62 protein-coding genes (2 of these 62 cut by a window edge) are annotated in these 54299 nt (G+C 64.6%); 29 read left to right on the top strand and 33 right to left on the bottom strand.

What is annotated here, in order from left to right:
• The 3 genes from ACREXZ_RS22190 to ACREXZ_RS22180 form a co-directional block, all read right to left on the bottom strand.
• Positions 1 to 991: the 5' portion of an acid phosphatase gene (locus tag ACREXZ_RS22190; RefSeq protein WP_431766265.1), read on the bottom strand. It extends 707 nt beyond the left edge of the window; 991 of the gene's 1698 nt are visible here — the first part of the coding sequence; it begins with the start codon at positions 989 to 991; its stop codon lies off the left edge, out of view.
• 147 nt (positions 992 to 1138) lie between these two features.
• Positions 1139 to 1603, bottom strand: coding sequence for an N-acetyltransferase family protein (locus ACREXZ_RS22185; protein ID WP_431766264.1), 465 nt, complete (start codon positions 1601 to 1603; stop codon positions 1139 to 1141).
• Positions 1604 to 1628: 25 nt separating this feature from the next.
• A complete protein-coding gene (locus ACREXZ_RS22180) occupies positions 1629 to 1916 on the bottom strand; it encodes a hypothetical protein (protein ID WP_431766263.1) in 288 nt (95 codons plus the stop codon).
• Between the two features lie 109 nt (positions 1917 to 2025).
• Between ACREXZ_RS22180 and ACREXZ_RS22175 the strand changes: the two genes are divergently transcribed.
• Positions 2026 to 3543, top strand: a complete 1518-nt coding sequence (locus tag ACREXZ_RS22175) for a PLP-dependent aminotransferase family protein (protein WP_431766262.1) — start codon at positions 2026 to 2028, stop codon at positions 3541 to 3543.
• Positions 3544 to 3583: 40 nt separating this feature from the next.
• Here ACREXZ_RS22175 and ACREXZ_RS22170 read toward each other — a convergent pair whose 3' ends face one another.
• Positions 3584 to 3781 (bottom strand): DUF3562 domain-containing protein, encoded by a 198-nt coding sequence (locus tag ACREXZ_RS22170; RefSeq protein ID WP_133646445.1) that lies wholly within the window; start codon positions 3779 to 3781, stop codon positions 3584 to 3586.
• 201 nt (positions 3782 to 3982) lie between these two features.
• On the opposite strand from ACREXZ_RS22170, the gene ACREXZ_RS22165 reads away from it, so the two are divergent.
• From ACREXZ_RS22165 to ACREXZ_RS22155, 3 genes are all read left to right on the top strand, one after another.
• Entirely contained in the window at positions 3983 to 4339 is a 357-nt protein-coding gene (locus tag ACREXZ_RS22165; protein WP_431766261.1) for an ArsR/SmtB family transcription factor, read from the top strand.
• A 13-nt stretch (positions 4340 to 4352) separates the two neighbouring features.
• Positions 4353 to 4904, top strand: coding sequence for an SRPBCC family protein (locus ACREXZ_RS22160; protein WP_431766260.1), 552 nt, complete (start codon positions 4353 to 4355; stop codon positions 4902 to 4904).
• 152 nt (positions 4905 to 5056) lie between these two features.
• Positions 5057 to 6298 (top strand): MFS transporter, encoded by a 1242-nt coding sequence (locus tag ACREXZ_RS22155; RefSeq protein ID WP_431766259.1) that lies wholly within the window; start codon positions 5057 to 5059, stop codon positions 6296 to 6298.
• A gap of 15 nt (positions 6299 to 6313) precedes the next feature.
• On the opposite strand, the gene ACREXZ_RS22150 is transcribed toward ACREXZ_RS22155, so the two are convergent.
• Both ACREXZ_RS22150 and ACREXZ_RS22145 read right to left on the bottom strand, forming a co-directional pair.
• Positions 6314 to 7282, bottom strand: a complete 969-nt coding sequence (locus ACREXZ_RS22150; RefSeq protein WP_431766258.1) for a threo-3-hydroxy-L-aspartate ammonia-lyase — start codon at positions 7280 to 7282, stop codon at positions 6314 to 6316.
• A gap of 46 nt (positions 7283 to 7328) precedes the next feature.
• On the bottom strand, positions 7329 to 7967 hold the full coding sequence (locus ACREXZ_RS22145; RefSeq protein WP_431766257.1) for a helix-turn-helix transcriptional regulator: 639 nt from the start codon (positions 7965 to 7967) through the stop codon (positions 7329 to 7331).
• Between the two features lie 120 nt (positions 7968 to 8087).
• Between ACREXZ_RS22145 and ACREXZ_RS22140 the strand changes: the two genes are divergently transcribed.
• Positions 8088 to 9188, top strand: a complete 1101-nt coding sequence (locus ACREXZ_RS22140; protein WP_431766256.1) for an alpha/beta fold hydrolase — start codon at positions 8088 to 8090, stop codon at positions 9186 to 9188.
• A gap of 18 nt (positions 9189 to 9206) precedes the next feature.
• On the opposite strand, the gene ACREXZ_RS22135 is transcribed toward ACREXZ_RS22140, so the two are convergent.
• Positions 9207 to 9506, bottom strand: a complete 300-nt coding sequence (locus tag ACREXZ_RS22135) for a hypothetical protein (protein WP_431766255.1) — start codon at positions 9504 to 9506, stop codon at positions 9207 to 9209.
• Positions 9507 to 9581: 75 nt separating this feature from the next.
• The gene (locus ACREXZ_RS22130; RefSeq protein ID WP_431766254.1) at positions 9582 to 10115 is read right to left on the bottom strand and encodes a GNAT family N-acetyltransferase; all 534 of its coding nucleotides are present in this window, start codon (positions 10113 to 10115) and stop codon (positions 9582 to 9584) included.
• Positions 10116 to 10264: 149 nt separating this feature from the next.
• Between ACREXZ_RS22130 and ACREXZ_RS22125 the strand changes: the two genes are divergently transcribed.
• Positions 10265 to 10570 carry a hypothetical protein gene (locus ACREXZ_RS22125; protein WP_431766253.1) on the top strand — a complete coding sequence of 102 codons (306 nt, stop codon included), beginning with the start codon at positions 10265 to 10267 and terminating at the stop codon, positions 10568 to 10570.
• Positions 10571 to 10628: 58 nt separating this feature from the next.
• Here ACREXZ_RS22125 and ACREXZ_RS22120 read toward each other — a convergent pair whose 3' ends face one another.
• The 6 genes from ACREXZ_RS22120 to ACREXZ_RS22095 form a co-directional block, all read right to left on the bottom strand.
• Positions 10629 to 11648 carry a class I fructose-bisphosphate aldolase gene (locus tag ACREXZ_RS22120; protein WP_431766252.1) on the bottom strand — a complete coding sequence of 340 codons (1020 nt, stop codon included), beginning with the start codon at positions 11646 to 11648 and terminating at the stop codon, positions 10629 to 10631.
• 119 nt (positions 11649 to 11767) lie between these two features.
• Complete coding sequence (locus tag ACREXZ_RS22115) at positions 11768 to 12043, bottom strand: hypothetical protein (protein ID WP_431766251.1); 276 nt, start codon at positions 12041 to 12043, stop codon at positions 11768 to 11770.
• Positions 12044 to 12489: 446 nt separating this feature from the next.
• On the bottom strand, positions 12490 to 13926 hold the full coding sequence (locus ACREXZ_RS22110; protein ID WP_431766250.1) for a cytochrome-c peroxidase: 1437 nt from the start codon (positions 13924 to 13926) through the stop codon (positions 12490 to 12492).
• A gap of 129 nt (positions 13927 to 14055) precedes the next feature.
• Positions 14056 to 15720 (bottom strand): phospholipase C, encoded by a 1665-nt coding sequence (locus ACREXZ_RS22105; RefSeq protein WP_431766249.1) that lies wholly within the window; start codon positions 15718 to 15720, stop codon positions 14056 to 14058.
• Positions 15721 to 16034: 314 nt separating this feature from the next.
• Positions 16035 to 16526 carry an N-acetyltransferase family protein gene (locus ACREXZ_RS22100; RefSeq protein ID WP_431766248.1) on the bottom strand — a complete coding sequence of 164 codons (492 nt, stop codon included), beginning with the start codon at positions 16524 to 16526 and terminating at the stop codon, positions 16035 to 16037.
• 346 nt (positions 16527 to 16872) lie between these two features.
• Positions 16873 to 17730 (bottom strand): helix-turn-helix transcriptional regulator, encoded by an 858-nt coding sequence (locus ACREXZ_RS22095; RefSeq protein ID WP_431766247.1) that lies wholly within the window; start codon positions 17728 to 17730, stop codon positions 16873 to 16875.
• Positions 17731 to 17875: 145 nt separating this feature from the next.
• Here ACREXZ_RS22095 and ACREXZ_RS22090 point away from each other — a divergent pair, with 145 nt between their 5' ends.
• A complete protein-coding gene (locus ACREXZ_RS22090; RefSeq protein WP_431766246.1) occupies positions 17876 to 18592 on the top strand; it encodes an SDR family oxidoreductase in 717 nt (238 codons plus the stop codon).
• Positions 18593 to 18762: 170 nt separating this feature from the next.
• Here the strand turns inward: ACREXZ_RS22090 and ACREXZ_RS22085 are convergent, their stop codons facing one another.
• From ACREXZ_RS22085 to ACREXZ_RS22065, 5 genes are all read right to left on the bottom strand, one after another.
• Positions 18763 to 19380, bottom strand: a complete 618-nt coding sequence (locus ACREXZ_RS22085; RefSeq protein ID WP_431766289.1) for a LysE family translocator — start codon at positions 19378 to 19380, stop codon at positions 18763 to 18765.
• 141 nt (positions 19381 to 19521) lie between these two features.
• Entirely contained in the window at positions 19522 to 19950 is a 429-nt protein-coding gene (locus ACREXZ_RS22080; RefSeq protein WP_431766245.1) for a RidA family protein, read from the bottom strand.
• 121 nt (positions 19951 to 20071) lie between these two features.
• On the bottom strand, positions 20072 to 20236 hold the full coding sequence (locus ACREXZ_RS22075) for a hypothetical protein (protein ID WP_431766244.1): 165 nt from the start codon (positions 20234 to 20236) through the stop codon (positions 20072 to 20074).
• A gap of 140 nt (positions 20237 to 20376) precedes the next feature.
• Positions 20377 to 20934, bottom strand: coding sequence for a sugar O-acetyltransferase (locus tag ACREXZ_RS22070; RefSeq protein ID WP_431766243.1), 558 nt, complete (start codon positions 20932 to 20934; stop codon positions 20377 to 20379).
• A gap of 227 nt (positions 20935 to 21161) precedes the next feature.
• Positions 21162 to 21317, bottom strand: a complete 156-nt coding sequence (locus ACREXZ_RS22065; RefSeq protein WP_431766242.1) for a hypothetical protein — start codon at positions 21315 to 21317, stop codon at positions 21162 to 21164.
• A 55-nt stretch (positions 21318 to 21372) separates the two neighbouring features.
• On the opposite strand from ACREXZ_RS22065, the gene thrS reads away from it, so the two are divergent.
• A complete protein-coding gene (thrS, locus tag ACREXZ_RS22060) occupies positions 21373 to 22617 on the top strand; it encodes a threonine--tRNA ligase (protein WP_431766241.1) in 1245 nt (414 codons plus the stop codon).
• A 55-nt stretch (positions 22618 to 22672) separates the two neighbouring features.
• The gene (locus ACREXZ_RS22055; RefSeq protein ID WP_431766240.1) at positions 22673 to 23479 is read left to right on the top strand and encodes an AraC family transcriptional regulator; all 807 of its coding nucleotides are present in this window, start codon (positions 22673 to 22675) and stop codon (positions 23477 to 23479) included.
• 4 nt (positions 23480 to 23483) lie between these two features.
• On the opposite strand, the gene ACREXZ_RS22050 is transcribed toward ACREXZ_RS22055, so the two are convergent.
• The 4 genes from ACREXZ_RS22050 to ACREXZ_RS22035 all read right to left on the bottom strand — a co-directional run bounded on the left by ACREXZ_RS22050 (position 23484) and on the right by ACREXZ_RS22035 (position 25492).
• The gene (locus ACREXZ_RS22050) at positions 23484 to 23921 is read right to left on the bottom strand and encodes a YciI family protein (RefSeq protein ID WP_431766239.1); all 438 of its coding nucleotides are present in this window, start codon (positions 23919 to 23921) and stop codon (positions 23484 to 23486) included.
• 187 nt (positions 23922 to 24108) lie between these two features.
• Positions 24109 to 24417, bottom strand: a complete 309-nt coding sequence (locus ACREXZ_RS22045; RefSeq protein ID WP_431766238.1) for a hypothetical protein — start codon at positions 24415 to 24417, stop codon at positions 24109 to 24111.
• A gap of 11 nt (positions 24418 to 24428) precedes the next feature.
• On the bottom strand, positions 24429 to 24716 hold the full coding sequence (locus ACREXZ_RS22040; RefSeq protein ID WP_431766237.1) for a hypothetical protein: 288 nt from the start codon (positions 24714 to 24716) through the stop codon (positions 24429 to 24431).
• A gap of 572 nt (positions 24717 to 25288) precedes the next feature.
• Positions 25289 to 25492: a cold-shock protein gene (locus tag ACREXZ_RS22035; protein WP_431766236.1), complete on the bottom strand. Its 204-nt coding sequence runs from the start codon at positions 25490 to 25492 to the stop codon at positions 25289 to 25291.
• Between the two features lie 386 nt (positions 25493 to 25878).
• Between ACREXZ_RS22035 and ACREXZ_RS22030 the strand changes: the two genes are divergently transcribed.
• From ACREXZ_RS22030 to ACREXZ_RS22015, 4 genes are all read left to right on the top strand, one after another.
• Positions 25879 to 26166 (top strand): hypothetical protein, encoded by a 288-nt coding sequence (locus tag ACREXZ_RS22030; protein WP_431766235.1) that lies wholly within the window; start codon positions 25879 to 25881, stop codon positions 26164 to 26166.
• 84 nt (positions 26167 to 26250) lie between these two features.
• The gene (rpsU, locus tag ACREXZ_RS22025) at positions 26251 to 26463 is read left to right on the top strand and encodes a 30S ribosomal protein S21 (protein ID WP_431766234.1); all 213 of its coding nucleotides are present in this window, start codon (positions 26251 to 26253) and stop codon (positions 26461 to 26463) included.
• 275 nt (positions 26464 to 26738) lie between these two features.
• Positions 26739 to 27707, top strand: coding sequence for a quinone oxidoreductase family protein (locus ACREXZ_RS22020; RefSeq protein ID WP_431766233.1), 969 nt, complete (start codon positions 26739 to 26741; stop codon positions 27705 to 27707).
• 19 nt (positions 27708 to 27726) lie between these two features.
• Positions 27727 to 27903 (top strand): DUF1427 family protein, encoded by a 177-nt coding sequence (locus ACREXZ_RS22015; RefSeq protein WP_431766232.1) that lies wholly within the window; start codon positions 27727 to 27729, stop codon positions 27901 to 27903.
• A gap of 73 nt (positions 27904 to 27976) precedes the next feature.
• Here ACREXZ_RS22015 and ACREXZ_RS22010 read toward each other — a convergent pair whose 3' ends face one another.
• Entirely contained in the window at positions 27977 to 28849 is an 873-nt protein-coding gene (locus ACREXZ_RS22010; protein WP_431766231.1) for a LysR family transcriptional regulator, read from the bottom strand.
• A 76-nt stretch (positions 28850 to 28925) separates the two neighbouring features.
• Between ACREXZ_RS22010 and ACREXZ_RS22005 the strand changes: the two genes are divergently transcribed.
• From ACREXZ_RS22005 to ACREXZ_RS21985, 5 genes are all read left to right on the top strand, one after another.
• Positions 28926 to 29795 carry an HpcH/HpaI aldolase/citrate lyase family protein gene (locus tag ACREXZ_RS22005; RefSeq protein ID WP_431766230.1) on the top strand — a complete coding sequence of 290 codons (870 nt, stop codon included), beginning with the start codon at positions 28926 to 28928 and terminating at the stop codon, positions 29793 to 29795.
• 66 nt (positions 29796 to 29861) lie between these two features.
• On the top strand, positions 29862 to 31079 hold the full coding sequence (locus ACREXZ_RS22000) for a CaiB/BaiF CoA transferase family protein (RefSeq protein ID WP_431766229.1): 1218 nt from the start codon (positions 29862 to 29864) through the stop codon (positions 31077 to 31079).
• A gap of 22 nt (positions 31080 to 31101) precedes the next feature.
• Positions 31102 to 31950, top strand: a complete 849-nt coding sequence (locus ACREXZ_RS21995) for an amidohydrolase family protein (RefSeq protein ID WP_431766228.1) — start codon at positions 31102 to 31104, stop codon at positions 31948 to 31950.
• Positions 31951 to 32001: 51 nt separating this feature from the next.
• On the top strand, positions 32002 to 33384 hold the full coding sequence (locus ACREXZ_RS21990) for a TIGR00366 family protein (protein ID WP_431766227.1): 1383 nt from the start codon (positions 32002 to 32004) through the stop codon (positions 33382 to 33384).
• A 68-nt stretch (positions 33385 to 33452) separates the two neighbouring features.
• Complete coding sequence (locus ACREXZ_RS21985) at positions 33453 to 34802, top strand: 2-hydroxycarboxylate transporter family protein (RefSeq protein WP_431766226.1); 1350 nt, start codon at positions 33453 to 33455, stop codon at positions 34800 to 34802.
• 263 nt (positions 34803 to 35065) lie between these two features.
• Here the strand turns inward: ACREXZ_RS21985 and ACREXZ_RS21980 are convergent, their stop codons facing one another.
• Complete coding sequence (locus ACREXZ_RS21980; protein ID WP_431766225.1) at positions 35066 to 35989, bottom strand: LysR family transcriptional regulator; 924 nt, start codon at positions 35987 to 35989, stop codon at positions 35066 to 35068.
• Positions 35990 to 36076: 87 nt separating this feature from the next.
• On the opposite strand from ACREXZ_RS21980, the gene ACREXZ_RS21975 reads away from it, so the two are divergent.
• The 4 genes from ACREXZ_RS21975 to ACREXZ_RS21960 all read left to right on the top strand — a co-directional run bounded on the left by ACREXZ_RS21975 (position 36077) and on the right by ACREXZ_RS21960 (position 40542).
• Positions 36077 to 36964 (top strand): alpha/beta fold hydrolase, encoded by an 888-nt coding sequence (locus ACREXZ_RS21975; protein WP_431766224.1) that lies wholly within the window; start codon positions 36077 to 36079, stop codon positions 36962 to 36964.
• Between the two features lie 32 nt (positions 36965 to 36996).
• Positions 36997 to 38418 (top strand): 3-isopropylmalate dehydratase large subunit, encoded by a 1422-nt coding sequence (gene leuC, locus ACREXZ_RS21970; protein ID WP_431766223.1) that lies wholly within the window; start codon positions 36997 to 36999, stop codon positions 38416 to 38418.
• Entirely contained in the window at positions 38415 to 39038 is a 624-nt protein-coding gene (gene leuD / locus ACREXZ_RS21965) for a 3-isopropylmalate dehydratase small subunit (RefSeq protein ID WP_431766222.1), read from the top strand. The genes leuC and leuD overlap by 4 nt, the downstream gene beginning before the upstream one ends.
• Before the next feature lie 127 nt (positions 39039 to 39165).
• Positions 39166 to 40542 (top strand): dicarboxylate/amino acid:cation symporter, encoded by a 1377-nt coding sequence (locus ACREXZ_RS21960; RefSeq protein WP_431766221.1) that lies wholly within the window; start codon positions 39166 to 39168, stop codon positions 40540 to 40542.
• A 7-nt stretch (positions 40543 to 40549) separates the two neighbouring features.
• On the opposite strand, the gene ACREXZ_RS21955 is transcribed toward ACREXZ_RS21960, so the two are convergent.
• The gene (locus ACREXZ_RS21955; protein WP_431766220.1) at positions 40550 to 41668 is read right to left on the bottom strand and encodes a 3-deoxy-7-phosphoheptulonate synthase; all 1119 of its coding nucleotides are present in this window, start codon (positions 41666 to 41668) and stop codon (positions 40550 to 40552) included.
• A 158-nt stretch (positions 41669 to 41826) separates the two neighbouring features.
• On the opposite strand from ACREXZ_RS21955, the gene ACREXZ_RS21950 reads away from it, so the two are divergent.
• The gene (locus ACREXZ_RS21950) at positions 41827 to 43155 is read left to right on the top strand and encodes a DUF2325 domain-containing protein (protein ID WP_431766219.1); all 1329 of its coding nucleotides are present in this window, start codon (positions 41827 to 41829) and stop codon (positions 43153 to 43155) included.
• 53 nt (positions 43156 to 43208) lie between these two features.
• Here the strand turns inward: ACREXZ_RS21950 and ACREXZ_RS21945 are convergent, their stop codons facing one another.
• From ACREXZ_RS21945 to ACREXZ_RS21930, 4 genes are all read right to left on the bottom strand, one after another.
• A complete protein-coding gene (locus ACREXZ_RS21945; RefSeq protein WP_431766288.1) occupies positions 43209 to 43532 on the bottom strand; it encodes a winged helix-turn-helix domain-containing protein in 324 nt (107 codons plus the stop codon).
• Between the two features lie 105 nt (positions 43533 to 43637).
• Positions 43638 to 44264, bottom strand: a complete 627-nt coding sequence (locus ACREXZ_RS21940; RefSeq protein WP_431766218.1) for a nitrogen fixation protein NifQ — start codon at positions 44262 to 44264, stop codon at positions 43638 to 43640.
• 40 nt (positions 44265 to 44304) lie between these two features.
• Positions 44305 to 44733, bottom strand: coding sequence for a TOBE domain-containing protein (locus tag ACREXZ_RS21935; protein ID WP_431766217.1), 429 nt, complete (start codon positions 44731 to 44733; stop codon positions 44305 to 44307).
• A gap of 139 nt (positions 44734 to 44872) precedes the next feature.
• The gene (locus ACREXZ_RS21930; protein ID WP_431766216.1) at positions 44873 to 45796 is read right to left on the bottom strand and encodes a LysR substrate-binding domain-containing protein; all 924 of its coding nucleotides are present in this window, start codon (positions 45794 to 45796) and stop codon (positions 44873 to 44875) included.
• A gap of 118 nt (positions 45797 to 45914) precedes the next feature.
• Between ACREXZ_RS21930 and ACREXZ_RS21925 the strand changes: the two genes are divergently transcribed.
• The 5 genes from ACREXZ_RS21925 (at position 45915) to ACREXZ_RS21905 (ending at position 51028) form a co-directional block, all read left to right on the top strand.
• Positions 45915 to 46802: a HalD/BesD family halogenase gene (locus ACREXZ_RS21925; RefSeq protein WP_431766215.1), complete on the top strand. Its 888-nt coding sequence runs from the start codon at positions 45915 to 45917 to the stop codon at positions 46800 to 46802.
• Positions 46803 to 46839: 37 nt separating this feature from the next.
• On the top strand, positions 46840 to 48066 hold the full coding sequence (locus tag ACREXZ_RS21920) for a M24 family metallopeptidase (RefSeq protein ID WP_431766214.1): 1227 nt from the start codon (positions 46840 to 46842) through the stop codon (positions 48064 to 48066).
• 51 nt (positions 48067 to 48117) lie between these two features.
• Complete coding sequence (locus tag ACREXZ_RS21915; protein WP_431766213.1) at positions 48118 to 49155, top strand: ABC transporter substrate-binding protein; 1038 nt, start codon at positions 48118 to 48120, stop codon at positions 49153 to 49155.
• Between the two features lie 20 nt (positions 49156 to 49175).
• On the top strand, positions 49176 to 50144 hold the full coding sequence (locus tag ACREXZ_RS21910) for an ABC transporter permease (protein ID WP_431766212.1): 969 nt from the start codon (positions 49176 to 49178) through the stop codon (positions 50142 to 50144).
• 62 nt (positions 50145 to 50206) lie between these two features.
• Complete coding sequence (locus ACREXZ_RS21905; protein ID WP_431766211.1) at positions 50207 to 51028, top strand: quaternary amine ABC transporter ATP-binding protein; 822 nt, start codon at positions 50207 to 50209, stop codon at positions 51026 to 51028.
• 19 nt (positions 51029 to 51047) lie between these two features.
• Here the strand turns inward: ACREXZ_RS21905 and ACREXZ_RS21900 are convergent, their stop codons facing one another.
• Positions 51048 to 52175, bottom strand: coding sequence for a succinylglutamate desuccinylase (locus ACREXZ_RS21900; protein ID WP_431766210.1), 1128 nt, complete (start codon positions 52173 to 52175; stop codon positions 51048 to 51050).
• Positions 52176 to 52216: 41 nt separating this feature from the next.
• The gene (locus ACREXZ_RS21895; protein ID WP_431766209.1) at positions 52217 to 52990 is read right to left on the bottom strand and encodes a transporter substrate-binding domain-containing protein; all 774 of its coding nucleotides are present in this window, start codon (positions 52988 to 52990) and stop codon (positions 52217 to 52219) included.
• Positions 52991 to 53138: 148 nt separating this feature from the next.
• Between ACREXZ_RS21895 and ACREXZ_RS21890 the strand changes: the two genes are divergently transcribed.
• Positions 53139 to 54101, top strand: coding sequence for a LysR substrate-binding domain-containing protein (locus tag ACREXZ_RS21890; protein WP_431766287.1), 963 nt, complete (start codon positions 53139 to 53141; stop codon positions 54099 to 54101).
• On the opposite strand, the gene ACREXZ_RS21885 is transcribed toward ACREXZ_RS21890, so the two are convergent.
• On the bottom strand, positions 54098 to 54299 hold the end of the coding sequence (locus ACREXZ_RS21885; protein ID WP_431766208.1) for an asparaginase. 872 nt of this gene lie beyond the right edge of the window; 202 of the gene's 1074 nt are visible here — the last part of the coding sequence; its start codon lies off the right edge, out of view; it ends in the stop codon at positions 54098 to 54100. The genes ACREXZ_RS21890 and ACREXZ_RS21885 overlap by 4 nt on opposite strands.

The following is a 54299-nucleotide window of genomic DNA, read 5'->3' as shown; positions in this document are numbered from 1 at the left end:
TGGCGAGCAGCGGATCGCCGCCGGGCGCGGGTCGTACAAAACTCGGCTGATACGGTGAGGCAATCGTGTTCACCGCGAAGCCATCGGCGGTGAAAATTCCATCGTTGACGTATTTCGGCGGACCGTCGATCGCCGAAGCCGGCGAGTTCGCGGCGAGCTTCAGCCGCGTGCCGGTCGGGTCGTCGCCTTCGACCACCGACACGAGACGCTTCGCCGGGCTGGCGTGCACGTTCGGATAGAACGGCGCCTGCGCGGAGATCAGGAAGATGTGGTTGAGCCACGAACCGCCGAATGCCGCCATGAAGAAGTTGTCGCACAGCGTGTATTGCTGCGCGAGATTCCACAGCCGCAGCGTCTGCGCGGAATTGCGGTAATGTCCCATTACGAGGCCGCCGGAGTCGGCCCACGCGGCGAACTGGTCGTTGCGTCCCGCGTTGATCTGCATCTGGTTCTGATAGAAGCGGTGCACCAGGTCGCGCGTGATGATGCTGTTCGGCAGCGGCGCGCCCTGTGCGTCGGTCAGATGGAACGGGCCGTTGCGCAGGCCGTCGATGGCGCTCTCGCCGATCATGTAGCGCTTGCCGTCCACCTCCTGCGCCTGCGGCACGAGGCCGCCCCAGATTTTCGGCAGATTCGGCAGCGGCGTCTTGCCGTCGCGGTCGAGCTGAACGTAGCGCGACGCGGGCACCGCATCGAGCGGATGCTGGACGCCTGGAAAATTGCCGTACAGATTCGCGAAGCTGCGATTCTCCGCATAGATCACGACGATGTTGCGCACCTGGTCGTGTAGCGCGGCATCCAGCCGGAGATCGGCCGCGCTGCGCTGCGCGCCGTTGTCCGCCGAGCCGGTCTGCGAGGTCTCGCAACCCGCGAGCACGAGGCCTACGCCGACTGCAGCGATGCCGGTCAGTACGCGGCGGCGCTCGGGATCGTCGGGGGCGTCGGTGGCGTCGGCGGCGATAGCGGGGAGGTTCGGATCGTTCTCGTTCATCGGCAGGGCTCCAGAATCCACGGGAAGGAAGGGCGCGGGCGACCGGCAGCCTGAAGCGGCGTCGGCCTTCGACCACCGTGCATCCTGACACGCCGTGGGTGCGAACGGCAACCCGCGCCTGAGTGGAACTCTTATCCTGCCCCGCTCTTACAGCGCCTTGCGATAGACGACGAAACCCGAGCGCTCGGCGACGCCGTCATAGAGCCGCATCGCGGTCGCGTTGGTTTCGTGCGTGAGCCAGTACACGCGTGCCGATCCGCTGGCCTTCGCACGAACGCACACGCTTTCGATCAGCGCACGGCCAATCCCCTTGCCGCGCTCCGACGCGAGCGTGAACAGATCCTGCAGATAGCAGGTCGGCCCGGCCAGCGTCGTGCTGCGATGAAAGATGTAGTGCACGAGGCCGACCAGTTGACCGTCGCGTTCGGCGACGAGCGCATGCATCGGTTCGTAGCCGTCGAAGAAACGGCTCCACGTGAGTTCGGTCATTTCGCGCGGCAACGCGGTTTCGCCGGCGCGGCCGTAGAACGCGTTGTAGCCGTCCCAGAGCGGTAGCCACGCGGCGAAATCGTCGGGTGTGACGGGGCGAATCTGAAGGGTGGTGTCGGTCATGGGTAGGCTCCCTGGAAAAACGTAGTCACGGCTGCGTCGCGCATGCATAAACCGCGGCGGCCCATTGCGCGTTGCGGTCGTCTGGTGCGGGTGGGTCGGCGCCGGCACGCATCGCGGATGCTTCGCGCAGTTCCGCCGCGACGCATGCATCCAGTGTGGCGCGCGCCTGTTCGGTGGGCCGCAGTGTCCAGTACGCAAACGCCACGAGCACCGCAAGCACGATGTACACGCAGGCGATGCAGACCACCACACGATGTGCACGATGGGGCGGGTCTGAAAGCACCTGGTCGACGGATGCGGTATTGCGGGTCACGGGAACGATCCTTTACGGGTACGGGTCGACGGTTTCGATGGGCTCAGCATAGAAAATTTGTGGCACCATTGTTAGCTCCACCTCAAACGCAAAAAATGGAGCCACGAACGTGGACTACGCGCTGCTGATGTCGAACTTCGCGAAGCGGGCGGCCGGCCGCAAGCTGACCCAGCAGAACCTGCTGTACGAGAGCCTGCGTCAGGCGATCATCGACGGCGATCTGCGGCACGGCACGCAGCTCGTGCCGACGCGCGCGCTGGCCGAGCAGCTCGACATCGCGCGTAATTCGGCGCTGTATGCCTACGAGCGCCTCACCGAAGAGGGATTCATCACGACCAGCCGGCACGGCTCGGTGGTGAACCGTGTCGCGTTTCCGGCGGCGATCGATCCACGCGGCGGCGGGGCGCCGGCAAGCGGTCTGTCGAAGCGCGTGAGCAGTCTGCCGCGCGAGCGCGGCCGGCCCGACGACCCGACGCCGTTCCGTCCGGGCGTGCCGGCGCTCGACGAATTTCCGGTCGCGCAGTGGCGCGCGTCGGTCGAGCGCGCGTGGCGCACGATCGATGCGTACGAACTCGGTTACGGCGACAGCGCGGGCCACCCGGCGCTGCGGCGCGCGGTGGCGGAATACGTGCGCGTGTCGCGCGGCGTGCGCTGTACCGCGGACCAGGTGTTCATCACGCCGGGCACGCAGACCGGCCTCGATCTGTGCGCGCGCCTGCTCGCCGATCCAGGCGATATCGCGTGGGTGGAGAACCCCGGCTATCACGGCGCGAAGGCCGCGTTCCACACGGCGGGCTTACGGCTCGTGCCGATCCCGGTGGACGGTTCCGGCATCGCGCCGACACCGCGCGACTGGCGCGACGCGCCGCCGCGGATCGTCTACACGACGCCGTCGCATCAATATCCGCTCGGCTGCGTGCTGAGCCTCGAGCGGCGGCGCGCGTTAATGGAGAACGCGATCGCCGCCGGCGCATGGATCATCGAAGACGATTACGACAGCGAACTGCGTCACAGCGGTCCGCCGCTGCCGGCCATTCAGGGACTGACGGCGGATGCGCCGGTCGTCTATCTCGGCACGTATAGCAAGACGATGTTCCCCGCGCTGCGGATGGGCTTCATGATCGTGCCCGCGCATCTTGTTCGGCAGATCGACGAAGCGTTGAGCGAGATCGCGCGGCAAGGGCGTGTCGCAGAGCAGGTCGCGCTCGCCGATTTCATCGACAGCGGCAAGTACGCGCGCCATCTGCGGCGGATGCGGCGGCTCTATCAGCAGCGCCGTGTCGCGCTGGTCCGTGCGATCGACAGGCAGATGAGCGACCTGGTCACACTGTCCGTGGACGGTGGTGGAATGCATCTCACGGTGCGTCTCGATGCACCGCTAAAGGACCGCGACGTGAGCCAGGCATTGCGCGGTCACGGGCTGTTCGCCGCACCGCTGAGCGCGTACTGCATGCCGGGTACGGGCGCGTCGCGCTACAACGGCTTCATGCTCGGCTATGCGGGCGTGCCGGCGGAAAAAGCCGATGCATTGATCGCGCGATTCGCGCGTGTGATCCGCGGGATGTTGCCGCGCGAGCGCGCACGGCAAGACGACGCTTCGCGTGTGCTCAGCGTCGATCCCGCGTAACGGGCGAACGGTAAAAAGAGGAAGCGGGGGAAAGCGGCGATCAGTGTCGCGATTGGCGCAGCGTTTCGCGAACCTTCTTCGCGACGAGGAGCGGCATGTAATCCATGATCCGGGCGTCGGCCTTGTAGTCTGCCAGCGTGTCGGCGTAGATCTTCGAGACGGTCTCTGCGGGCGTATTCGTTTCCGCTGCGATGGCCTGTACGACTTCGTCGACGTTGGGCTGAGGCTGACGCGTCATGGGATTCTCCGAGGGGGTGAACGGGCAGGGTTTCCATTAGAGGATGCGGGTCGTCGCTATGCCAATTAAATTGGCCTATCGGAGTCGGCCTGCGCGCATGCCGTTTTTCACGATCTCGCCCGAGGCGCCTTGCTGGATGGGTGTACGCCATATTCAACCTTTTGGTTGAATATGGCGGCGGATATACCTATACTCGTGGACATGTCGAATCCCGATCTTTCTCTCGACGGTGTCTTTCACGCGCTGTCCGATCCGACGCGTCGCGCGATGCTGGCGAACCTTGCCGGTGGCGAGCGCAACATCGGCGAGCTGGCTGCGCCTTTCGCGATTTCGTTCGCGGCGGCATCGAAGCACGTGAAGGTGCTCGAACAGGCCGGGCTGATCCGGCGCCGCATCGAAGGTCGCACGCATCTGTGCCGGATCGAGGCGGGACCGCTCGCCGCGGCCAACGAATGGCTGAGCTTTTACGAGCGCTTCTGGGCCGTCCGGCTCGATACGCTTGAAGAGCTCTTGCAGCAGGGCAATGCCGAGTCTGACGGCATGCCTTCATCTACCTGACGAGGGCATCTCAATGATGGACGACAGCGATTTCGGTGTAGCGAGCGGCACTCAGACCGTGCGTTTCGAGCGTCTGCTGCCGGGGCCGATCGAGCGAGTGTGGAGCTATCTCGTCGATTCGGACAAGCGCGGCCAGTGGCTCGCGAGCGGCGTCATGCCGACGCACGTCGGCGGCGAATTCCAGATGCGCTTTCATCACGCCAGCCTGTCGCCGGAGATCACGCCGACGCCCGCGCGCTTCGTGAAATACGAGAACGGCGTCACGTCGACGCATCGGCTCACGCGCAACGAGCCGCCGCACGTGCTCGGCTTCACATGGGGCGACGGCGTGGACGGTGGACAGTCCGACGTGCTGATCGAACTGACCGAACACGGCGACAAAGTGCGCTTCGTGCTCACGCACAGCAAACTGTCGGGCCGCGGCGGACAGGTGCAAGTATCGGGCGGATGGCATACCCATCTTGCCGTGCTGGTCGAACGCCTGAACGGTCGCGTGCCGGTTTCATTCTGGACGTTGTTCGAAGGCGTCGAAGCGCAGTACGACGTGCGTTACCCGAAGGACTGACGTACGCAACTGCCCCCGGGCTTTTCCATTTCACCCCGCCATCCAGGGGGTCTTTCTTCCATGTAGTTGTATTTAGAAACTATGCTGCCTTACACTTCGATGTAGTTGCGATTGGCAACTCAATGAAACATCGGGATTCGAAGGAAACGGGCATGCATGGTGGAACTGCCGATACATCGCAGGGGCACACCGCTGGTGGCGCAGCGTCCAACGCGCTGCCGATGAGCCGCTCGCTCGTGCTGCTGTTTGCCGTCGCATGCGGACTGAGCGTGGCGAACGTCTATTACGCGCAGCCGCTGCTCGATCTGCTCGCACGCGATTTCGACGTGAGCCGCGCATCGATCGGCATGGTGATCACCGCGACGCAGGCCGGTTGCGCGCTGGCGCTGGTGCTTCTCGTGCCGCTCGGCGACCGCACGAATCGTCATAGGTTGATGGCGGCGCAACTGGGGTTGCTGGTGCTCGCGCTGATCGCGGTCGCGTGTGCGACGAGCGCACCGATGCTGCTCGCCGGCATGCTCGCGACGGGTATGCTCGGCACGGCGATGACGCAGGGCTTGATCGCGTATGCGGCGACCGTCGCGGCACCGGGCGAACGCGGTCGTGTCGTCGGCGCCGCGCAGGGCGGCGTGGTGGTCGGGCTGCTGCTCGCGCGCACGATGGCCGGCTTCGTCGCCGACCTCGCGGGCTGGCGTGCCGTCTATCTGACGTCGGCCGCGCTCGCATTGCTGATGTTGCCGGTACTGTGGCGCACATTGCCCGCGCAATCCGCACCGGTTGTGCGAATCGGTTATCTGCGGCTGCTCGGATCGATGCTGTCGCTGCTCGCGCACGAACGCACGCTGCAGATTCGCGGCACGATCGGCATGCTGATGTTCGCGGCGTTCAGCGTGTTCTGGAGCGCGATGGCATTGCCGCTGAGCGCGCCGCCGTTCGCGTTGCCGCACACGGCGATCGGTGCGTTCGGTTTAGCGGGTGCCGCTGGTGCGCTCGCTGCGGCGCGTGCGGGCCACTGGGCCGATCGTGGGCGCGGACAGTGGACGACCGGCATTGCGTGGCTCGTGTTGCTGCTGTCGTGGTTGCCGGCGGCGTACCTGTCGTCGAGCCTCGCGTTGCTCGTGGTCGGCGTGCTGCTGCTCGACCTTGGTGGGCAAGCAATCCACGTGACGAACCAGAGCATGATCTTTCGTGCACAGCCCGACGCGCACAGCCGGCTCGTCGGCTGCTACATGCTGTTCTATGCGGCGGGAACCGGCGCGGGCGCGCTCGCGTCGACACACATGTACGCGTGGGCAGGCTGGACCGGCGTGTGCATGCTCGGCGCGGCAATCACGTTGACGGGTCTGACGTTCTGGGCCGTCACGCTGCGCGCAATGCCGCGTGCCGCCGCGTAGCAGCAGCGCACTTCATCAAGATCCGAGCAACGCGCAGAACCGTTCGAGATCGACGTTGCCGCCGCTGACGATTACGCCCACGCGCTTGCCCTGTAACTGCGTCTTCATCTGCCGCGCGGCGGCGAAGCCGAGGCAGCCCGTCGGTTCGACGATGAGCTTCATCCGTGATGCGAAAAAACGCATGCAGTCGACCAGTTCGGCGTCGGTAGCGGTCAGCACGTCGTCGACGTCGCGGCGGATGATCTCGAACGTGTAATTGCCGAGATGCTGCGTTTGCGCGCCGTCGGCGATCGTCTTCGGCGTATCGATGTGGACGATCTTGCCGGAGCGGAACGACTGCTGTGCGTCGTTGCCCGCTTCGGGCTCGACGCCGTACAGCTTGCAGTCCGGCGACAGCGCGCGAGTCGCAAGCGCCGAACCGGACAGCAACCCACCGCCACCGAGACAGACGAACAGCGCATCGAGCGGTCCCACTTCCTCGAACAGTTCTTTCGCTGCGGTGCCCTGGCCGGCGATCACATCCGGATGATCGTACGGCGGAATCAGCGTGAGACCCTGCTCAACGGCCAGCTTGCGGCCGATCTGTTCGCGGTCTTCGGTGTAGCGGTCGTACATCACGACCTTACCGCCATAACCCTTCGTGGCCGCGACCTTCGACGCTGGCGCATCGTGCGGCATGATGATGGTCGACGGAATGTCGAGCAGCGAGGCCGACAGCGCGATGGCCTGCGCATGGTTACCCGACGAGAACGCGACGACGCCCGCGCGTCGCTGCGCGGCATCGAATTTCGACAGCGCGTTGAACGCGCCGCGAAACTTGAATGCGCCCATGCGCTGCAGGTTTTCGCATTTGAAGAACACCTGTGCGCCGAGTTCCGCGTCGACCGTGCGCGAGTGCATGACGGGTGTGCGATGCGCGTGACCTTCGATTCTTTGGGCGGCGGCGGCAACGTCGTCGTAGGTGGGCAGCGTGAGCATGTTCATGGCCTCGTGATCGTGTGAGCGCAATAAGCGGTTGAGCGGTGGCCGTTCAGGCCGGTTCCTTTGCGTCGCCGTACACCGTCGCGCGCGAGACGCCGAGATGCTGCGCGACGATCTCCATCGCGCGGCGCACGTCGAGACATCCAGACTGCTTCAACTCCTGCATCAGCGTGCGCCGGTCTTCGGCTTTCAGCGAGCGCGGCGTGGTGGCGAGCCGCGCGGCGAAGCGGTCGATGCGGACGCGGATCGCGTCGGCACCGGCCGGATCGAGCGATTCCTTCGGATCGGCGCTGGGGTCGAGCGTGCCGAACTGCGTCAGCATGCCCTGCAGGCCGCGAAACAACGTGAGATCGACGTTGATGCATAGCGCGGCGATGTAGCGGCCCGTCGAATCCTTGATGCCGATCGACGTGCTCTTTGCCTGCCGGCCGTCGACGAAATGATTCGGGTAATTGGCGAGAATCGACGGGTAGTCCGCGTCTCCGATCCGCGCGAGCCCGAGTTCGGTGGTCGGCTCGCCGACCTGCCGGCCCGACAGGCTGTTGTGAATCGCAACGATGGCGTGCTTCGGGTGCAGCAGATCGTGCACGACGACCTCGCAGAACGGCGCGAAGGTCTCGCCGAGGCCCTGAGCCACCTGCTTGAGCTGATCGATCAACAGGTTCTGTTCGGGGGTTCGTTTGCGCATGTGGAGATATTGTCTAAATCTGGACAATTCGTCAAGTGTCCGGCTCGGAGAGCGCCGTTCGAGTTTTGTCCTACCATAACGCGCGGATCAATCACGGCCACGTGCCGACTGGAGGGCGCGGTGTTTCGATCGATGATGGGACGGGCCGTGGCGGCCGGCTGCGCAGCGGCACTCGCGTTGGGCGCGGCGAACGGTGCGATGGCCGCCGACAGTGTGCCGGAGCGTTCGCTCGACTACACGCTGCACGACTTCCGGTTTTCCGACGGCACCACGTTGCCGGAGATCCACATTCATTACGCGACGCTCGGCACGCCGCGCCGCGATGCGCACGGCGTCGTGACAAACGCCGTGCTGCTGCTGCACGGCACCACTGGGACCGGCCGCGCGTTTCTCACACCGACGATGCGCCGCGAACTATTCGCGCCGGGCGAGCCGCTCGATGCGCAGCGCTATTTCATCGTGATGCCCGACGGACTCGGACGCGGCGGCTCGACGAAACCGAGTGACGGCCTGCGCACGAAGTTTCCGCAGTATGGTTACGGCGACGTCGTCGAAGCGAATCATCGGCTGCTGGTGGAAGGACTCGGCGTGACGCATCTGCGGCTCGTGCTCGGTACGTCGATGGGCGGTATGCAGACGTGGATGTGGGGAGAGCGCTATCCGGAGATGGCCGATGCACTGATGCCGATCGCCAGCCAGCCGGTCGCGATGGCGGGCCGCAACTGGTTCTGGCGGCAGATGGTTGTCAGCGCGATCCGCAACGATCCGGGATGGAACGGCGGCGACTACGCCGCGCAACCGACCCAGTGGGTTCGCACGATGCCGATCTTCACGATCATGACCGGCAATGCCGCGCGAATGCAGTCGGCCGCGCCCGATCGCGATGCCGCGACGCACCTCTACGATGCGACCGTCGCCGACGCGCAGAAAAACGACACGAACGACGTGCTGTACTGGTTCGAATCGTCGTGGGATTACGATCCCCAGCCGCAGCTTGTGCGCATCCGCGCGCCGCTCTACGCCGTCAATTTCGCCGACGACCTGATCAACGCCGCCGATCTCGGCGTGATGCAGCGCGCGATCGCCGCGGTGCCACATGGCCGCTTCGTTGAAATTCCCGAGAGCGCGCAGTCGTACGGCCACCAGACGCTCGCGCATCCAGAGGTATGGAAGCCGTACCTGGTCCAGTTGCTGCAGGCGAGCGAAGCCGCCCCGCGCTGACGGCGGCGCGCGGCGGCGTCAGTGCAGCTTGTGCGGTTTGTGGCTGTCCGGCGTGCGGAAGAATGCGTTCCACGCGGCGCGCACGCCCTCGGCGGCGATCGCTTCCGCGTCGATCGTTTCGGCTTCGCCTGACTGGGCAGGATCTTCACTGAGTCCGCGCCAGTGGGTAAAAACGAGCAGCGGTTGCTCCGTCCATTCGCCGGCATCGAACCGCGCAAACGCGGTGTTACCGCTTACCAGCTGAACCTCGTACCATCCGTCGCGAACCGGCGCATGGAGGTTCAGCGGAAACCATCCAGTCGGCTGGATTTCCATCATGGCCTCACTGATCGATTGAGAGGCCGTGAACGATGCAGGGTTCGTGCCCGGCGTTCGGCGTGCTGATCACGCACGTCACGCGTCGCCGGCGTTGCGGCGCAACACGATGATCGGCTGGGTCTTGTACGACGTGCGCGTCCGTTCGACGAATCCGCATTTCGCGGCCACCCGCAGCGACGCCATGTTTTCCGGCGCGACGATGCAGACGGTTTCGCGGCCCGGCCACTCCGTGTCGGACCATCGTAGCGCGCCTTGCACGGCTTCGGTTGCGAAACCCTGGCCGTGTGCGTGGCGTGCGAGTGCCCAGCCGATCTCGGGCAGGCCGTCGTGTGACGGCTCGATGTCGCGATGAAAATCCGCGAAGCCCACTTCGCCGAGAAAGCGCCCGGTCGCCTTTTCGCGCACGACCCAAAAGCCGAAACCGAGCAGCGTCCAGTGTCCGATGTAGCGCAGCAGACGCGCCCATACTTCTTCGCGCGTCGACGGCTTGCCGTTGATGAAGCGCGTGACGTCGGGATCGGACCACATCGCGAGGGTGTCGTCGAAATCGTCGCGGACGTGAGGGCGCAGCACAAGACGGTCTGTTTCGAATGTGAGGGCGTTGGGCATCGGAGAACCGGTTCGTGGACGTGGATGACGTGATGGTGTGGACCGCAGATCATCGCAGATTCGCGGGCCCGGTGGGCGGGACGCGTTATGCTTGCGCGGCGCGTGGGTGCCCCGCACGCGCATGCACAGAAACCCCGCGGGAGACACCGATGAAACGCAAGACGCTCAATGCTTCGCGGCTGCAGGAAGAAGTCAACCGGCGCATCCACCAGCTTCACGCGATCGTCGAGGACGGTGTGAAGATTCGCGTGCCGCGTCCGCAATTGCAGGAGCCGGACAAGACCGGCTGCAACTGGACGATGAAGCACTTCGGCAACATCGCGGGCTTCGAGCGCGATGTATCGGCGGTACTCGACGCGGTGCGCGCCGAGTACAACCTGTCGGAAGAGGCGGGCTCGTCGGGCTCGTCGAGTTCATCGGATAGCGACCCGTTCGCCGGCTTTCCCGGTAACTGAGCCGGGGCATCGAGCCGGGCAACGAACACGTAACCGAACGAACCCCGCGCCGTTCCGCTTAGCGCTTTTCCATCGACGCTTCGTATGTGCCGAGCGCCGCCGCGCTATTGAGCCGCGCGCGCTCGAGCAGCGCCTGCTGCCCGGCCGCCAGATTCGCCTTCTGTCCTTTCCACGCATCGAGCGGCGGCTCCTGCAGCGCGCGTCCGTACGAGAACGTCAGCGGCCACGGCAGCGTCTCGAGCCGGTTCATCGCGTCGAGGTTCGCGGTGGCTTCCTCCGGCGTCTGGCCACCCGACAGGAACACGATGCCCGGCACCGCGGGCGGCACCGTGCGCTTCAACACGCGCACGGTGTGCGTGGCGATTTCCGCGGTCGAGGCTTGCCGTGCATGCGTGCTGCCCGCGACCACCATGCTCGGCTTCAGCAGGATGTGTTCGAGCACGACCGCGTGCCGGTGCAGCGCATGAAACACGGCGTGCAGCACGGCTTCCGTGACCTGCGCGCAGCGCTCGAGCGTATGGCCGCCGTCCATCAGCACTTCCGGTTCGACGATCGGTACGACGCCGGCTTCCTGGCAGATCGCCGCATAGCGCGCGAGCGCTTCGGCGTTCGCTTCGATCGCGAGGTGGCTCGGCAGCGTATCGGAGATGTGGTACACCGCGCGCCATTTCGCGAAGCGCGCGCCTTGTCGCCGATAGCCGTCGAGGCGTGTCGCGAGCCCGTCGAGCCCTTCGGTGATCTCGTCGCCGGGTGCGTGGGCGAGCGCTAACTTTCCCGCATCGACCTTGATGCCGGGCACGATGCCCTGACGCGCGGCGACGGTCGGCAGCGGCGTGCCGGCGTCGTCGTGCTGGGTGAGCGTTTCTTCGTACAGGATGACGCCGCTGACGTAATCGCCGAGACCCGGGGTGGACAGCAGCAGCGTGCGCCATGCGCGGCGGTTTTCTTCGGTCGATTCGATGCCGACTGAGGTGAAGCGCTTCGTGATCGTCGGACCGCTTTCGTCGGCGGCGAGGAGGCCCTTGCCTCGTTGCGTCAGTGCGTCGACGGTGGCCTGGAGTTCAGCGGACGTGTCCATTACGTGTTTCTCCTGAGCGCGGCACGGGAAGCGCCGGTTTCCCTGCGACACGGGAGTACCCCGGTCGGTTCCTTGTGCGGGCGGCCGCGCACGACATCATTCAGCCGCCCGCGCCACCCTCAGGACGTAAATGTACAGGTCGTCACCTCGGCCTTGTTGCGATAGTTGTCGTAAGCGATCGACGTGATCGGACGAGCGTCGTCGAACCAGGTCCGCTCCTTCAGCTTCACCTCGAGCACGAACGGTTGATCGGCGAATTGCGTCTGTTGCTTCGCGTTCGTGAGTTCCATCTCGACGCGGCCCATTTCGCCGCTGCCGACGAGCGTGCTGCCCGGTGTGAGGCCTGTCGGGCTCGAGCTGCCCGGGATGATCAGGATGGCGGTCTTCTTGCTCATGGTGATTCCTCAAGGTACGGCCGTGTCCCCGCAGGCGCTTCGTTCGACGAAGCGGCCGGCGTAACGGGTCACGGTCCAGATGGATGGAGTTGCCGCGGACGGCGCGGCAATGAGGCCTCGAGGAAACTATCCCAGATGCAAGGAGGGCTGTGAATCCGGCGAACGGCCCATGACCTTGGTCATGCCCGCTTGCCGTTGTTGGCGAGAAGCCCGCCGTGTCAGTTGGCCAGCAGCTCGATTGCGCTGACCACGAGCGTGAAGGCGCCGATACAGCCGCCGAGTGTCACTGCGCTTCGCATGAAATCCGACATGGAGGTCTCCGGGTGTGATTGAAAGCTGTATTTAAGCTTAATCGAAAGCAAAAAGAAAGATTTCAAAAAAACGGCAGACGCCGGAAGAGGCGCCTGCCGTTGCGGAGACGACAGTGGGCACGACAGCGAACGCAGTCAGTGCGTCTGCGGCGGCTCGTCGTTCAGCGTGTGCAGGAACGCGATGATGTCGCGCATGTCCTGATCGGTCATCGCGGGTTTGTCGCCGAAATTGCGGTCGAACGGCGCGTCCTTCACGTCGACGTTCGCCTGGAGCTTCGGCGGGATGTCGTCGTACTTGTCGATCTTGCCGTCGGCACCGCGCGGATAGAAGCGTCCGGGGTTCGTGTTGCGATCGTTGTAGAACGCCATCACCTGATCGAGCGTGTGGTAGATGCCGTTGTGGAAGAACACCTGGCGCGTCGCCGAGTTGCGCAGCGTCGGCGTGAGGAACATCGCGCAGTACTGCGTCTGGTCCTTCAGGTCCGTGCGGAAAGGTCCGCAGACGCCGAGATCGAAGAACTTCGGATCGTGGTTCTGCACGAGCGCGCGGTTACGCGGCACGCCGAGCGCTTCGTACTGGTAGTCGGTGAACATCGGCGGCAGGCCGTCCTTGCCCGGCTTCGACAGATGGCAGCCGGCGCAGTTGGCCTTGTTCGGATCGTTGAACAGGTGCAGTCCGCGCAGTTCCGCTTGCGACAGACGTTCCTTGCCTTCGAGCCAGCGGTCGTACCGGCTGTTGTACGGATGGAACGACTGATCCTCGACCTGATAGCGTGCGATCGCGAACATCGCCTCGGACACCGCGAGCTTCGTGTCGCTGAAGATGCGCGGCCCGAACAGCTGCGTGAACTGCTTCGCGTACGGTGCCTTCTGGAGTTGCTGCGCGACGGGCTCGATGCTCGTGTTAGCCATTTCGACGGGGTTCAGCAGCGGGCCGAACGCCTGCTGCTGCAGCGTGTCGACGCGGCCGTCCCAGAAGAGGCCGCCTTGCGGCACCATCTCCTGCGCCGTGGTCGTCGTGCCGGCGGTCTTCTGCGACTTGACGACGCCGGCTGACGAGGCGGCGAGTTGTGTGACGCTCGGGCCGTCGTCGTTTTCGCCCTGGTCCGGGCCGATGCTGAAATTCGGCTGTCGGTACAGGTACATCAGCGAAGGGGGCGGGCGGTAGCCCTGCAGCGCCATCGACGTGCCGCCCAGCTGCGCGTCGAGGTTGTTCGGCGGCCCGTATGCATGTGCCGGGCTGTGGCACGTCGCGCACGACTGCTTGCCCGACGCGGACAGCGACGGATCGAAGAACAGCTGCTTGCCGAGCTGCGCGACCGCGCTCAACGGCGCGACCGGCAGCCGCATTAGCGTGACGGGGTGCGCGTTCGCGCCGGTCAGGTTCTCGACGGCCTCGCCGATCGCGGCCGGCACCTTGCCCGGAAACGCGAGTGCGAACGCGCCGAAGCCGAGGACGCCGACGGCGAGAACCGCGACGACGGGAAGCAGCAGCCGGCGCCGACGCCGGCCTTGCGGACCGGGGCCGGCGGAAAGCGTAGCGGGAACGGGCGGAGTGGAAAGCTCGGTCATGTGGCGTTTTTTATACGGGACTGACAAGCAAAAGAGCCGTGCGGCAACCGATGAACCGGCTGCAGCACGGCGGGATCTATCGCTCGTGGCCGGCGTGCTGCGCCGGCCACGAAGGCTGTTGCGGTGTGATCAGAGGGCCGGTGCGGTGCTCACCTGCGTGCCGAGCGTCGGATCGAGGAACAGCGTCGACGTGTTCGCACTGCCGCTGAAGTTGAACATGCCGCGCAGGTCGCCTGCGGTCGCGTCGAACGACCCGCCGCCAAGACGCGAGCCGCTGAGCCAGTTGTCCTCGATGAAGCGGACGACCGATGCCTGATCGATGAACGTATGGTCGACGTAGTTCGGCTTCGCCCACGGCGACACGACAACGAACGGAATCCGCGTACCCGGACCGCAGCGGCCGTTGACCGCCGCGCCGTTGACACCCGTCGTGGCCGTGCCGGTGCCGCACACGCCGTTGCCGTTCAACTGGTCGACGGCGTCGAACGATGCGCGCGTCGGGGCCATGTACTGGTGGTCGTACCAGCCGTCAGAGTCGTCATACGTGACGATGACCGCGGTGTTCTTCCAGTCCGGCTGCTGCTGCAGGAAGTTGATCACCTTCGTGACGAACTGCTGCTCGTCGAGCGGATCCGAGTAGCCCGCGTGCGCGTCCTGCGCAGCCGGCGCCTTCAGGAAGCTGACCGACGGATAGTTGCCAGCCTGCACCGCGGCGAAGAAGTCGTCCGTATCGTACTGGTGGTTCGCCGGCTCCGCCGTCTTGCCATCGGTTTCGAGGCTCTGGCCGATCGCGGCGGTCGAGCTCGGGCGCGTGTGTTGCGGGTTCGACGTCGACGCGAAGTACTGGAACCAGTTGTGGTGCGGAATGTAGTCGGCGGTCGCGGCGTTCACGGCGGTGGCGATCGTGCTGCGCTTGCAGCCGGTCGTACCGTTGCTGTTCGTCGTCGACAGGTTGAAGCCGCCCATGAAGCCGCCCCACGTGATCTTCTGCGAGTTCAGCAGGTCGCCGATGTTCTTGCCGGTCATCAGCGCGGTATCGGTCGTGCTCGAGCACGCGTCGTTGCCCGGATCGACGTCGTTGATCATCGTCAGGCCGCCCTGGCCGTCATTGATGAAGTACGACTGCGCGGCGAGCGTCGACACCTGCTTCGTCGTCTTGACGATCTGCATGCCGTTGGTCTGGCCGGACACCACTTCGAGTGCACCCGGCGTCGACGGACCGTAGGTCGACGTGTACGCGTTGTCGCTCATTGCGTACTTCTGCGCGTAGTTCCACAGCGCGGTCACCGTGTTGCCGTCGAAGTAGCCCATTACCTGGCCCTTCGTGCCGAATGCGCCCGCGCCGCCGCTCGTCGCCGTGCCGGTGAATTTCGGGAACAGGTCGGCCGCGCCGTTGTCGTTCGCCTCCTGCTCGGGCGTGTACGAGTGGTTCTGGTCGGCAGTCGCGGCCTGCGTGCGGTCGAGGCGGAACGGGTTCGCCGCGTTCGTGCCGTTCGCGGTGTTCGTGAAGTTCGGGTTCGCGGTGAGCAGCGCGCCCGTCAGGCCGTTGATCGTCGGCGTGCCCGACGCCGCGCTGAATGTCGGTTCGCCGCTCGGGTTGGTCGCGCTCGGGTAGGTCGCGAAGTAGTGATCGAACGACACGTTCTCGCCGTAGATCACGACAAGGTGTTTGATCGGCGTGGCGGTGTTCTGTGCGTCCTGCGTGGACACGTGATTCACGTTGTCGCTGCCGCAGGCGTAGAGCGCAAGCGCCAGCCCGGTCAACGGGAGAGCGATCATGGCTTGACGAAACATTTTGTGTGGCTCCACTGATTGATTGACTTCGTTGTCAGGGTCTCCGGCAGCGGTGTTCGATGCGGTTTTACGTGTGGGGAAGGCAGTGCATCGCCGCTGCGGAGCCTTTTAAGGCTTGCATCAGAGCGTTCGCATTGGAACATCCGGGTGTGAAGCTACAGAGGCGGGTCGCTTTCGGAGTTCTTACCGAATGATGCAATTCCGAAAGGAACGGTGAGGGGCGGTGCAAGATTCGCGCAATGCGGCGCGGCGGCCGCGTGGGCGGCGAACGGGAAAGAACGTATCCGGCAGCAGCCGGGTGGCCGCTGCCATGGTTATGAAGCGGTGGCCTCGGCGGCGAGCGCGTGCAGTGCGTCGCCCACGAGCCGGTACCGGACCCATTCGGATTGAGCGCTGGCGCCCAGCGATTCGTAGAAGCGGATCGCCGGCTCGTTCCAGTCGAGCACGCTCCATTCGAAACGCGCGCAACTCTCAGCGATGGCGAGTTGCGCGAGATGCTGCAGCACGCGCTTGCCCGCACCGGTCCCGCGATGATGCGGCGATACGTACAGGTCTTCGAGGTACAGCCCTTTTTGCGCGAGCCACGTCGAGTACGAGAAGAAGTACACGGCGAAGCCCACGGGCTCGCCGTCGATTTCGCAGATCAGCGCGCGGGCCGGCGAGCCGGGTTCGAACAGGCTGCCGCGGAGCGTATCGACTGTGGCTTTGACTTCATGTTCGGCCTTCTCGTAGACGGCCAGTTCGACGATGAAACGGAGAATGAGCGGTGCGTCGCTTTCGACGGCGGGACGGATGTGAATCGGCAACGGGGACTCCGGGTGTGGGGTGAAGAGGGGGTAGGTCGCTATCGTACTTCGGCTTGCCGCGGGCAGGCCCCGACCGAAGCCGCTCGCCTCGGGTTCAATTTTTGCACCACAGCCCCGCGACGTCTTCGGTTTTTGATTCGTCATTTCGCCATCCGTAGTCGGCCCACATCAGTCATCTGCGTATCTTCAAAGCGGCCATTGACGTGCCACTTCGCAGCGCATCACGTTGGATCACTCGTTACATTGCCGCAGTCACCGCTCGAGGATTGGCGTGACAGATGCCCTTGCGGCAGCCAACTCACATCCGCTATCCGCTGAGATGGAGAGAAGCGGCGTGGGCAAGACCTCAGAGGGGTTGGTCGCGGAGGAGCCGATCCAGCCTTTGGGCCGTGTCCTCTTCATCAAGCGGCGTGAAGACGATCAGCTTCATATCCGGCGGATCGCCCACACCGAAGCTCGAATATTCGAAAAGCATCCGCCCGGCGGTGGGGTGATCGATACGCTTCTGGCCCGTCAGTGGACGCGCCACCTCGCGCTGCGGCCACCACCGTGCAAACTCCGGGCTCAGGCTCGTTAGCCGGGCAACGAGGCGCTCGAAATCCGGGTCGCCGGCATAGCGAGCGCAGTCGGCGCGGAACATGGCGAGCGAGGCGCGCGCCACGACTTCCCAATCGACAAGCAAGCGCCGGTGGTTCGGATCGGCGAACACCATGTGCAGCGCGTTGCGCTCGTCGCCCTCGAGTCGACCGTAAGGGCCATAAACCACCTCGGCCGCCCTGTTCCACGCCAGCACGTCCCAGCGCCGGCCGAGCACGAAGGCGGGCTGCCCGGTCAGGCTGTCCAGCGTCCGGCGAAGCTGCTCATCGACCCGCTCCTCTCCCGCGATGCATCGCCCGGGCGTCGGACGGTCGTGCAGGACGAAGAGATGGCGCCGTTCGGTGGGATCGAGCCGTAGCGCATCGGCTAGCGCCGAGAGAACCTCGTTGGACGGCCGCACGTCCCGCCCTTGTTCCAGCCAGGTGTACCAGGCGGTTCCGACGCTGGCGAGCATCGCCACCTCCTCGCGGCGCAGGCCTGGCGTCCGTCGCCGGAAGCCGTTGGGCAGGCCGACGTCGGACGGAGTCAGGCGCTCGCGGCGCGAGCGCAGGAATTCGCCGGCCTCACGTCGGCGAGCGGCAGGGTCGGTGGTCGCAGCGTCACTCATGGAAATTATCGTAGCACGATCGATACCAGAATCAGCCGACGACTGCTTACGCCTTCGCGCTCCGGCCACACTCCAGTTGCGCTGCGTTAGCGAGGCCCGGTGGCCTTGCACGCCGCACGCTCGACACCCTCTTCAGGAGTAAGTCATGTCATCTCAGCACACGGTCATAGTCGGCGGCTCGTCGGGGATCGGTCTCGCGACCGCCCGTCATCTCCTCGCATCCGGCGCCCGCGTCACCATCACAGGACGCGACGAAACCCGGCTCGCCGAAGCAAGGCGACAACTCGGCGCTGAAGCGCAAGCCGTGTCGATGGACGCGGCCGCGGCGGATGCGCTTCCCGCCCAGTTCGCGCAGATCGGCAAGTTCGATCACCTGGTGCTGGCACTTGGCAGCGGCAAGGGCGTAGGCCCTTTCGCCACCGTGAGCCTCGCCGACGTCAAGCTCGGCTTCGAGGAGAAGGTCTACGCGCACTTCGCAACAGCGCAGGCGGCGTTGCCATTCCTGAATCCGACGGGCAGCATCACCTTCGTCTCGGCTGTTTCCGCTCAGGCTGCTGTGCCGGGTACGGCTGGAATCGGGGCCGCCAATGCGGCGGTAGCGGCACTCGTCCCGATCCTCGCTCGCGAACTCAAACCGCTGCGCGTGAACGGCGTTTCCCCGGGCGTGATCGACACGCCTTGGTGGGACGCCTTTCCTGAGGAACAGAAGCAGACGATGTTCGAAGACTTCGCCGCCAGGACCCCGGTCGGCCGCGTGGGGCGACCCGAGGACGTCGCTCAGGCGATCGCATTCCTGATCAGCGACGACTTCATGACCGCTCAAATGCTGATCTGCGACGGCGGGCTGCGTTTGTCGGTTTGATGAGCCATCGGCTGGGCGGCCTCGACCGTCCAGCCGATAGTGGTCCGGCTCGTGAATAACCGAATGTGGCGTGGTCAGGCGAAGACGGGTTGACTGTGCGCTTTCGACCCGCAAGGGACGGTCGCCCACACGCAAAGCGGCCGTTCAGATAGGCTCCACCGGGCGCTTTGTTAACGAAATGCCTGCCGGATTCCCAGCGCAATCATGAGCCCTCCACATGTGAGGTCGATCCATGCCTTCGCGCGACGATACGCCGTCGCAATCGCCGCGTGCGATAGAACGAGCGCGACTGCTCCGTACCAGCACGTCGCTGATGTACCGACAGTAGCAAGCATCGCGAAGAACGTCGGCAGGGAAACGTGGGTGGGCACCGCTGAGGAAAACACCGCCGCATAAAAGGCGATGGACTTCGGGTTCGCGATATTTGTCGCGATACCTTGCAGGAACGCGGCGCGAAACAGAGGCGCCTTCGTTGGGTGACGTGCTCCTGAGGGGGTTGCCCGTGCCGACACAACGAGCCGCAGCCCGAACCAGATCAGATAGGCCGCGCCAGCAAGCCTGACGCCGACAGCGAGCCACGGGAAAATAGCGAAGACCATTCCGATACCAAGGATCGCGCAAGTCGCCCAGAACAGATTCACCGTCACGATTCCGGCGACAAGCGCGAGCGCATCGGAGCGTCTGCCGGCTACCGCCTTGTGAGTGATTGCGACGAAGTTCGGCCCGGGTATGACGACACCTGCCGCATAGACAGAAAAGACTGTCGCAATAGCAGACCAATCAACCATTTGTAGCCTCAGTGAATTGTGGTTGTACAAAACGTGGAGTTGCTTCATCAGCCAGTATTCTGAAGCAATTCACGACTGGAATGTCCTGGCTACTGTCGCGCGCAGGCCGCGGGCGTTTCGGTTGGATCGCGCAACTGAAGTTCAAGGCACCCGGACGACCATCTCGACCTCAAGTTGATAGTCCGGCGTATACAGCGCCTGCACGCCGATCGTGGTGATGCTCGGCTTGCCGCCGCTGAACGTGTCCCGAAGTGCCGTGAGCGCCTGTTGGAAGCGATCGGTCGTCGCGCTCACTACGTAGAGCCGGACCATGACGACGTCGTTTGCCGAGGCGCCCAATTCGGTCAGCGCCTTCTTGAGGTTAGCGGCGACGATGTGTGCCTGGGAGGTGAGATCCGGCGGCATGTGCCCCCCATCTGGGGCGCCTGCGACCTGGCCTGACAGGAATGCCAGGCGGCCCGGTTCTGCCACGCTGATCTGCGCGAACCCTCCCGCAGACATGTCCCATAGAACGGAAGGGTTAAGATGGGTTACCGGTGCGGCAGCGGTTTTCGGTGGTTCGGATGACATCTTTCTCTCCGGTAAGGGATGTGCCGCGATCGTTGCGCCCGCGAACGAAATTAGGGGAAGCGATCGCAGCGTTTTAGCTATGGCGATGTTCAGAGCGTCCAGGAATGAGGCAGGCGGCAGGTCAGAAGGGCCTCGGATCTTGCTGTTCCGATGCCCGGTTAGTCACGTTCGCCAGGGCGCGCGCGGTTACCTTGATCTCCAGGCCGAAACCCGGGAGACAGGTTACGCCGATCGCGGTCAAAGCCGGATACGGCGGCTCCTCGATATAAGCAATTGCTACCTTCATTGGTATACCTCGCGAAATTGGCAGGGCCATCGGGCGTGTTCAGCCGATTGTTGACGATTCCACTTGCATGCGTGAACGTCGCATTTTGGCCGGGTGCTGTCGAATGCCTGGGGTTTGACCCACCCCCTTGCGACGCACCCTCAATCAGCAATCGAACGAATGACCCTCGCCGGATTTCCACCGACAAGCGTATTCGGGGGAACGTCCTTTGTGACTACCGATCCAGCCGCGACAACGGAGTTTTCGCCTACTGTCACGCCGCCGACAATGGTCGCGCCGGCTGCGATCCAGACGTTTCTCTCAATCACGATGGGCTTTGCAATTACGCCGTCGCGCCGGCGGGAAGGTTCAATGGGATGGCCGGACGTGATGAGGCTCACGTTCGGTCCGATCATCACATCGTCAGCAATGTCGAGCCCACCAAGGTCATAGAAAGTGCAATTCTGATTGATGAAGACATTGCGCCCGACACTGATATCAGTCCCGCCGGTTGTGTAGAACGGTGGCATCAATAAAAAACTGTCGTCCACCTTCTTGCCGATGAGATCGCTGAACAAGGCCCGGACTTCATCCGCGTCGTCGAATGTCAACCGGTTGAGAGCGGCAGTGATCGCCATCGCTCGTTTGACGTTTGCTGACATGGCCGCTGATTCCGGTGTTCTCCTGAGAACTATCCTGGTGCGATCATCATTCGGCATTCGTTGTTTTCCTCCGGTTTCTATCCTGTGACTTTCAGCGGTAAATGACGGGAAGCACTACTGTATCCAGGTATTCATGCAGGTCGAAGGCGAATGGCTCCGATAGCGAGGCGGTCGGCCCGATTGTCGGCGATCTAATCCTCTCCGTCGATCGACCGATCCTGGCTCGACCCGGACGATGTACGGCGTCGGCCAGGCACCAAATTTGACAGCCCCACACCACGCCGCTACATTTGCTGCATGAACGCACGACTCGTCACCACCGCGACCACCACGACGACCGCCACCGGCGGGTCGACGGGAGGTCGCGTGTCGAGGTAGATGCAGTAGCGCGTCACGCACGAACCCGAAGCCCCGCCCATAACCGGACGGGGCTTTTTCATTTTCGTTCTCCGTCCGGTTGCCCACACGCAGGTCAGCAACCTCAAGGAGAACCTCATGGAAGAAGTCGATCACCGGGCGCTTGGCCACGCGCTCGATCTGTTTCATCAGCAGGACGAAGGCCCTGGGATGGTCTTCTGGCATCCGCGCGGGTGGGCGCTATATCGCGCGATAGAAGGCTACGTTCAGGCACGGATGCAACAGGCGGGCTTTCGCGAGATCCGCGCGCCGCAACTGCTCGCGCGATCGCTTTGGGAACGAAGCGGTCACTGGGACAAGTTCGGCACGGCCATGTTTTCGCTCGATGACGACGGCCATGCGGCCTGTCTGAAGCCGATGAGCTGTCCGTGCCACGTGCAGGTCTTCGGCCAGCGCGTGCGTTCGCATCGCGAGCTGCCGGTGCGGTATGCGGAGTTCGGTGCGGTACATCGCGCGGAGCCATCGGGTGCGTTGCATGGACTGATGCGGGCGCGCGCGTTCACGCAGGACGATGCGCATGTGTTCTGCGCGCCCGCACAGGTGGTCGGCGAACTGGTGCGCTTCTGTGCGTTGCTTCGGCACGTGTACGAGGATTTCGGCTTCGAGCGCTTCGACGTCGCCTTGTCGACGCGTCCCGTGCGCCGTGCCGGCGACGACGCAATGTGGGACCGCGCCGAAGCGCTGCTCGCGCAGGCCGCCGAAGCGGCGGGCCTTGCTCCGCGCATTCAGCCCGGCGAAGGCGCGTTCTACGGACCGAAGCTCGAATTCCAGCTGACGGACCGCTACGGGCGTAGCTGGCAATGCGGTACGGCGCAGCTCGACTACGTACTGCCCGAGCGGCTCGACGCGAACTACATCGGACGCGACGGCGCGAAGGCTCGCCCCGTGATGATCCATCATGCGGTACTCGGCAGCCTCGAACGCTTCATCGGCATCCTGCTCGAACATCACGACGGCTGGCTGCCAGGCTGGCTTGCGCCAGATCAGATCGTCGTCGCGAACGTCGGCGAGCGCGAACACGAATACGCGAGTCGTGTCGCGACGAACCTCGCCGATGCCGGCCTGCGCGTGCTGCCCGATCTTCGCGCCGAACGCCTGCCGCGCAAGATCGTCGATGCACGTGCGTATCGCGTGCCGGTGATGGCGATCGTCGGCGCACGTGAGGCGGCGGACGGCAGCGTGACGCTGCGCCGGCGCGACGGCATGCAGGCGACGCTGAACCTCGACGACGCGATCGCGCGATTGCGCGAAGAATGCGCATCGCCTGCGGCACAGGTGGAGCTATTGCGTGCGGCGCTCGACAGGCCGCTCGACACGGCATGACGCTACGGTATGCTAAAGCCAATCCCCACCTTCCCGAACGGTTTCACCCCTTCGCATGCCCAAAGCCCTTCCGCCCGATCTGCACGCCGGCCCCGACCATGGCCGCTCGCTCGCGCGACACTATCCGCGCGGCACGCGCATCGATCCGCATCGGCACGACTGGGCGCAGGTGCTGTATGCAGCGGCCGGCGTGATGTGGGTGGAGATCGGCCGGGAGGCGCTCGTCGTGCCGCCGCAGCGCGCGGTGTGGTTGCCGCCGGGCACCGAGCATTCGATCTCGATGATGAGCGCCGTCGACATGCGCAACGTCTATCTGCACAAGCGCTACGTACAACATCTGAGCAAGGTGCCCGACGTGTTCGACGTCAGCGGACTGCTGCGCGAACTGATCACGACGCTGGCCGAGCGCGAACATGAACGCGATGAAAAATATCTGCAGACGGCGTACCGGCTCATCGTGATGGAACTCGCGCACGCGCATCGGCACGTGCAGCGTATTCCGCTGCCGGGTCCGTCGGACAGGAGGCTCACGATGCTGTGCGAAGCCGTGATCGCGAACCCGTCGCTCGACATGGGTTTCGAGCAGCATGCGGAGACGGTAGGTGCGAGTTCGCGCACGCTGTCGCGGCTGTTCCAGCGCGAACTCGGTATGGGTTTCGCGGAATGGCGGCGTCAGGTGCAGCTTGCCGTGGCCGTGTCGTGGCTTGCGGAAGGGCAGCCGGTGAGCCGCGTCGCGCGTTCGCTCGGCTATCTGCCGAGCAGTTTCAGCGACATGTTTCGTCGCGAACTGGGCGCACCGCCGACCGGCCTGCATCCGCACCGGACGCTCGAAGAGACGTCCGGCGAGGACCACGCGGCCTGAATCGTCAGTGCGACTTCTTCGCAGCCTGTTCGATCTCGGCGCGCAGGCGTTCTTCCTGCGCCTGCAGTTCGGGCGTGCATTCGGCGCCGAAGTCGGCGAGTTCCAACAGTGGACGGATTTCGATTTCGCTCTCGCCTTCCATCGGATTCGGGCAGCGCCGCACCCATTCGACCGCTTCCTCGATCGACTTGACCTGCCAGAGCCAGAACCCCGCGACGAGTTCCTTTGTCTCGGCGAACGGCCCGTCGATCACCGTGCGCCGGCTACCCGAAAACTGCACCCGTTTGCCGCGCGAGCTCGGATGCAGCCCTTCGCCCGCGAGCATCACGCCTGCCTTGACGAGCTCCTCGTTGAACTTGCCCATTGCCGCGAGCAGTTCCGTGCTGGGCATCTTGCCGGTTTCCGACTGGCTCGTCGCCTTCACCATTACCATGACACGCATCGTCTTCTCCTTGACTGGGTTGTCGGAGCCATGTGCCCGGCCCATTGGCGTCGGGCGCCGGGCTGGCTCTCATACACGACGACGAACGAGGGGAGGATGAATCGACAGGCATGAAGAATTTTTTTGAGGGTCGCGGCAAAAGAACCACGTTTTGCGTCAGGCGCGCGCAAAGCCCCGGCGAATGGACCTAACCCCGGTTTGCTATCAGAAGGTCGATCGCGCGCCGCGACGAGTTCAGCGCGCGCGATACCGCCTGCTCCTGAGTCGTGGAGTGCAACTGCTTTGAGCCGACCCAAGGTGTCCTGGATTTGAGCGCTTTTTCTTCATCTGACGTTGCGGTAATGCGCGAATCGACGATGAAGCGTCCGGAGATCAGACGCTCGACTTCGATGGCGATTTCATAGCCGCGATACTCATGCTTTTCCATATCGACCCCACAGACAACCTGCTGGGCGAACGCCTCAGCGCTCGTTGCATTCCGATGTTCGTCAGGCAAAGCTCACGTTTTTACTGCTGGTCCCAGATGGTTTGAGCGGACCCACTGCCGTCGATCAACTGCTCGGCGTAGACGGTCGACGCGCGCCGCGCGTCGCCCGCGCTTTGAAACGGACGCTCTCCCGGCACGCGGAACACGCGGCTACGAGGACTGTCCGTCGTAGTGTCCGGTTCGGAGATACGAACCGATGCGTCGAAGCCTTCGTCATAGTTATGTCCGAATCCCGTTTGCCTCGCGTGACGCGGATAGACGAGCGGATGGATTTCGAGGCCCCGATAAAAACGAGAACTGGTTGTCATGATGTGTTCCTGAGGCTGCAGCGTGCAGCCGGTATTGAATGGGTACGTCCATCCGCTGTGCGGACAGGCGTGAGATGACGGTATTCCTGGCAAGGGAAGCGTCCACCTGTCGGACAGGTGAGATGAAAAACGGAGAGCCCGGCGCGATCGATTCCGCGCGTACACGCGTACACGGACAGCGGCATGCGTAAGCGTGATCCCATGCTACGCGCTCTGGTGCCGATGTACAGTTAAACGGTGGTTTGGGCGGTGGCCCGGGGCAATCACGCGGCCATCGCGGATTTTTGCAGTAGAACGCCTTCGCAGACGAGCCTGGTTTCAAAGAAACTGTCGGACTCCGCTGTGGCAATCCCCGACGAATAGACGTCGATTTCCTGAAGTATCAATGCGCGCACATGGGCCGGCGCGTGGGCCGTATGGCTCGATGGCGGGATGTACGCACCGTCCTCGATTCTGCGCAGACACTCGCCCGGGATTCGTTGCTGGACGAGCGTTTGCGTCAGATTTGCTTCGACTGGACCAGCGAGCGCACGGTGAAGCGAGTGCGCCGCAAGTCAGTCAGGCCAGCAGGTTCAGAGCGGCGTGATATTGGCAGCCTGCAAACCTTTCTCGCCACGCTTCGTTTCGTAGCTGACTTTCTGGTTTTCGGTCAGTGTCTTGAAGCCCTCGCCGCGCACTTCCGAGAAGTGTGCGAACAGGTCGTCGCCGCCTGCGTCGGGCGTAATGAAGCCGAAGCCTTTGCTATCGTTGAACCACTTGACAGTACCGGTATCCATGAGAATTCCTTGATAAAAATATTGGGCCGTTCCGGAGAGAAACGGAAAACGAGGATCAAGGAGAGAGAGGACAACGAATACCGCGCAATAAGCGGTTGATTGATGAGCAGCAATCGAACTTCTTGAACTTCGAGGGCGAACATACGCACTGCCTCGCACGCGGTCAAGGTTTTTCTGGTAACACCTTGCGCGGTTATAAACCGTGTTTGCCGTTCGATTCGACAAGAGATGGGCGCGTAATGGGCGTTGCGTCGGCATTTTTGAGGCTTGCGTATTGTCTGGCGTACGAACGATTAGAGCGATTATTGAGACGGGGCCGCATCAATGCGCGGTCACGGGTCCGCCTTTCGCATGTATAGTGTGCGTTCCCTTGTCGAGGAGTGATCATGTCGACCCCCCTGTCTCTTCTTTACAAGGGGTTTGAACTTTATCCCCTCGTTTTTGCGCGCGCATTCAATCGCTTCGATGGGCATTCGCGCTATGCCGAAGGCTACGACGTCGCGGTACGTATCTGCCGGCAGGGTGCCTCGGGTACGACAGGCGCGAGCCGTGTCTTCAGGTTGGACCGGCAGGACGTCTTCGCGGACTTCGGTATTGCCCGACGCGCTGCCCGCCAGCAGGGTCAGGACATCGTCGACGGCAAGGTAGCCGGTGCGTCGGTGGGCGACCTGTAAGTGCCCGGATGGTTGATGGATGGCCACGGGCCCCGGCCGATGCGTTGTGAACGCGCGCTATCCATTTCACTTCAAAGGAATGATTTGACCACAGTAATTCTTAAACCCGACGAGCCCGTCGAGGTCGCTATCCGGCGTTTCCGCCGTTCGATCGAATCCACCGGCCTGATCAAGGAACTGCGCGCACGCATGGCGTATGAGAAGCCGACCACCGAACGCAAGCGCAAGAAAGCGATGGCTGTCGCGCGACTGCGCAAGCAGATCCGGCGCTCGATGCCGCCGCGGAAGCAGTACTGATATCTGTTGTCGATCGGCGCGCGTGCGTGCGCCATGCCTGCGTCAGCCAGTCAGGCGCGATGACGCAGCGCAAGCCCGCGGGATCGCCTCCGATCACAAGTCTCATATCTCGTTATCCGGCATGACGGTGCGATCGGTCAGCGCGCTGGACGGGCACTTTGCAGCCCGTTCGCGCTGTCCGAATTTCAAACGTCTTTGTCCAGACAACCGTAATTCCGCCATCTAGACTTCGTCCTGAAGCTGCGCGATGCAGCACCCAACCCAGGAACGATCTGATGAAAGCCATCCAGTTCAAGACCTTCGGCACGCCCGACGTGCTCGACTACGTCGACCTTCCCGACCCGCAGCCCGCCCCCGGCTACGCGCTGGTGCGCGTGAAAAGCGCGTCCGTCAATCCGAGCGACGTGAAGAACGTCAGCGGCCACTTCGCCCACACGACGCTACCGCGCGTGCCCGGCCGCGACTTCAGCGGGACCGTCGTCGCCGGTCCGGACGCGTGGCTTGGTGCGGACGTGTGGGGCACGGGCGGCGACATCGGCTTCACGCGCGACGGCACGCATGCGCAGCTGCTCGAGATTCCGGTCGCGGCGTTGAGCCGCAAGCCGTCGACGCTGACCCACGAACAGGCGGCATCGATCGGCGTGAACTTCATCGTTGCGTGGCTCGGCACGGTCGAGTACGCGAAGCTCGCCGCAGGCGAGACGATCGCCGTGATCGGCGCGGGAGGTGGCGTGGGCGGCGCGGTGACGCAGATTGCGAAAGCGCGCGGCGCGCGTGTGATCGCGGTCGATCGTCGCGAACCGCCTGCCGGTTCGCCGGCTGCCCGGCTGCTCGATCACTATGTGCCGCTCGACGATCACGTGGTGGAGCAGGTTCGCGCGTTGACGGGTGGCGCGGGCGTCGACGTCGTGTACGACACGGTGGGTGGCGTCGCGTTCGAAACCGCGCTCGCGCTCGTGAAGCGGCGTGGCCGCGTCGTCGAGATCAGCGCGACCGGCAAGCGCCGCGTCGAGTTCGATCTGATCGACTTCTATCACAACGAGATGCAGCTATTCGGTGCCGACAGCGCGAAGCTCGGCGTGGCCGAAGCCGCTCCGCTGATGACCGCGCTTGCCGAAGGTTTCGAGAGCGGCCGCTTCGAGGCACCGGTCATCGCACAGCGCTTCCCGCTCGCGCAGGCGCGCGAAGCGTACGAGGCGGTAGCCGCGGGCACGCGTGGTCGTGTAGTGATTGATCTGTCCTGAGCCGCGTGAGGAGCCTGCGATGAAATCCTATTTGATCTCGCTTGCCGTGGGTGTCGCGGTGGGGCTGCTGTACAACCTGCTCAACGTCAAATCACCCGCGCCGCCGACGGTCGCGCTGGTCGGATTGCTCGGCATGCTGGCCGGCGAGAATCTGATTCCGGTTGTGCGCGTGCTGCTGTCGCACGTTGCGGGCTGAGTTTGAGAGCCGATCATCCGTGTGGGCGGTGTTGACGTGCCGCGTCGCGCTGTTCACGACACGAGCGATGCGGCTAATGCCCGACGACGACGTGCGCGGTGTCCAGCAGATCGCGGATCAGCTTCGCGCGCACCGATTGCCGTTGCCATAGGACGCCGAAGCGCCGCGGCTCGGTCTTGACCGGCAGCGGCAGCTTCGCGACGCGCAGACCCGCGAGCAGTGGCGACGAGATGTCCGGCATCAGCGACACACCGAGCCCGCGCTCGACCATCATCCCGATCGCGACCAGCGAGTTCAGTTCGAAGCGCTCGATCGGCGCGATGCCGGCCTTCCTCAAATATTGATCCGCCTGCTTGCCGCCGCCGAGGCTGCGGTCGTAGCGGACGAGCGGCTGCGTGGCGAGCAGTTCGTGCGGATCGCGTTTCGCCCAGCGCTGCGGCGCGAGCACGACTAGCGGCTCGTCGCGCAGGTGTTCCCATGCGAAGGTTTTCGGCAGCGCGAAACGCGGATGCAGGCATACGGCCGCATCGTATTCGCCACGCTGCAGCGCCTCGTACAGCTCGAGCGACGTACCCGACTGGATCAGCACGGTGACGTGCGGATGCGCTTTCACGAAGCGCGCGAGGATGTCCGGCATCAGGCTGTGCATCGCGGTGTTGATCGTGCCGATGCGCAGTTCGCCGGACGTGTATTCGTCCGACGCAAGCAATTTCAGATGATCGAAATCGCGCAGTAGCGTACGCGCGTGATCGAGCACGCGATGCCCGGCGTCGGTCGGCTGCACCGTGCGGCCCGCGCGCGCGAGCAGCGGCACGCCCAGTTCGCGCTCCAGCACGCGCATCTGCAATGCGACCGCCGCGGCTGTGACGTCAAGCCGGCGCGCCGCTTCCGCAACCGAACCGGTGTCCGCGACCATCACGAAGCTCTTCAGGAAAGCGACGTCCATAAAGATAGTTTTACTTGTATCTGAATATAGGAATATACAGTTTATCTTGGTCATCGGCAGTTCTAGACTGCCGGACATGAAAAGCAAACTCTTCGTCCCGGGCTCGCGGCCTGAACTCTTCGCGAAGGCCCTCGCGAGCGATGCCGATGGCCTGTCGTTCGATCTCGAAGACGCGGTGACCGAAGCGCGCAAGCCGGAAGCACGCGCAGCGCTGCGCGATCTGCTGCGTTCGCCGGAGGTAACGGGCAGCGCGAAAACGATCATCGTGCGCGTGAACGGATTGCACACGAAGCATTTCGCCGACGATCTCGAAGCCGTCGTGCAACCCGGCATCGACGTGATCAACCTGCCGAAACCCGAAAGCATCGCCGATGTGGCCGAGGCTGCCGATGCGCTCGCGCGCGCCGAACGGGCAAACGGCGTAAGTGCGCCGGTCGGCATCCTGCTGAACGTCGAGTCGCCGCGCGCATTGCGGTTCGCGTCCGAACTGGCGAGTGCGCATCCTCGCGTGACCGGCCTGCAACTGGGGCTCGGCGATCTGTTCGAGCCGTTCGGCATCGTGCGCCGCGAGCGCGCCGCCGTCGAACAGGCGATGTTCGCGTTGCGCATGGCCGCGGCCGAAGCCGGCGTGCCCGCCTACGATTCGGCGTTTGCGAACGTGCAGGATGCAGCGGGCTTTCGCGAGGAGGCCGAACTCGCGCGGCGCCTTGGTTTTGCCGGCAAGAGCTGCATTCATCCGAGCCAGGTCGCGCTCGCCAACGCGGTATTCCGCCCGACCGACGAAGAGATCGAGCACGCGCTGCGCGTCGTCGAAGCGGCGCGCGCGGCGGAGGCGAACGGCGTCGGCGCATACATGGTCGACGGCAGGATGATCGACCCGCCGTTCGTCGAGCGCGCCCGCGCGATCGTCGCGAGCGCGGCGAAGCTCGGCATGCTGCGCGCGTGACCTGATGCTCGCTGCGCGAAACGTGCAGACGTGCCGCGCAGTCCGTAAAAACGCTGGAGACATTCGATGAACCCATCCGCTTCGCACGCTGCCGGTCCGCTCGCCGGCGTGCGCGTGCTCGACCTGAGCGCGTATATTGCCGGCCCCTACGGTTGCGCGCTGCTCGCGGACCAGGGTGCGGACGTGATCAAGATCGAGCCGCCGACCGGCGACAATCTGCGCAAATACCCATCGACACTCGAAGCGGAAAGCCGCGCGTTTCTCGGCGTCAACCGCAGCAAGCGCGGCATCGCGCTCGACCTGAAGCTGCCCGAAGCGCACGCGGTACTGCTCGACCTCGTGCGCGGTGCCGACGTGCTCGTGCACAACTTCCGGCCGACGGTGCCGGCGCGTCTCGGCATCGCGTACGAGCAGCTGCGCGAGGTGAATCCGCGGCTGGTCTATTGCGCGGTGACCGGCTACGGCGAAAGCGGTCCGCTGAAGGACAAGGCTGGCTACGACCAGGTGCTGCAGACGATGACCGGCATGTGCACGCTGCAAGGCAAGCGCGGTGGGCCGCCGGAGATCATCTACGGATCGGTGGTCGACTATTACGCGGCGGCGCTTGTCGCAGCGGGTGTCGCGTCGGCATTGTACGAACGCGAGCGCAGCGGCGAAGGGCAATACGTCGGCGTGTCGCTATTGCGCAGCGCGCTGACGATGCAATCCGCGCGCCTCGTGTGGGCCGACGGCGAGCCAGAGCATGTCGGGCGCGACATGCGTTCGGGCGGCATCACCGGCATTCATCCGACGCGCGACGGCTATCTGTACATTTCCGCGAATACGCCGCATTTCTGGCAGGCGCTGTGCGAGAAGGTCGGGCTGCAAGAACTCGCGACCGACGAGCGCTACGACAGCGTGCGCAAGCGCGCGCTGCATCACGAGGAAATCGTGCCGCGTCTACATGAGGCGTTGCAGGCGCACAGCGCGCTCGAATGGGAGGCGCACTTCGGTGAGGCGGTGCCGTGCGCGGCTGCGCGCACGGTCGAGGATATGTTCGATCATCCGCAGGTGCAGGCCGAAGGGCTCGTGACCGAATACGAGCATCCGGTCGTGGGCCGCTATCGCGGCTTCACCGGGCCGCTGAAATACGGCCGAACGCCGGGGCCCGCGCCGTTTGCCGCGCCGCTGTTCGGTCAGCACGGTGACGCGGTGATGCACGAACTTGGCTACAGCGCGGGCGAGATTGAAGAGTTGCATGCGCAGCACGCGCTGCTGCATGGCGACGACATAGACACGCATTGAGCCGGCGACGGAGCGCTTCCGCATGAACACGACGTCCACCGCTGCCGACGACCTTGAATCGCTCGACGCTGCCTGCGATTCGCACATGCACGTGTACGACGCGCGCTTCGCGCATGCGGACGGCGCGCGGATCGTCGCGCACGCGACCGCCGACGACTACCGTGACGTGCAGCCGCGCATCGGCACGCGCCGTACTGTGGTCGTGACGCCGCGCCCGTACATGACGGACAACGCGGTGACGCTCGATGCGATCCGCCGGCTCGGTGCGGACCGCACACGCGGCGTTGCGGTACTGCGTCCGGACGTGACCGACGAAACACTCGCCACGCTGCACGCGGGCGGCATTCGCGGCATCCGCTTCACGCTGTACACGCCCGCGCACGCAGTGACGGACTTCGGCATGGTCGAGCCGCTTGCACGCCGCGTGCACGAACTCGGCTGGCACGTGCAGCTGCACTGGACCGCCGACCAGATCGTCGAGTACGAAGCGCTGTTGCGGCGTTTGCCCACGACGATCGTGTTCGATCACTTCGCGCGGCTGCCACTACCCGATGGTCACGCGCATCCGGCACGCAACGTCGTGCGTCGTCTGCTCGATACGGGGCGCACGTGGATCAAGCTGTCGGCGCCGTACCTCGATTCGCGCGTCGGCGAGACGCAGCGCTATGCCGATATCGACCGTATCGCGCGCGGCTGGGTCGCCGATGCGCTCGAGCGGCTGGTATGGGGTAGCGACTGGCCGCATTCGACCGAAGCCGCCCCGCCCGACGACCGCGCGTTGCGCGCCGCGCTCGCGCGCTGGGCCGACGATCCGAACACGCGTCGACACATCCTTGTCGACAATCCGGCCGCGCTGTACGGATTCGCATAGAACGCATGCGACGGAAACACAGAACACGAAAATGAAAACGAAGGAGACACCATGACACCCGATCACTCCGCACCGGCACCGGCACCGGCACCGGCATCCACTGGCCGGGGCTTCACCGCGGCCACGATCCGGCTGTTCGAGCGCACGATCCCCGATCCGTTCGTGCTCGCGATCCTGATCACGATGGTGGTCGCACTGGCGGCTGCGTTGTTCGCGCCGCACGCGTCGGTTCGCACGGTGGTCGGCGGCTGGTACAAGGGCTTCTTCGACATTCTGACATTCGCGTTTCAGATCACACTGGTTCTCGTGACCGGTCATGCGTTCGCGCACGCGCCGCCGGTGCAGCGGCTGTTTCGTTCGGTTGTCGGGATCGCGCGCACACCGGTGCAGGCCGCGGCGTTGACGTTCGGATCCGTGGCGGTTGCATCGTTCTTCAACTGGGGGCTCGGGCTCGTCGTCAGCGCATTGCTCGCGCGCGAAGTGGCGCGCCGGATGCGCGTCGATTTCGCGTGGATCGTCGCCGCCGGTTTTTCCGGCTGGGTGGTGTGGGCGAGCGGCATCTCGAGTTCGATCGCGCTCGCGCAGTCGACGCACGGCAGCGCGATGAACGTTGTCGAGAAACTGACCGGACAGACGTTGCCCTTCGGCGCAACCGTGTTCGCGCCGTTCAATCTGGTGCCGACCGTCGTGATGCTGATCGCGATGCCGTTCGTGCTCGCGCTGCTAAAACCCGACGACGCTCACGCCGTCGTGCTCGACCTCGAAAAGAATCCGGACCCGGCGACGCGCGGCAAGCCCGTCGGCCGCTGGTCGCCCGCGCAGTGGCTTGAATATTCGTGGGTCGGCAGCGCGTTCATCGGGCTCGCGGGCGTCGCGTTTCTCACGCTCGCGTGGGTGCAGCACTTGCCGTTTTCGGGTGTGAATGCGGTGATCTTCGTGATGTTCGTCGCGGGCGTGGTGCTGCACGGCTATCCACTCGCGTATGCGGACGCGGTGAAGAACGCCGCGAAGCAGAGCGGCTCGATGATGCTGCAATACCCGCTCTACGGCGGCGTGATGGGCATGATGGAAGCGACCGGTCTGCCCGACGTGATCTCGCACTTCTTCATCGCGATTTCGAACGCGCACACGCTGCCGTTCTGGAGCTACGTGTGCTCGCTGGTCGTGACGTTCCTGATTCCGAGCGGCGGCGGCCATTGGGCGGTGCAAGGACCGTTCGTCGTGCCGGCAGCGCTCGCGCTGCATGCATCGGTGCCCGCGACGACGATGGGCGTCGCGATGGGCGAGCAGGTGTCGAACATGATGCAGCCGTTCTGGGCCGCACCTGTCGTCGCGATGGCGGGTATCGGCGTGCAGCGCGTGCTGGGCTTTACTGTGATGACGTTCGCAGTCGGGGCGGTGGTCTACGGCACGGCGCTGCTGCTGCTCGCGTGACCAGGACGCGAGATGCAACGCAAGAGAAAAACCGTGGGCTCGCACGGGCCCGCGAGACGGAGACAGACATGAACTCAGCAGACGAGAACGCCCGCGCCGCGCTGCAGTCGGCACGGCCTTCGACGCCACGCGGCATCGAGCGATGGTGGCGCGTGTTCGACGTACGCATCGGCGTGCTGCCGCTGCCGGTCTATCTGATCCTGATCGCGGTGCTCGCGGTGCTTGCTGCCGAAGGCAAGCTCGCCGCCGATCTGCCGACCGGCATCGCGCTCGTCGCCGTCGGCGGCTTCACTTGCGCGGAGCTGGCGAAGCGGATTCCATTCGTTCGACACATCGGCGCCGCGTCGATCTTCGCCGCGTTCCTGCCATCCGCGCTCGCGTACTACGGGCTCGTGCCCGAGCCCATCGTGAAGACGGTAACCGCGTTCACGAAGAGCAGCAACATCCTGTATCTGTTCATCGCGGCGATCATCGTCGGCAGCGTGCTCAGCATGGATCGCCGCGTGCTCGTCAAAGGCTTCGCGAAGATCTTCGTGCCGCTGTGCGCCGGCTCGATCGCGGCGGCGGTCGTCGGCACCGCGGTCGGCGCGCTGCTGGGGATCGGCGTCAAACATACGCTGTTCTTCATCGTGATTCCGATTATGGCGGGCGGCGTCGGCGAGGGCGCGCTGCCGCTTTCCGCGGGTTACGCGCAGATTCTCGGGCAGGACCAGGGGCCGCTGTTTGCGCAGGCGCTGTCCGCGGTGATGCTCGGCAACATCGCGGCGATCTGTGTCGCGGGGCTGCTCAACTATGCCGGCGAAAAGCGGCCGGCATGGACTGGTCGCGGGCAGCTCGCAAAAAGCGGCGACGGCGATCTTGCTGCACAGGGACCGGTGTCGTTCGAGTTCGACGTGTCGTCGGTGGCCGCGGCGGGCGGCACGGCGATCGCGCTGTATCTGCTCGGCGTCGTGTCGAACAGGCTGTTCGGCTGGCCCGCGCCGGTCGTGATGCTGCTGCTCGCGGTGATCGTGCAGGTGGGGCGCCTCGTATCGCCCAGCGTGCAGGGCGGCGCGCAATTCATGTACCGTTTCTTCGCGACGAGTGTCACCTATCCGCTGATGTTCGCGATCAGCATCGCGATGACGCCGTGGGGCGAGATCGTCACGTCGTTCCACTGGACCAACATCGTCACGGCGGTCGCGACCGTGCTGACGATTACCGGCGTGGGCTTCGTCGTCGGCCGCTGGATGAACATGTATCCGATCGAAGCGGCGATCGTCAACGCGACGCATAGCGGGCTCGGCGGCACCGGCGACGTCGCGATCCTCACCGCGGCGAACCGGATGGAACTGATGCCGTTCGCGCAGATCGCGACGCGCATTGGGGGTGCGGTGACGGTGCTGATCGCGCTTGCTGTATTTGCCGCGTTGCGATGAGCGAGGCGAACGCGAACGCAGGTCGCACGCAGGACTTTCAGGCGAAGCGGTATCGTGAGCGGGAACGAAGGCGTCGGGTTGTCAGTGGAAGATCGGATGCAGGATCGCCACCCACCTGGACGCCGGGCAACCAGGCAGGCAGATAGGACACGGCGATGTCCTCATCATGGTTGTCTCCGAAGCGCGGAACGGCTTCGCGGAGAGCTCATGACAAGGAATCAGCGGCGTGGTCGCATTGACTGGCGGGATGGTTGCAGTGCGGGCTACGCTTTTTTCACCACGACCTCTCGCACGTTCACCGTACGCTTCAACCGCGCGCCGAGAAAATCGATGAACGTGCGCAGCTTCGGCGACAACCGGTGCCGTTCGAGATACACCGCGTAGATGTCGGCATTCGGCAGCGTCCACTCTTCGAGCAGCGGCACGAGCATGCCGTTGCGCACCAGTTCTCCGGTCTCCCATTCCGAACGCACGACGATGCCGCGCCCTTCGAGCGCCCAGCGCAGCACCGCGCTGCCGTCGTTGCTGCTGAGCGCGCCCCGCACTTTCACGATCTCCGATTTTTTGCCGCGCAGGAAGTGCCAGTTGCCGTAGGCCGAATCGTTCTCGCGCAACACGATGCAGTCGTGCTGCGCGAGATCGCGTGGTGTTTTAGGCGTGCCGTGCCGCTTCAGATACGCCGGCGCCGCGCACACGAGACGCCGGTTTTTCACCAGCAGCCGCGCGTTGATACGCGCATCGGGCACATCGCCGAAGCGGATGCCGACGTCGAACGCGTATTCCTGCAGGCTCACCGGACGGTCTGTCAGATGCAGCTGGATTTCCATCGACGGATAGCGCTCGATGAACGCGGAAAGGGCCGGCGCGATATGCGCGCGCCCAAAGCCGAACGACGCGTTGACCCGCAGCAGGCCCGCGGGCTCCGCGCGGCTGCTCGTCACCAGCTGTTCGAGTTCGGCAAGCTCGGACAGGATTCGCGAGCCGTTCGTCAGATACAGGTCGCCTTCGGTGGTGAGACTGATGCTGCGCGTCGTGCGATTCAGCAGCCGCACGCCGAGCCGCTGCTCGATCTGTGCGAGCCGTTTGCTCACCGACGGTGTCGTTACGCCGAGTTCGCGGGCCGCCGCGGTGAGCGTGCCCTGACGCAGCACGAGCGCGAAGAACGCAAGGTCGGAGACGCTGTCCATTGTTTCCTCAAGGTTAATAACGGTTTGCTTTTATGGAAACCATAACCCGGAAGGCAGCAATTAGACTAGCTAAAACGGGAGGCACCTATGTTGGAAGCGTTCGAGGCATTCGAAGCGTTCGCCGTCGAGACCGACGGCATCGCGATTCGCGGCGTGCGCGGCGGCTCTGGCCCCGCGTTGCTGCTGCTACACGGTCATCCGCAGACGCATGCGATCTGGCACAAGGTCGCGCCGGCGCTCGCGCAGTCTTTTACGGTGATCGCCGCGGATCTGCGCGGCTACGGCGACAGTGGCAAGCCGCCCGGTTTGCCCGATCACAGCAATTACGCGAAGCGGCGTATGGCGCAGGATCAGGTCGACCTGATGCGTGCGCTCGGTCACGACACGTTCAGCGTGATCGGTCACGACCGCGGCGGACGCGTTGCCGTCCGGATGGCGCTCGATCATCCACATGCAGTAAAGCGGCTCGTCACGCTCGACGTCGCCCCGACGCTCGCGATGTACGAGCAGACCTCGTTCGAGTTCGCACGCGCCTACTGGCACTGGTTTTTTCTCGTGCGTCCCGCGCCGTTCCCCGAAACACTGATCCGCGCGGACCCCGATCTCTACCTGAAGCAGACCATCGGTGCGCGTAGTGCCGGGCTCAAGCCATTTACGAGCGAAGCGTACGCGGAGTATCTGCGCTGCCTGCAGGACCCCGCGACCGCGCACGGCATCTGCGAGGACTATCGCGCGTCGATCGGGATCGATCTCGATCACGATCGCGTCGACCTCGCCGCGGGTCGCACGATCGATTGTCCGTTCGTCGCGCTATGGGGCGCGGACGGTGTGGTCGGACGCTGCTTCGATCCGCTCGCCGAATGGCGGCGTGTGAGCCGCGATGTGACCGGCGGCGCGTTGCCGTGCGGCCACTACATCCCTGAGGAAGCACCGGACGCGCTGCTCGACCGTGTGCTGCCGTTTCTGCGCAACTGATTTCCACCGCGGCGCCCCGCGCCGGAACCGTCATGCCCGATAACACCGACAAGACGCTTTATCGCAAGCTCGTCGACGCGCATACCGTCGCGACGCTCGACGAACAGAATGTGCTGCTGTACGTCGATCTGCATCTGATGAACGAATACACAAGCCCGCAGGCGTTCAGCGGCCTCGACGCGCGCGCGCGACCGGTGCGCCGGCCGCGGCAGCAGCTGGCCGTGGTGAGCCACATCATTCCGACGCATGCGGAAACGCCGCGTGTTATCCGTGATGCCGCGTCGCTGCGTCAGGCCGTTAATCTTGCACACAACTGCGAGAAGGCGGGCATCCTGCTCTTCGCGGCAAACGATCCGCTGCAGGGCATCGAGCACATCGTCGCGCCCGAGCTGGGTCTCGTACGGCCGGGCATGACGGTCCTGTGCGGCGACAGCCACACGACGACCTATGGCGCACTCGGCGCGCTCGGCTTCGGTATCGGCACGTCGGAGGTCGAGCACGTGCTCGCGACGCAAACGCTCGTCTACCGGCTCGCGCAGACGATGCGCATCACGATCGACGGGACGCTGCCGTACGGCACGACATCGAAGGATCTGGTGCTGTGGCTGATCGCGCAGATTGGTGCGCAGGGTGCGCGCGGCTATGCGGTCGAATTCGCCGGCACGGCGTTCGGCGCGCTGTCCGCCGAGGCGCGGATGACGATCTGCAACATGACCGTCGAAGCCGGCGCGCGCGCCGCGCTGATCGCGCCCGACGCGACGACGCTCGATTACGTGCGCGCGCACGCGACGATGGATGAAGCCGCGTGGCACGCGGCGGAGCGCGACTGGTCGTCGCTTCATACCGATGCCGGCGCGGTGTTCGACGCCGAGTTCCGCTTCGACGCGAGCGCCGTCGCGCCGTACGTTACGTGGGGTACGAGCCCGGATCAGGCGATCGCGGTGGACGCGCTGGTGCCCGCCGCCGACGATGCGCCGACACCCGAAGCCGCCGCCGCGACACGTCGCGCGCTCGACTACATCGGTCTCGCGCCGCGCGTGCCGATTGTGGGCACACCGGTCGATCGCGTGTTCATCGGTTCGTGCACCAACGGCCGCATCGAGGATCTACGCATCGTCGCGGCACTCGTGCGCGGCCGTCATGTCGCGGCCGGCGTGCGCGCGATGGTCGTGCCGGGCTCGGGTTCCGTGCGTCGTCAGGCGGAAGCGGAAGGACTCGCGCGCGTGCTGATCGACGCGGGCTTCGAATGGCGTGAGCCTGGCTGCTCGATGTGCCTTGCGATGAACGATGACGTGCTTGTGCCCGGCGAACGCTGCGCGTCGACGACCAACCGCAACTTCGAAGGCCGTCAGGGACGCGGCGGCCGTACGCATCTGATGAGCCCGGCGATGGCGGCCGCCGCGGCACTGACGGGCCGTATTACCGACGTCCGCACGCTGGAGACACACCAATGATTGCGACCCATACGATTCATACGATCGAGGGCCGCGCGCTGCCGCTGCCGATCGACAACCTCGACACCGACCAGATCATGCCGAAGCAGTTTCTGCGCGGCATCGACAAGTCCGGGCTCGCCGAGGGCCTGCTGTACGACCTGCGTGTCGACGGCGACGACCGGCCGCTCGCCGGCTCGGTGATGAACGATGCGCGTTATCGCGGCGCGTCGGTGCTGATCGGCGGCGCGAACTTCGGCTGCGGATCGAGCCGCGAGCACGCGGTGTGGGGTCTGCAGCAGTACGGCTTCGCGGCGGTGATCGCACCGAGCTTCGCCGAGATCTTCTATTCGAACGCGATGAACAACCGCCTGCTGCTCGTGCAGCTCACGCGCGCAGAAGTCGACACGCTGCTGCACGATGCCGCCGCCGATCCGGCCGCTAACGTGCACATCGATCTCGACGCGCAATGCGTCGTCGGCGCGCGTGGGCAGCGTTTCGCGTTCCCGCTTGGCGCGCGGCACAAGCGGATGGTGATCGAAGGGATGGACACGATCGATCTGACGCTCGCGTCGCTCGCCGATATCGAGGCCTTCGAAGAAAGGCATTTCCGCGCTCATCCGTGGGCCGCAGTGCTGTAGCTGTAGCTGTAGCTGTAGCTGTAGCCGTCGCTGTAGCGGCCACGGGCCGCACCCCGCCGTACCGCATGGGTTGCCGGTCCCGCCGGCGACTCAGGGCGTTCTGTTGCCCCAAAAAAGGAGGAGACATATGTTCATCGATCGATCCGCACGGCCGTCGCATCGGCAGCCGTTCTACAAGGTGCTGTACGTTCAGGTGATCGCCGCGATCGCGCTCGGCGTGTTGTTCGGGCATCTGCTGCCCGCGCATGCCGAAGCGATGAAGCCGCTTGGCGACGCGTTCATCAAGCTGATCCGGATGATCATCGGGCCAGTGATCTTCTGTACCGTCGCAACCGGCATCGCGAGCATGCGCGACATGAAGAAGGTGGGGCGGGTCGGCGGCAAGGCGATTCTTTATTTCGAGGTCGTGTCGACGCTTGCGCTCGGCGCCGGTTTGCTCACCGGCCATCTGCTGAAACCGGGCGAGGGCTTCAACGTGACCGTCGCGTCGCTCGATGCGAACGCGGTCGCGGGCTACGTCTCGAAGGCCGCGCACGGCGGCGGCCTTAGCGGTTTTCTGCTCGAGAGCATTCCCGATACGTTCGTCGGCGCGTTCACGCACGGGGACATCCTGCCCGTGCTGCTTGTGGCAATCCTGTTCGGCACCGCGCTGTCGCTGCTCGGCGACGCGGCGCGGCCAGTTTCTACGCTCGTCGAAGCGCTGTCGGCGACGATGTTCCGCATCGTCGCGATGATCACGCGCGTCGCGCCGATCGGCGCATTCGGCGCGATGGCGTTCACGGTGGGTAAGTACGGCGTGGTATCGCTGTTGCCGATGCTCAAGCTGATCGCGTGTTTCTACCTGACCGCGGCGGCGTTCGTGCTGATCGGGCTCGGCGTTGTCGCGAGGCTCGCGGGCTTCAACATCCTGCGGTTTCTCGCATTCATCAAGGACGAACTGCTGATCGTGCTCGGCACGTCGACATCGGAGAGCGCGCTGCCGCAGCTGATGCAGAAACTCGAGCAGCTCGGTTGCGCGCGCGGCACGGTCGGGCTCGTCGTGCCGACTGGCTACTCGTTCAACCTCGATGGCACGAATATCTACATGACGCTCGCGGTGCTGTTTCTCGCGCAGGCGACCAACACGCATCTGACGCTCGCTCAGGAAGCGACGCTGCTTGCGGTGACGATGCTGACGTCGAAGGGGTCGACCGCGGTGACGGGCGCGGGTTTCGTCACGTTAGCCGCGAGCCTGTCGGTCGTGCCGACCGTGCCGGTCGCGGCAATGGTGCTGATACTCGGCATCGACCGTTTCATGTCGGAATGCCGGTCGCTGACGAATTTCATCGGCAACGGCGTTGCGTCGATCGTGATCTGCGCGTGGGAAGGCGATCTTGACCGGCAGAAGTTGCGCGAGGCGCTGGGGGCGCGGCGAACGCAGACGACGCACGCCGCGGCAGGTACGGCAAGAAGTACGGCAAGTACTGCTGCGTACGAGCCGGCGCGCGAAGCGGACGGCCCGTAACCCCACGTCAGCGCTTGCGCCGCTCCCGCACCGCTGCCGCCAGCGTGTTCAGCACCGGCTCGGTCTGCGACCAGCCGAGGCATGCGTCGGTGATCGACACGCCGCGGCGCAGCGGCACGCCGGGCTTCAGGTCCTGCCGACCTTCTTCCAGATGGCTCTCGACCATCACGCCGATGATGCGCCTGTCGCCGCCCGACAGTTGCGCGGCCACGTCCTGCGCAACGTCGACCTGACGCAGATGCGACTTGCCCGAATTCGCATGCGAGCAGTCGACCATCACCTGTTCCCGCAGACCGAGCGCGCGCAGCGCGGCACAGCTTTCCTCGACGGCTGCGGCGTCGTAGTTCGGCCCCTTCTTGCCGCCGCGCAGGATGACGTGCGTGTCTTCGTTGCCGCGGGTTTCGAAGATCGCGGCCATGCCCATCTTCGTCATGCCCATGAACGCATGGCTTGCGCGCGCTGCGACGATGGCGTCCGTGGCGATCTGCACGCTGCCGTCGGTGCCGTTCTTGAAACCGATCGGACAGCTGAGGCCCGATGCGAGCTGCCGGTGGCTCTGGCTCTCGGTCGTGCGCGCGCCGATCGCGCCCCACGCAATCAGGTCGGCGATGTATTGCGGGCTCAGCAGGTCGAGAAATTCGGTCGCGGTCGGCAGGCCGAGCGTGCCGACGTCGAGCAGCAGTTGCCGCGCGGCACGCAGCCCCTCGTTGATACGGAAGCTGCCGTCGAGCCGCGGATCGTTGATGTAGCCCTTCCAGCCCACCGTCGTGCGCGGTTTTTCGAAGTACACGCGCATCACGATCAGCAGATCGTCGCGCAGTGCGTCGGCGGCGGTTTTCAGATGGCGCGCGTAGTCGATCGCCTGATCGTGGTCGTGGATCGAGCACGGACCGACCACCACGACGAGCCGGTCGTCGCGGCCCTTCAGCACGTCGGCGATCTCGACGCGACTGCGCTCGACGAGTGTCTGCAGCGCTGCCGTAATAGGTAGTTCGTCCAGCAGCAGCGCGGGTGAAATCAGCGGGCGGACGGCGCCGATACGGACGTCGTCGACGCGCGTGGTGTCCTGGGTGGCGTCGGCGACGCCGACTTCCTGGTCATGCAACGGATTGTCGATGCGGCTCAAGTCAGTCTCCGGAATCCGCGTGGAAAGGCCGTAATGGTACCCGGATCGCCGGAACCGGACCACGCAGCGTTATATTCAATGGTATATTTCGACGAGACGACGGGGCCGCGTGCGGCCTCGTTGCGTACCTTGCAACCGGAACCGGACTCGGGATCGTCATGCAGGCTCCTCCGTTTCGTCTCGCACGCCCCTCGGGCGTTGGCCCCTTTCAAGACCCTGCAGGCCGCGCGCTGCGCGTCGACGGCGACGCGTGTTGCGCACCCGCGACCGGCCGCCAGGCGGAGCGCGCGAACCGCCGCACGCGTCTGTGGGAACTCGATTCGCATCTACACTGCTCGATCATCGGCACGTGCCTGTCCACGCACGATCTGCGCAAGCTCGTGCCGCGCTTCAAGACGCTCGACCGTCAGCACGCGACCGATCTGGAAATCCACCATGCGGCCGTCGAACTCGCGATCGAGGGCGGCGACGGCGGCAAGGCGCTGCACAAGGCGCTCGACGAACGCTACGCGACGACCATCCGCCGTTTCGCGACCGCTGCCGATCCCGAAGCCGTGCTCGCGCTCTGGAACGACGCGCGCAAGGCTGGCGATATTCCGTCCGCGTACTGGGCGCTGATCACGCATCCGCAGGCGACGCTCGACGTGCGGCAGGCCGCGTTTGGTGAGCTGCACATGCTGTCGCATCTCGTCGGTGCGGCGAATCGCGCGGACATTCGCCGGCTCGTCGCGCTCGAGGACGAGAACGCGGAGTTGCGCAGCAAGGTCGAGCGGCAGCAGAGCCGGCTGCATGAAATGAGCACGCGTCACGATGCGGCGATCCGCGCACGCGACGAGCAGATCGCTCAATTGACGGCGCAGACGCGCCGCGACGAACCCGCGGACGCGGGCACATTGCAATCCGAAGTGGCGACGCTGCGCGATGCGGTCGCCGCGCGCGATGGCCGTCTCGCGCTCCACACGGGCCGCCGCGAAGCTGCCGAACAGCGGCTCGCGGATGAACAGGAACGCGTCGCCGTGCTGCGCGCGACGCTCGAAGACACGCTCGCGCAACTCAAGGCCGTGCAGGCCGAAGCGAATGCGATGGAACGCACGCTCGACACCGCATCCGACGAAGCGTCGTTCGCGGGGCTACGTGGCAAGCGCATCGTGTATGTCGGCGGACGGCCGGGATCGAACGTCGCGATTCGCCGGATCGTCGAGGCGGCGGGCGGCGAGCTGACCGTGCACGACGGCGGCTTCGAGGACCGCAAGGGTCTGCTTGCGGCAGCGCTGCCGGGCGCGGATCAGGTGGTATTTCCGGTCGACTGCATCGACCACGATTCGATGAACATGCTCAAGCGCGTGTGCGAGCGCCATGGGGTTGCGTACCATCCGCTGCGCACCGCGAGTGTGGCGAGCTTCGTCGAATGGCTTGCGCGGCTCGCCGAAAGCGGGGTTGCCGGCGGTGCGGCGCCTGCTTCGCGGTTTTGTCTGCGGCACGGCTGAAAAGGATCGGCGCCAGGCGGGCGAAGTACGCGACGCAAACCACCCGCAAAATCTCAGCGCTTGACGAGCTTCGTCAATGCAGCGATCTGCTCCGCGCAGGCCGCGTAAGCGTCGCTTTCTATCCCGCGATATAGCCTGACAATCTCTTCGCCGACCGGCGTGAGCACGCTGCCACCGCCGCTCTGGCCACCGTGTTCGGAGTGCGTAGCCGGCGACTTCAGCGAGCGGTTCAATTCGTCCATCAGCAGCCAGGCGCGTCGGTACGACATCTTCAGGCTGCGCGCCGCGGCTGAGATCGACCCGTGCTCGCGCACGGCTTCGAGCAACGCGACCTTGCCGGGACCGAGCGCGATCGTCTCTGCCTGCTGGATGCGCATGCGAAAGCGGACTTCCGGTGTCGAACTGGCGGACGTCTTCGGATCGGGGGCGGATTTATTCATGCGGGCAAGCATACACGATGAGCGTAGGGCGTCCGCCGTGCGTCAGCGACCCGCAGGGAAGCAGAAACCGAAGTCTTCGCAGCCAGGACAGCCGGGCGCGGGTCCCGGTTCCGCGCCAGTTGAATACGCGAGTTCGCGGGCAAGAAGTTTCTTCCACCGCAGGTTGTCGACGTTGCGTGCGACGAGCGCCGGAAAGTAGTGCGTCAGCATGCGCGTGACATCTTCGCGTCCGGTGAGGCCGAGGTCTCGCCACAGATGATCGGGCCGCAGGCACGCATGCGCGACGATGGCGGCGATGCACTGCGCGTCGCCGGTATCGACGCCGGGCGGCACGTGGTCCAGCAGCAGCGGGATCATTGCATCGACGAAAGCGGCGTGAGCGGAAGGCAAAACCGCGGAGACGGGGAGCACCGGCATTGCGGCCGGCGCGACGTGTGCGAAGTGGCGTGCGGCCAGCGCGTGCCATTGCGACGGCGCGAGCCCGAGCAGCACGAGTTCGCCGCGCACGTCGCGGGCAGCGACGAGGCGGGCGAACAGCAGCGTATCGGCAGCGAACTCATCGAACTCTGCATCTGCAGTGCCGGCGAGTTCGGCGGCACGCGCCGCACAGGCCGCGTCGATGCCGCCCGGGTGCACGACGTGTTGTGCGGAATCGAATGGCCCGGTCATGGCAGGACCCTGAAAGCTGCCGTGCAGTTTATTGATAGGCTTACTGATCGACCCCGACGATCACGCTCGACGCCTTGAAGATCGCCGACGCCGTCTTACCCGCCGCAAGACCCAGACGGTCGACGCTTTCGTTCGTGATGATCGCGGCGATCTGCGCACCGCTGGGCGCCGCGATGACGACCTCCGCGTTGACCGCGCCCTTTGTCACCGAGGTAACCGTACCGGCGATGCGGTTGCGTGCCGAAACGGCGGCGCTGTCGGCGTCCACCATCACGATCACCGACGATGCCTTGACGAGCGCGAACGCTGGCTTGCCGGCCGCGAGCCCGAGCGACGTCGCGCTGCCGTGCGTGATCACGGCGACGATGTCGAGATTGTTGTCAGTGCGCAGCGAAATCTCGTCGTTGACGGCGCCTGCCTTGACCTCGGTGACTACACCGATGAAATGATTACGTGCACTGGTTCGCATGTTTGTCTCCGCGAGCGAGACCCAGCGTCGATGCACGGGTCCGGGTTGATGGGTCTATTGAATGCAGTCAGGCCCAGAGTGTACCGCCTCATCGTCACCCGAGCGTTCGCCAGAGCGGACACACCGGCTCAACCGGAATTCAAACAGACGCCTCGCTGACGCGCGGGGCAACACTCCTGCGCTCCTCGACCATCGCTTCAATCAACGCAGCCAGGTCATCCGCTGCGGGGTCGTGATTGACCGACGACCGGTGCAATTCAAGATCGGCCGGAGGCAACGGCGGCAAGCCGTCCTGAGGCCCCAGCACGCGCCAGCTGTCGGGCAGCGTACAGCGATCGATGATCGTGACCGCCGCGGCATGATTCACCGCGACCTTGATCCCCGTTGGACTCTGACTCGTGTACACGACCTGGTAGGGCCGCTCGACCGCGGCAAGCGCCTCGAGCCCTCGCTGCCGGTAACAGCAGGTCTCGGGAAACAGCGCGAGCGGCACGGGGGCATCGGGCGCCAGCACGAAGTCGCGGTGGGCCGCCCACACCACTTCCTCACGCCCCAGATGTCGTCCGCTGGTCTGCGATCCATGCCGTACCACCAGCGCGAGATCCAGCTCGCCCGCCTGAAGCCGCTCCAGTAATTCAAGCGACATCCGGCAATGAATATGCGGCCGTGCGCCGGGACGCAGCGCGTAAAACTTCTTGAGCAACTCCGGCAGCCACAGTTCGGCGTAGTCCTCGGGCAAACCAAAACGGATCACACCGTCGCTATTGCTCCGGTTCAGTGCGGCGATCGCTTCGTTTTGCACCTGAATGATGCGACGCGCGTGGATCAGAAAATTCTCGCCGTCCCGCGATAGTGCAAGCCGTCGGCTATTGCGCAGAAACATGTGCGTGTCGAGCCGCTCCTCGAGCGTGCGGATTCGCAGGCTGATGGTCGACTGCGTACGGTGCAGCAGCCGGGCGGCCGCAGTGAACCCGCCACTGTCGACGACAGCGACGAAGGCATGCACCAGTTCGGGATCCAGAGCACTCAGTTTCGACCAATCGGGTCCGCTGATGGAAGCCATCGGAATTACTCGCTTTCCAAGAAAATTTGGCGAACGAAACATGGGGGCGTCAGTGCAGTAATTGTTGTCGAAAACAATTCGCTCCACAAACCAGTCAGTCCCCTCATTGGAGTTCTCCGTGTCAGTCAGTCTTCCTCTCGCCGATGCCGAATGCAACGATTTGAGCGACGTTGTCGATACTGAGCGCTATCCGCTGCACGATCCGGACCACCCGCGTATGCGCGAGCTGATCGCGAACTGCCGCGCTCATCTGGCGGGCAACGGTAGCGCGGTCCTGCATGGATTCCTGCGCCCGGAAGCGCTGGTCAAGGCGCGTGCCGAAGGTGTGGCGCTAGCCGCTAAAACTTACTTCTCCACACGCAAGGTCAATGCCTACTTCACGGCCGACGATCCTTCGCTGCCTACCGACGATCCGCGCCGCGTCTTTATGGACCGCACCAGCGGGTTCGTGACCCGCGACGTGATTCCAGCCGATGCGATCGTGCACCGCCTCTACGTCGCGCACGCGATGAAACGCTTCGTCGCCGCGTGCCTCGGCGAAGAGCGCGTGTGGGAATACGCCGATCCCTATGCGGGGCTCGTGCAGAACGTCATGCCGCCCGGCACCCAGCAGCCGTGGCACTACGACACCAACGAATTCATCGTCTCGATGATGACGCAGCAGCCGGACGCTGGCGGTGACTTCGAGTATTGCCCGAATATCCGCTCGCCCGAGGGCGAGAACTATGGCGACGTGGGGAGCGTGGTGCGCGGCGAGACGCGCGCGCCGATCAATGTGATCACGCTGCAGCCGGGCGATCTACAACTGTTCAAGGGGCGTTTTTCGCTGCATCGCGTGACGCAGGTGCAAGGCTCGATCGATCGGCACACCGCGATCTTTGCGTACTCGAAAAACCCCGGCGTGATCGGTCGTCTTGAACGCACGCGTCAACTGTACGGGCGCGTGTCCGAGATGCATCTGGAAGCCGAGCAACGCCTCGTGCGCGCCGACGATCTGGTCGACTGAACCTGTTTTCTCATACCAACATCCTCCCCACAAAACCATGACGATTATTCGCCCGACTCATCGACCGGAAGATTGCGAACCGACTGCGCAGGAGATCGCGCAGATTCAGCGTGACCGGCTCGCCGCCGTGCGTCGCGAACTGAAAAAGCGCGACTTGACCGCTGCCGTTCTGTTCGATCCCACGCATATGCGCTATGCCACCGGATCGCGCAACATGCAGGTCTACTCGATGCGCAATCCCGCGCGCTATGTGTTCGTGCCGGCCGAGGGCAAGGTGGTGCTGTTTGAATATGCGGGTTGCGATTTCCTCGCCGACGGCCTCGATACGGTCGACGAAGTCCGCCCGGCCACCGCGATTTCCTATTACTTCTGCGACGACATGCTGGGCCGCGTCACCGAACGCTGGGCCGACGAGATCGACGAGCTGGTGAAGCAATGCGGCGGCGGCAAGCGCATCGCGATCGAGAGCGCCACGTCGGCAGCGGCATTCGCGTTGCAGGCACGCGGCTATCAGGTCAGCGACGCGCAGGAACCACTTGAACGTGCGCGGGCCATCAAGGTGCCTAACGAGATCAAGATGATCCGCTCGTCGTTGCGTGCCGCCGAAGAGGGCGTGCGCAAGCTCGAAGCGGCGCTCGTGCCCGGCATCAGCGAAAACGAGCTGTGGTCGCATCTGCATAAACACATCATCGAAACCGATGGCGACTACGTGGAAACGCGTTTGATCAGCTCCGGTCCGCGGACCAATCCGTGGTTCCAGGAGAGCAGCCCGCGCAAGATCCAGACGGGCGAACTGGTGGGACTCGACACCGACGTAGTGGGGCGCTTCGGCTACTACGCCGATTTCTCGCGCACGTTCCTGTGCGGCGACACGCCCGCCACGACTGCGCAAAAAACGCTCTACACGCTGGCTTACGAGCAGGTGCATTCGAACATGGAAAACGTGCGGGCCGGCACGACGTTTCAGGAGTTCATCGCCAGGGCCTGGAAAATCCCCGGGCCGTATCAGGCACGCCGCTATTTCGCGCTGGCCCACGGTGTCGGCATGACGGGCGAATACCCGTACATCGTCCATCGCGAGGATAACGAGGCAAAAGGCTACGACGGTGTGATCGAGCCCGGCATGACGCTGTGCATCGAAAGCTATATCGGACACGAGGACGGCGGCGAAGGCGTCAAGCTCGAGGAGCAGGTCTACGTACGCGACGACGGCCGTGTCGAACTGCTCTCCGACTATCCGTTCGAAAAACGCCTGCTCGCCTGAGCACACCGCCTGCCGGTTCAAACGCATTTCAATGCTCAAAGGGTGACGACGATGCAATTCAGACAACGCTGGGCGATGCTGTGCGCCGCCGCCCTCGCCTTGAGCGGCAGTGCCGCGCATGCGGCGGATAGCTGGTGCGCTCAGGGCAAGACCGTGCATTTCGCGGGCATCACGTGGGAAAGCGGTTCGTTCGCGACCGAGGTGCTGCGCCAGATCCTCGAAAAAGGCTATGGCTGCAAGACCGATGTCGTGCCGGGCAGCACGGCTGCGACGGAAACAGCGCTCGCGCACAACGACGTTCAGGTGTGGGCCGAACAATGGACCGGTCGCAGTGAAATCACCGCGCGAGCGGTCGCCTCGGGTAGCGTCAAACTGGTTGGCGATACGTTGCCGGGTGGCACGAAAGAAGGCTGGTTCGTGCCCGAGTACGTCGTGAAGGGCGACCCGAAGCGCGGGATCAAACCGGTGGCGCCAGGTCTCGTTTCGGTCGCGGATCTGCCGAAGTACAAAAGCGTGTTCGCCGACGACGAGGAACCGGACAAGGGCCGCTTTCTCAACTGCCCCACGGGTTGGGACTGCGAACGCGTCAACACACGTTTGCTGAAAGTGCTCAACCTCGATGCGAGCTACACGAATTTCCATCCGGGCACGGGCGCCGCGCTCGATGCGGCGATCGCGTCGGCCTACCAGCGCGGTGCGCCGATCGTCTTCTATTACTGGGGACCGGCCGCGCTGATGGCGAAGTACAAGTTCGTCGCGCTGAAGATGCCGGCTTACAACGACGCCTGCTGGAAGACCTTGCGCGACGAGAGCAGCACGTCGCAATGCGCATCGTCCTACATGGTTTCGCGGGTCACCGTGGGCGTATCGACGCCGTTTTACGACGCCGATCCGCAACTCATGTCGATGCTCGGCAAGGTCAGTTTTCCGATGGACTTCCTCAACGAAACCATCCTCGAGATGAGTGCGAAGAAGCTCGACGGTTCGGCGATGGCGACGCAGTTCCTGCGTGAACATCCGGAGATGTGGAAGCAGTGGGTCCCCGCGGACGTCGCGTCGAAAGTACAGGCGGGCCTGGCGGGCGCGTAACCCGCAGTGGAGGGTTGATCGTGAATTCGTTCTTTTTGCATCTTTCGATTGCCGACTGGGTGAACGATGCCGTGCAGTCGTTCGTCGGCCGCTACGGCGACGGCTTTCACCAGTTCAGCATCGTGCTTCTGCGAAACGTGCTGGTGCCGCTGGAAAGCGCACTGCGCGCGATGCCGCCCTGGCTGGTTCTGCTCGCAGTGGGCGCGATCACGTGGAATGCGACGCGGCGCCTCAGCATCGCAGCGTTCTTCATGCTGCTGCTCTATGGAATTGGCTGCTTCGGCCTGTGGGAGAAGCTGATGCAGACGCTTGCGCTGATGCTCGTCGCAACCGTGCTGTCCGTGTCGCTTGGCGTGCCGCTCGGGATTCTGAGTTCATCCAGTGCGTGGCTGCGGCGCATGCTGCTGCCGACGCTCGACGTGATGCAGACGCTGCCGAGCTTCGTTTATCTGATCCCGGTACTGATGCTGTTCGGGCTCGGCAAGGTGCCGGCGATTTTCGCGACGATCATCTATGCGCTGCCGCCACTGATCCGGATGACCGATCTCGGCATCCGCCACGTGGACACCGAAGTGGTTGAGGCGGCGCGCGCGTTCGGCACCACGCGCATGCAACTGCTGTTCAACGTGCAGCTACCGCTCGCGCGACCGAGCATCATGGCCGGTATCAACCAGACGACGATGATGGCGTTGTCGATGGTGGTGATCGCCTCGATGATCGGTTCGCGTGGACTGGGCGAAGACGTGCTGGCCGGTATTCAGACGCTCGACGTCGGCAAGGGCATGCAGGCGGGCCTCGCGATCGTGATTCTCGCGATCGTGATCGACCGGATCAGTCAGGGCTATGGTCAGGATCGTCGTGCGCGACGTCTTTTGGCGCAGCGCCGGAAGGCGAAGGCGGCTTCGCGGATTCCTTATCGCGTGAAGCGCGCGGAGGCGGTTCAGGACGAAGCGCCTGACGCAGTCCTCGAAACGCGTGCTGCGAAGTAACCCGAAAGACATGGGACCAGAGTAAGCGCTGAAGCGCTAACTCTGGTCGACAGGAGAACGACATGGCCGCGATTGAAGTCAACCACGTGTACAAACTGTTCGGGCCGTCCGCCAATCATGCGCGTGTGCTGGATCTGTTGCGCAACGGCCAGGGCAAAGCCGATGTCCTTGCGCAGACCGGTTGCAACGTCGGTCTGAACGACATCAGCCTGAAGATCGGTTCGGGCGAGATCTTCGTCATCATGGGGCTGTCGGGTTCCGGCAAATCGACGCTGGTGCGACACTTCAACCGGCTGATCGAACCGACCGCCGGCGAGATCGCGATCGACGGATCCGACATCATCGGGCTCGGTGCGCACGGCTTGCGCGATTTACGTCGCAACAAGGTCAGCATGGTGTTCCAGAGCTTCGGTCTGCTGCCGCATCGAACCGTGCTCGACAACACCGCGTACGCGTTGAGTGTGCGCGGCGAAGGCAAGTCGGAGGCGCATGCGAAAGCGCAGGTCTGGCTAGGCAAGGTGGGCCTGAACGGCTATGACGGGCACTATCCGGATGAGCTGTCGGGCGGGATGCGTCAGCGTGTCGGTCTCGCTCGCGCGCTTGTCGCGGACACGGACGTGCTGCTGATGGACGAAGCGTTTTCCGCGCTCGACCCGCTGATTCGCACGGAAATGCAGGACCAGTTGCTGTACCTGCAGTCCACGATGAAAAAGACCATCGTGTTCGTCACACACGATCTCGACGAGGCGCTGCGGATCGGCAATCGCATCGCCATTCTGCGCGACGGCAAACTGATCCAGCAAGGCACGCCCGACGAAATCCTGACGCGCCCCGCGGACGACTACGTGAAGCGCTTTGTCGAGCGCACCGCTTCGCGTCATTGATGCGGTTCATTTTTTCCCGCTACGCCCCGAGCAACACCCCAGTACGAATCGGTCTCGCCCCCGTCACGCGACCCAGCGGTGCACCCGCGGTCGCGAAGCGGATTGCGCGACGCATGTAGAACACGCCGTCGGTGTGGCTGTGCAGCGTCGTCGTTTCGTCGGTGAGCGGATCGACGATGTCGAACAGCGGATCGCCCGCGCGGATCGTGTCGCCGATCTGCGCGCGATGCACGACGATGCCGCTTACCGGCGCATAGAACTGCTCGCTGCCCGCAAGAGGCGTCGCGGGCGCGCGCAACGGCGGCAGCGGTTTTGCTTCTCCGCGGATCGCGCCGCGTGCACGCAGGAATTCGACGATCGCGTCGGCGTCCTGCTGCGCGATTTCATAGGCCACATCGCGCTGGCCACGGCATTCGATCGTCGTCGCGATGATGCCGGTCGCAAGCGGTGTGCTGTCCGGCAGCGGCTGCTGAAGCGCCCACCAGCACAGGCTGTGCGCTTCGTCGAAGGCCTGGCCGCCGGAATCGGTCGCGAGCAACGACGCTTCCGCGCCGAGATAGCGCGCAAGCGGTTCGAACTCGGGCCACGCCGCTTCGCTCGTGTACAGATGCATCGCTGCTTCGAGCGAGCAGTGCAGATCGATCACGACGTCCGCGTCGAACGACAGCGTCAGCAGTGCGAGCTGCAGCGATTCGAATTCGGTTAGCGGCTTTTGTGCGGCGAGCCCGCTGCGCAATGCGTCGCGCACCATCGCCTTGTTTTCCTGCGCGTCGCTGCCGAAGCGCGTGGCGACATCGCCCGCGAGCTTCGCGAGATCGATGAAATGCCGGTTGAAATTCTTCCCGCTACCGAGTTCGAAGCGACCGATGAACTGGCCGAGCGCATGCTGCGACAGTCCAACCGGATTGGCGACCGGCACGAGCACGATTTCCGAGGCGAGCGCGCCTTCGGCTTCGAGCGCGGCGAGGCGCCGGCGCAGCAGCACGGCCGTCAGCATCGCGGGGGTTTCGTCGGCGTGCAGCGACGCCTGGATGTAGATTTTCTGGCTATCGGTCTGGCCACGCGCGGTCTCGCCGAAATGAAAACTGGTGAGTTCGCGGCGCGTGCCGACGGCAGGCGACAGAAGCGGAGTGACGTGTTGGCGCATGAGAGAACCCGAAAAAAGAAGATGCAGGACCGCCTGGTTGCTTACTCGCCGTACGGATCGAAGTCGAAATAGCGGTGCGCGATGCGCGCATACGTACCGTCCTGGCGCATCGCGGCGATCGCTGCGTCGAGTGAGGCCTTCAGTGTGGCGTCGTCCTTGCGCAGACCGATCCCGGTGCCGTGATCGCCCATCGACAGTTGCGGTCCGACGAACGCGAAGCCCTTGCCGCCGGGCGTGCGCAGGAAGCCGTAGTCGGCTTCGACCCAGCCGAGCAACGCGCCGTCCAGACGACCGTTGCGCAGGTCCTCGAACACCTGGTCCTGGCTCTTGTACGCGATTACCTGTGCGCCTGCGGAGGTCCAGTGCGCGAGCCCGTACGTCTCGAACTGCGTGCCCGTCTGCACACCGATCCGCTTGCCCGCGAGTGCCGTCGAATCGGCGGCGAGCGGTGAACCCTGCCGCGCGACGAGCTGCGACTTGAACTGGAACAGCTTCGACGAGAACGCGATGGTCTGCATACGCTTGTCGGTGATCGCCATCGACGACAGGATCGCGTCGATCTTGCGCGCCTGCAGCGCGGGGATCATCCCCGAGAACTCCAGCTCGACCCATTTGCATTTCGCGTGAATGCGGCGGCAGATCTCGTTACCGAGATCGACGTCGAAACCTTGCAAACTGCCGTCGGGCGCTTTCGAATCCATCGGCGGATAGGTGGGATCGATGCCGAGGCGCACTTCGCTGGGGTCGCGCGCGAATGCGCCCTGGCCGATACCGAGCGCAAGCAATGCAAACAGCGCGAATAGATGTTTTTTCATGAGGTCTCCGGGGAAGCGGACGTGGCGGCGAATGCGCCAGGCCGCGCGCAGGCAAAGTGCAAATAAGCGCACATGGTAGAGCGGACACATATCGGCCCGAAGTCTCCTTCGGACTATCATGTTCACTTTTTCCGATCGCGGGGTCGCCATGTCGCTCACGCTCTCCCAGTTGCGCGCGTTCGTCGCGGTGGCCGAACGCGGCAGCATCCGCGCGGCCGCGCGTGCGCTCGACACCGCGCAGAGCGGGCTGACGCAGCAGCTACAGAGCCTCGAACAGACGCTCGGCGCGACGCTGTTCACGCGCACGAACCGCGGCATCGCGCTGACGCCGTTCGGCGAACGGCTAATGCTGCGCGCGGGCGCGATTCTTCGCGAGTGCGAGCGCACCGAGCGCGAGATGGCACAGCTGCGCGGCGAATCCGGCGGCGTGGTGTCGCTCGGCGTGACGACCGAACCGCTGATCGACACGTTCGCCCCCGTGCTGATGCAGTTTCGCGCGCGCTTCGACAACGTCGCGGTGCATCTGATGGGCGGCACGTCGCGCGCGATGATCGCGTGGATTCGCGACGGCACGCTCGATTTCGCGGTCGGCCTCGTGTCGGCGAGTACCGACGTGAGCGATCTCGGGGTGACGGCGCTTTATCCGTCCGATCCGGTCATCGTGTGCCGGCGCGGGCATCCGCTCGCGCACGCGACGTCATTGAGCGAACTCGCCGACTGCCACTGGATCGCGACACGCGCGCCGAAGCAGGCAGGCATGCTGCCGACCAATCGCCTCGTCGATCTGTTCGCCGCGCACGGGCTGCCGCCGCCGAAGATCGTCGCGACGACCGAGGCGGTATTCGACACGCTGCATCTGATCGTCGAAACCGATTGCCTGTCGCTCGAGCCGTCGGTGGTGACGCGGCACCGGCTGTTCGCCGGCGCGCTCGTCGCGGTGCCGATCCGCGAACGGGCCGAGCGTTCGAACGTGTGCGTGCTGCAGCGCGCTGGTGTGCCGCTTACGCCGGCCGCGCAGGAACTGGCCGCGATGATTGCGTCGTATGCGCGCACCGTGCGTCGTGGCGATCCGGATGCAGCGGCCGCCGCGATGAGCGCATCGGCCAGTTAGCGCGGCTGTGCGGCAAGCGCTAGCGTCAGTTTGAGGCGCCCCGTCTCGACACCCATCGTATTGCGCATCGGCGGCGCACGGTACACATCGAGCGCCGCACGCTGGGTGGGCGTACCGATGTCGAGTTGCGCGAGCAGTTCAGCGACGAGCGCGTACAGCACCGTCTGATTGCCATCCTCGACTTTCACTGCGATGCCG

Origin of the sequence: Paraburkholderia sp. (assembly GCF_050742655.1) — a bacterium.
Lineage (GTDB): Bacteria > Pseudomonadota > Gammaproteobacteria > Burkholderiales > Burkholderiaceae > Paraburkholderia.
Note: the sequence above shows the minus strand (reverse complement) of the source record. Positions and strands in the feature narration are given on the sequence as shown.

Coding starts and splice junctions, on each gene's coding strand:
- ACREXZ_RS22185 (WP_431766264.1), bottom strand. CDS start 1,603: ATGACCGACACCACCCTTCAGATTCGCCCCGTCACACCCGACGATTTC.
- ACREXZ_RS22170 (WP_133646445.1), bottom strand. CDS start 3,781: ATGACGCGTCAGCCTCAGCCCAACGTCGACGAAGTCGTACAGGCCATC.
- ACREXZ_RS22165 (WP_431766261.1), top strand. CDS start 3,983: ATGTCGAATCCCGATCTTTCTCTCGACGGTGTCTTTCACGCGCTGTCC.
- ACREXZ_RS22160 (WP_431766260.1), top strand. CDS start 4,353: ATGATGGACGACAGCGATTTCGGTGTAGCGAGCGGCACTCAGACCGTG.
- ACREXZ_RS22155 (WP_431766259.1), top strand. CDS start 5,057: ATGCATGGTGGAACTGCCGATACATCGCAGGGGCACACCGCTGGTGGC.
- ACREXZ_RS22150 (WP_431766258.1), bottom strand. CDS start 7,282: ATGAACATGCTCACGCTGCCCACCTACGACGACGTTGCCGCCGCCGCC.
- ACREXZ_RS22145 (WP_431766257.1), bottom strand. CDS start 7,967: ATGCGCAAACGAACCCCCGAACAGAACCTGTTGATCGATCAGCTCAAG.
- ACREXZ_RS22135 (WP_431766255.1), bottom strand. CDS start 9,506: ATGATGGAAATCCAGCCGACTGGATGGTTTCCGCTGAACCTCCATGCG.
- ACREXZ_RS22130 (WP_431766254.1), bottom strand. CDS start 10,115: ATGCCCAACGCCCTCACATTCGAAACAGACCGTCTTGTGCTGCGCCCT.
- ACREXZ_RS22125 (WP_431766253.1), top strand. CDS start 10,265: ATGAAACGCAAGACGCTCAATGCTTCGCGGCTGCAGGAAGAAGTCAAC.
- ACREXZ_RS22120 (WP_431766252.1), bottom strand. CDS start 11,648: ATGGACACGTCCGCTGAACTCCAGGCCACCGTCGACGCACTGACGCAA.
- ACREXZ_RS22115 (WP_431766251.1), bottom strand. CDS start 12,043: ATGAGCAAGAAGACCGCCATCCTGATCATCCCGGGCAGCTCGAGCCCG.
- ACREXZ_RS22110 (WP_431766250.1), bottom strand. CDS start 13,926: ATGACCGAGCTTTCCACTCCGCCCGTTCCCGCTACGCTTTCCGCCGGC.
- ACREXZ_RS22105 (WP_431766249.1), bottom strand. CDS start 15,720: ATGTTTCGTCAAGCCATGATCGCTCTCCCGTTGACCGGGCTGGCGCTT.
- ACREXZ_RS22095 (WP_431766247.1), bottom strand. CDS start 17,730: ATGAGTGACGCTGCGACCACCGACCCTGCCGCTCGCCGACGTGAGGCC.
- ACREXZ_RS22090 (WP_431766246.1), top strand. CDS start 17,876: ATGTCATCTCAGCACACGGTCATAGTCGGCGGCTCGTCGGGGATCGGT.
- ACREXZ_RS22085 (WP_431766289.1), bottom strand. CDS start 19,380: ATGGTTGATTGGTCTGCTATTGCGACAGTCTTTTCTGTCTATGCGGCA.
- ACREXZ_RS22080 (WP_431766245.1), bottom strand. CDS start 19,950: ATGTCATCCGAACCACCGAAAACCGCTGCCGCACCGGTAACCCATCTT.
- ACREXZ_RS22075 (WP_431766244.1), bottom strand. CDS start 20,236: ATGAAGGTAGCAATTGCTTATATCGAGGAGCCGCCGTATCCGGCTTTG.
- ACREXZ_RS22070 (WP_431766243.1), bottom strand. CDS start 20,934: ATGCCGAATGATGATCGCACCAGGATAGTTCTCAGGAGAACACCGGAA.
- ACREXZ_RS22065 (WP_431766242.1), bottom strand. CDS start 21,317: ATGAAAAAGCCCCGTCCGGTTATGGGCGGGGCTTCGGGTTCGTGCGTG.
- thrS (WP_431766241.1), top strand. CDS start 21,373: ATGGAAGAAGTCGATCACCGGGCGCTTGGCCACGCGCTCGATCTGTTT.
- ACREXZ_RS22055 (WP_431766240.1), top strand. CDS start 22,673: ATGCCCAAAGCCCTTCCGCCCGATCTGCACGCCGGCCCCGACCATGGC.
- ACREXZ_RS22050 (WP_431766239.1), bottom strand. CDS start 23,921: ATGCGTGTCATGGTAATGGTGAAGGCGACGAGCCAGTCGGAAACCGGC.
- ACREXZ_RS22040 (WP_431766237.1), bottom strand. CDS start 24,716: ATGACAACCAGTTCTCGTTTTTATCGGGGCCTCGAAATCCATCCGCTC.
- ACREXZ_RS22035 (WP_431766236.1), bottom strand. CDS start 25,492: ATGGATACCGGTACTGTCAAGTGGTTCAACGATAGCAAAGGCTTCGGC.
- ACREXZ_RS22030 (WP_431766235.1), top strand. CDS start 25,879: ATGTCGACCCCCCTGTCTCTTCTTTACAAGGGGTTTGAACTTTATCCC.
- ACREXZ_RS22020 (WP_431766233.1), top strand. CDS start 26,739: ATGAAAGCCATCCAGTTCAAGACCTTCGGCACGCCCGACGTGCTCGAC.
- ACREXZ_RS22015 (WP_431766232.1), top strand. CDS start 27,727: ATGAAATCCTATTTGATCTCGCTTGCCGTGGGTGTCGCGGTGGGGCTG.
- ACREXZ_RS22010 (WP_431766231.1), bottom strand. CDS start 28,849: ATGGACGTCGCTTTCCTGAAGAGCTTCGTGATGGTCGCGGACACCGGT.
- ACREXZ_RS22005 (WP_431766230.1), top strand. CDS start 28,926: ATGAAAAGCAAACTCTTCGTCCCGGGCTCGCGGCCTGAACTCTTCGCG.
- ACREXZ_RS22000 (WP_431766229.1), top strand. CDS start 29,862: ATGAACCCATCCGCTTCGCACGCTGCCGGTCCGCTCGCCGGCGTGCGC.
- ACREXZ_RS21995 (WP_431766228.1), top strand. CDS start 31,102: ATGAACACGACGTCCACCGCTGCCGACGACCTTGAATCGCTCGACGCT.
- ACREXZ_RS21990 (WP_431766227.1), top strand. CDS start 32,002: ATGACACCCGATCACTCCGCACCGGCACCGGCACCGGCACCGGCATCC.
- ACREXZ_RS21985 (WP_431766226.1), top strand. CDS start 33,453: ATGAACTCAGCAGACGAGAACGCCCGCGCCGCGCTGCAGTCGGCACGG.
- ACREXZ_RS21980 (WP_431766225.1), bottom strand. CDS start 35,989: ATGGACAGCGTCTCCGACCTTGCGTTCTTCGCGCTCGTGCTGCGTCAG.
- ACREXZ_RS21975 (WP_431766224.1), top strand. CDS start 36,077: ATGTTGGAAGCGTTCGAGGCATTCGAAGCGTTCGCCGTCGAGACCGAC.
- leuC (WP_431766223.1), top strand. CDS start 36,997: ATGCCCGATAACACCGACAAGACGCTTTATCGCAAGCTCGTCGACGCG.
- leuD (WP_431766222.1), top strand. CDS start 38,415: ATGATTGCGACCCATACGATTCATACGATCGAGGGCCGCGCGCTGCCG.
- ACREXZ_RS21960 (WP_431766221.1), top strand. CDS start 39,166: ATGTTCATCGATCGATCCGCACGGCCGTCGCATCGGCAGCCGTTCTAC.
- ACREXZ_RS21950 (WP_431766219.1), top strand. CDS start 41,827: ATGCAGGCTCCTCCGTTTCGTCTCGCACGCCCCTCGGGCGTTGGCCCC.
- ACREXZ_RS21945 (WP_431766288.1), bottom strand. CDS start 43,532: ATGCGCATCCAGCAGGCAGAGACGATCGCGCTCGGTCCCGGCAAGGTC.
- ACREXZ_RS21940 (WP_431766218.1), bottom strand. CDS start 44,264: ATGACCGGGCCATTCGATTCCGCACAACACGTCGTGCACCCGGGCGGC.
- ACREXZ_RS21935 (WP_431766217.1), bottom strand. CDS start 44,733: ATGCGAACCAGTGCACGTAATCATTTCATCGGTGTAGTCACCGAGGTC.
- ACREXZ_RS21930 (WP_431766216.1), bottom strand. CDS start 45,796: ATGGCTTCCATCAGCGGACCCGATTGGTCGAAACTGAGTGCTCTGGAT.
- ACREXZ_RS21920 (WP_431766214.1), top strand. CDS start 46,840: ATGACGATTATTCGCCCGACTCATCGACCGGAAGATTGCGAACCGACT.
- ACREXZ_RS21915 (WP_431766213.1), top strand. CDS start 48,118: ATGCAATTCAGACAACGCTGGGCGATGCTGTGCGCCGCCGCCCTCGCC.
- ACREXZ_RS21905 (WP_431766211.1), top strand. CDS start 50,207: ATGGCCGCGATTGAAGTCAACCACGTGTACAAACTGTTCGGGCCGTCC.
- ACREXZ_RS21900 (WP_431766210.1), bottom strand. CDS start 52,175: ATGCGCCAACACGTCACTCCGCTTCTGTCGCCTGCCGTCGGCACGCGC.
- ACREXZ_RS21895 (WP_431766209.1), bottom strand. CDS start 52,990: ATGAAAAAACATCTATTCGCGCTGTTTGCATTGCTTGCGCTCGGTATC.
- ACREXZ_RS21890 (WP_431766287.1), top strand. CDS start 53,139: ATGTCGCTCACGCTCTCCCAGTTGCGCGCGTTCGTCGCGGTGGCCGAA.